Raw genomic sequence first — 55,953 nt, 5'->3', positions numbered from 1 at the left:
TGGGTATGCGTCTCGCCGTGTCCTCGCCACAGGCGAAGGGCACCAAGGGATCGGCTTTGCCGTGTATCACCAAAGTAGGTGTGGTGATGCGTCCCAGCAGACCCGCGCGCTCACGGTCGGCCATGGCAGCAAGCATTTGTCGGTAAGCACCCATGGGTCGGTTACTGCGTTTCAAAGAATCATTGACCAGTTGTTGTTGTGAACCTTCAGGGTGCTCAAAGCCAGGACCAGCCAGCGCTTTCACAAAGCGCAGCGCATGCTGACGCGCAGCGTCACTGCCAGCCTTGGCGGGCGGAGTGAACAATACGCGGCGCATTTCTGGCGTAGGACCTGGCAAGCCTTTGGCACCACTGCTGCTCATGATGCTGGTCAAACTCAAAGCTCTCTCGGGCGCTGAGATGCATATGCGTTGACCAATCATGCCGCCCATGCTCACACCGACCAAATGCGCTTGCTTGATATGCAAATGGTCTAGAACGCCACAAGCGTCTTGGGCCATGTCTTGGATGCTGTAAGGCGCTTGCGGGTGAAAGCCCAATTTTTGTTGCAGCATGAACCACAGTAAATTGGGTACAGGCAATTGCGCCATGTCTTGCGACAAACCGATGTCACGGTTGTCTAGTCGAATGACTCGGTAGCCCGCTTGGTGGAGTTGATGCACCATGGCTTCAGGCCACACAATCAGTTGCATCGCCATGCCGGGGAGTAGCAGCACCGCCACACGGTCTCGCTCGCCTGTGTCTTCCACTTCAATGCGCACACCATTGACAAAGATTTGCATGGTCTGGACTTTCAGTCTTTGAGTTGACGGCGAAAAACCAAGGTATCTTCAGTTGAAGCTGCGGGGGTGTAACTGTAGCCCTCTGAATCAAAACCTTGCAAAGCCTGGGGCGTTTTGACTTGGCGTTGTATGGCGTAACGCGCCATCAACCCACGCGCGCGTTTGGCAAAGAAGCTGATGATCTTGTAATGGCCGTTTTTAAAGTCTTGGAACACGCATTCAATCACCCGTGCTTGCAGAGCTTTGCGGTCCACTGCTTTGAAATACTCTTGCGACGCCAGGTTGACGATGACAGGGTCTTTGCTGGGGATGAGTTGTTGGTTCAAATGCTCGGCGATTTGAGCACCCCAAAATTGGTACAGGTTGTGGGCGTTGCCATGCTTGAGTGCCGTGCCCATCTCGAGGCGATAAGGCTGCATCAAGTCCAGCGGTCGCAGCACACCATACAAACCACTCAAGATCGCCACATGGTCTTGTGCCCATTGCAACTCTTTAGGCTTCAAGCTCTTGGCGTCCAAACCTTCATACACATCGCCATTGAAGGCCAGTACCGCAGGGCGAGCGTTAGCCTCGGTGAACGTGAGTGACCAAGCTTTGTAGCGGTCTACATTCAATTGGGCCAGCGCCTCGCTCAAGTCCATCAGCTCGGCGATTTGCTTAGGGCTCTTCTTTTTGAGCGTTGAAATCAGCGCAGTGGACTGCGGGACAAACTGCGGTTCGCTGGCCTTGACAGGCGGCAAGGCGGACTGGTAGTCCAGGGATTTGGCGGGGGAGAGCAGGAACAGCATCTGGTAATTATCCTTGCAGAATTTGTATTGAAATCGTATTCATATTTAAAAATTTCAGCTGATTGGGCCCTATCGCTCTTTTAGTATTCAACAAGCCATAAACGAAAGAAATCCCATGCTTGAATTGCGACCAAGCTGCGAATGCTGTGACAAAGATCTTCCACCCCACTCAAATGTAATTTGAGCATAAAGACTTATAAATAACTTATAATTCAACTTGAACACCATTAACTGGCTACCCAAAGCGCTTCGACAACTTCGAAAAATCGAGGTCCAGCAAGCGGCAAAGATTCGATTTGCGGTGACCAGCGAATTAGCGGATTTAAAGCAAGCTCGAAATGTGAAGGCGCTGACAGACCATGCGCATGGATATCGTTTAAGGATAGGAAGCTATCGAGTCTTTTTTGAATACGATGACTCCATTCGCATCGTGACGATTGAAGAGGTAAGGAAACGAGATGAACGCACGTACTGAGTTTCAGATCATCTTAGGTAAAGACGGTAAGCCTGCATTTGTCGTCGTGCCTTTCGAAGAGTTCGAGAAGATGAAAAGCGCCCAAAACGCCTCAACGGTGCCCAACAACGTTGTTAATCTTTCTTTCGACAAAAACTTGACGCCTATGGCTGCTTGGCGCGAACACCTCGGTCTCACGCAAGTTCAAGTGGCGTCTCGAATGAATATCACACAAGCAGCTTACGCCCAAATGGAGCGGGTGAAAAAACCGCGAAAAGCCACCTTGCAAAAAGTTGCTGATGCACTTGGCTTAACCGCTGAACAACTCCGCTGGTAAAACTTATTTCAAATCCCCAGCCAAGGATGCCAAAGCGTCTTCCGCGATCTGCGTATGCGCCGGATAGTTGGTGTGGTCGCAGCCCAATTTCGCCGCCGCACCCGCTTTGATGGCCGCCTTGGTGGCGGCGTCAAACTCAAAGCGCACAAAGTGCACCGCAGAGGTTTTTTCGTCGTTTTCGCGGTCTAAGTCTTCGTCGGCGATGGCGTACACACGGGCGTGACCCTCGACCTCGATGAACATGCGGTCTTCCACACCAATGAGGCGTGCCAACTCGCGTTTGCGCTCGTTGACATCGGGGTACTCGATGAGCATGGTGGCCTTCCAGTTGCTGCCCTCTGGCACCAAGGGCGCGTAGGCATCGATCTCTTGCTGAATGCCTTCTTCTTCAAAGATTTTTTCAATCCGCAGCATCTCTTGGATTTGATAGCGAATGGTGGTTTCGCTTTCAAACTGCAAAGTGATGTGGTCGCCCAAATGCACCGAGCGCAATTTGCGGTGCGCCAGCACCTCGGCCTTGTGGGTCTTGCGAAACTTGCTGTAAGCCTCTAGGCTCATCAGGTTTTCAGCGGTGATGTGTCCGGTGATCTGCATAAATGACTTTCAATAAATTGGAATCTGACCCCAATTACTTCAGGCCGTAGGCTTTGGCCACGAGGCTGATGGGGTGTTGGAGTTCGGGCACGGCTTGGCCGCTGGCCTCAAAGCCTTGGGCAATGTGGTGGCCGCCCAGCGGACAGTCGGAGCTGATGTAGTCGGGTTTGCTGCCGTCTTTCATGGTGGCCATGGCTTTGACCACAGGTTTGCCAATCTTCATGGCGTAGGCATGGGTGGCTTTTTTCACGCCATAGGTGCCCGCATGCCCAGAACACCGCTCGATGGTGTTGATGGTGGTGTCGGGGATCATTTTGAGCATCTCTTCGGTTTTTTTGCCGATGTTTTGCACCCGACCATGGCAAGGAATTTGGTAGCTGATGTTGCCCAAGCCCTCAGTGAATTCGGTTTTCAGCAAACCATCGCGCTTGCGCGCCATCAGGTATTCGAACGGGTCCCACATGTGCTCTTTGACCAACTGGGTCTCGGCATCGTTGGGGTACATGAGCGGCAACTCTTGCTTGAACATCAAGGTGCAAGATGGCACCGCGCTCAAAATGGCATAGCCCTCACGCGCATATTTGGCGAGGATGGGCATGTTGACTTGTTTGTTCTCGTCCACCGACTTCAAGTCGCCCAATTCGAGCTTGGGCATGCCACAGCATTTTTCTTTGGACACCAGCTCATAGGGGATGTCGTTGTGGTCGAGGATTTTGAGCAAATCCATGCCAATCCCAGGCTCGTTGTAGTTCACATAGCAAGTCGAATAAATCACCACCTTGCCGGGTGTTTTCTCGCCATTCACCACTTTGCTGCTCTTTGCTTTGGGCGCTTGGCTGCGGAATTTTTTGGACGCCAACTCAGGCAACCAGGCATCTTTGTCCACACCGAGGGCCGACTCCATCACCGAGCGCGCAGCTTTGGTTTTGTTGATCGCATTGACCGCTTGGACCACGACGGGGATGCCGGCAAACTGGCCATGCACATCGGTGGAGGCCAGCAGTTTTTCGCCGGTGGTGACCTCACCCTTTTGGAACTTGATGGCCTTGGCGCGCAGCATGGTGTGGGGGAAGTCAAGGTTCCATTCGTGCGGCGGCACATAAGGGCATTTGGTCAGGTAGCACAGGTCGCACAAATAGCATTGGTCGACCACTTTCCAGTAGTCTTTTTTGTCCACGCCATCCATCTCCAGCGTGGGGCTTTCATCCACCAAGTCGAACAAGGTGGGAAACGAGCCGCACAGGCTCACACAACGGCGGCAACCGTGGCAAATGTCAAAGATGCGCTCCATCTCGGTGAGGCAGGCCTCTTCGTTATAGAACTCAGGATTGAGCCAATCCAGCGGATGGCGTGTGGGGGCTTCCAAGCTGCCTTCGCGGGCCATGGTGTGTTCCTTAAAAAAAGGGGCGCTGGGCCATATGCACCCAACGCCCTACCCTCAATGCTGACAAAAGATCAATCGACCAATTCAGCCAATGCTTTGGCGTAACGGTTGGCGTGTGAACGCTCAGCCTTGGCCAGGGTTTCAAACCAATCGGCGATTTCGTCGTGGCCTTCGTCGCGTGCGGTTTTGGCCATGCCAGGGTACATGTCGGTGTACTCATGGGTTTCGCCAGCCACAGCGGCTTTGAGGTTGTCACGGGTGGCGCCAATGGGCAGACCAGTGGCGGGGTCGCCGCACTGCTCGAGCCATTCCAAGTGGCCATGGGCGTGACCGGTCTCGCCTTCGGCGGTCGAACGGAAAAGCGCTGCCACATCGTTTTGGCCTTCAATGTCGGCCTTGTTTGCGAAATACAGGTAACGGCGGTTGGCCTGTGACTCGCCTGCGAAGGCGGCTTTCAGGTTTTCTTCCGTTTTGGAGCCTTTGAGTGCTGCCATGAGAAATCTCCTAGGGTTGATGAAAATGCTTTGATATTGCCATCAAAGACTGTGTGAGGGTAACTGCTGAATACGAAAAGTCCAATGAGATGTTTCAATCTACATAATTGACTAAGGCTATCAACCATTGATTTTCCCAACAAAACCTGTATCTGTAAGAAATTAATTGGGATCTGACCCCAATTATTCCGATTATTTTCCGATTATGTGATTGCCAGAAAGCTGGTCAAGTAAACTGACCTCATGAAAAACCTGCCTGCTGCTGCCAAAGTTCATGGTTTACACCATTATGCTTATCGCGCCAGAGATGCAGAAGAAACCCGCCACTTCTATGAAGACATTTTGGGTTTGCCGCTTTACCATGTCATTAAAAATGACCATGTGCCCAGCACAGGCGAGTACTGCCCTTACACCCACTTCTTTTTTCAGTTGCAAGACGGCTCATTTATCGCCTTCTTCGACTTGGGTGACGACCTTGCATGTGAGCCTTCACCCAACACCCCTGCTTGGGTGAACCACATCGCTTTCAATGTCAACAGTATCGATGACTTGGAGGCCATGAAAATACGCCTTCAAGCGCATGGCGTCGAAGTGCTGGGGGTGACTGATCACCGAATTTTCAAAAGTATTTATTTTTTTGATCCCAACGGTATTCGCTTGGAGCTCGCGGCCCAAGTTGCAGACAAGCACCAAATGCAGCGCGAAAGTCTGGATGTCCATGCGCAATTAAATGCGTGGAACGAAGAGAAGAAAAGACGTCGCCTCGACAGAGAACTCAATGCCTGATTTGCCTGCAAACGGCTACGCCCTGCCAGCGTACCCGTTCACAGCCCCAACCGAACTGCTTGAACGCCGCAGTTGCCACCATTCGGTGGTGATTGTGGGCGGCGGATTGACAGGCCTGACCTTGGCGTGTCGCTTGGCACAACTGCGCATACCTGCCGTACTGATCGATGAAGACAACTCGGTAGGTGTCAAGGGCGCGTCCTCTCGAGGTATTTGCTACACCCAACAATCATTGGAAATTTTTCAACGCTTGGGTATTTATGAACGCATCGCCGCCAAGGGTGTTGCTTGGCAAGTCGGGAGAACCTTCGCCGGCCATGACGAGGTGTTTTCTTTTGACCTTCGCGAAAGAAGTCAATTCTCCTTCAGCCAGCAACCCCCTTTTATCAACATCCAGCAGTTCTATGTGGAGATGTATCTGGTAGAGCGTATCCAAGAACTCAACGGCCTTGGCGGTCAAATAGATTTGCGTTGGTCTTCTAAAGTCACTTCTTTTGAACAAAACGAAACGCAAGCATTGCTTGGCGTGAGTACGCCCGAAGGTGACTATCAAATCACCGCAGACCATGTGATTGATGCCAGTGGCTCACACACCCCTTTTCATGCATGGGTAGGCGCCACCATGGACAGCAAGCGCGGCGACGACCGCTGGTGCATTGCCGATGTGCGCTTCAAACACACGCCGCCCACAGAGCGGCACACTTGGATTGAAGCGCCCTTCAATGACAACCGCGCTGTCTGGCAACACCTGATGGGTGACGATGTCTGGCGCATCGATTACCAAATGGCGCCCGACGCTGACCCCGCCTATGTCAGCCCTGAAGATGTGGTTCGGGAACGCTTGGCCAAGCAGTTCGGTACAGACGTAGTCTGTGAACTGGTTTGGGTAGGACCCTATGCCTACAAATCACAATGCCTCCACTTGCTGCGCCATGGCCGTGTATTTTTCCTAGGCGACACTGCTAAAGTGGTCAGTCCCTTTGGCGCCAGAGGTGGCAACACGGGGATTGCGGATGCAGACAACCTCGCATGGAAACTTGCCGCTGTGACGCGCCAACAAGCACCAGCAGCATTGCTTGACAGTTACCACCAAGAGCGTTTGCAAGCTGCACAACGTAATGTGCAAGTGACTAACCGCACGGCGCGGTATTTGCGAGCCCCCGAGGGTATTGAACGTCTGTTTCGCCGTGCCACCATCGGCTTGGCCAAGCAACATGGGTTTGCACGACAACTCATCAACACCGGACGCATGGCTGAGGCCAACCGCTACACCGCATCCAGCATTTGCCAAACTGAAGGTGGGCTGATGGTGCAAAACGTTGCCCTGCAGTTTTGCGCTCATCATTCGGGTTGCTTAGGTGATTTGCTTTTGTGGGCAGACAGCGGTTTGTTGCTCTTGGTGTTTGGCGCTTGCTCATCCCACGAATTGCAACAGTTGCGACAACTGTCACAAAGCGCTGCTGTGCATATCGTTCAAGTGGTGTCCGATGCAACAGCACAAGCTGTAGAACATGTGATCGATAAGCCCCAGCGATTACGCCAAGCCTGCGGCGATTCTGCTGCGCGGTGGGCCTTGCTGCGCCCAGACGCATATGTGGCTGCCCGAGGTCAAACCTTGAATGCTGGCTTGGTACACAGCGTGGCCAAGGCCTTGGCCATACCTTGAAACAACCTGAATTGGAGTTAGCCATGACCACCACCTTGAAAATTGATTTTGTGTCCGATATCGCCTGCCCTTGGTGCGCTGTGGGTTTGGGTGCGCTAGAGCAAGCGCTTGAAGAACTGCAAAATGAAGTGAAAGCCCATATCCATTTCCAACCCTTTGAACTCAACCCTCACATGCCCGAGGGTGGCGAAGACTTGGTCGAACATCTAGGAAAAAAATATGGCTCCACTGCAGAGCAACAAGCACAGATGTACCAAAATATCAAAGCGCGGGGAACTGAAGTGGGCTTTGCGTTTCACCCAACTGGGCGTGGCCGCATTTTCAACACTTTTGATGCGCATCGCTTGCTACATTGGGCCGAACACGAGGGTGTGGCTGGCGATCAACACAAACTGAAAAAGGCTTTCTTAGAGGCTTACCAAGGTCGTGGGGAAGTGATTGAGTCCCATGAAGTGTTGCTGGCCATCGTCGAGGCGCTGGGCATGAACACGGTTGCTGCTAAGGTTGTGCTCGAGAGCGATACCTACTCCCAAGCTGTGCGTGAGAAAGAAAACTTTTACATCAGCGCTGGCATTCATTCGGTGCCAGCTGTCATCATCAATGACCGCCACTTGATCTCGGGTGGACAGCCTGCACACGTATTTGTGCAGGCTTTGCGTGAGATCGCAACGCAAGCATGAAGTGGTTTAAGCAATTTCCCCCATCCACTTTCTCGACAAAGGTTGCTTAACACCCGCATTGCGTGCAGTCACTACCGTGTTGGCGAGTGACACAGCCGTTGCAGCCGACAAGGTCCAACCCAAATGACCATGGCCTGTGTTGTAGAACACATTGGGCGCTTTTCCCGACCCGACCTTGGGCATCATATTGGGCATCATCGGTCGCAAGCCTGCCCAAGGCGTGAATTGACGGGTACTGATGCCCGGAAAACATTGCGCTACCCAATCGACCAAAGGTTGAATGCGGTCTGCGCGTATGTCTTTGTTGAAACCATTGAACTCGGCGGTTCCCGCAACCCTAAAGCGGTTCAACCCTAAACGACTGCTAACCAGTTTGGTGGCGTCATCGAGCAAGCTCACCTGCGGAGCGCAAGCTTGGCTGTGGGCATCATCCAAATGCACTGTGATGGAATACCCTTTAACGGGGTACACATTCACTCTGTCACCCAGTTGTGCAGCCAAGTCTCGGCTTTTAATGCCACAGCAAACCACGACAGCATCTGCGGTAAACGCAACAGGCTGGGCTTCTTTCTCATAAATCATCCGAATTCTCTCGCCTGTGGTCTGGACGGTGGTTACCTCGCTACCGTAAAGGGTTTGCACCTTCATGCGCTCAAGGGCTTGCGAAAGTCCGAAGGTGAACTTATGAATATCGCCCGTGCTGTCACTCTCGGTAAAGAAGCCACCATGAAATGTTCCGTGTAATGTCGGCTCGATCTGGCGCATTTCCTCGGGCGAGACAGCCCGACGCACTAAGCCACCTTTTTGCAGCAAGGTGCTGACTTTGGCAGCGTGTTTGTAGCTTGCTTGATCTCGGTAGATATGCAAAATTCCTTCGCATTTCAAATCGAAATCGATGTTTTCTTGTTGCGCCCAAGTAAAAAGATACTCTCGCGCTGCAATAGCCAGTTGTGTCGTGAAGATGGTGTTGGCTTCGTAGTGGGGCAGTTGTGCCACAAATTCGGTCAACCATGACCATTGATGCCAACTGGCTTTCGGATGAAACAGCAATGGCGCATCACGTCGGGTGATCCACTTCATGCCCTTGACCAAGGTAGACCAATGGTTCCAAACCTCGGCATTGGAAGCAGACAGTTGTCCGCCATTGGCGTAGGAAGTTTCCATGCCTGCGTAGCGGTGACGTTCAAGCAAAGTGACAGAGAAACCCTGTTGGGCCAATGCGTAAGCGGTGGTGACACCTGTGATGCCACCACCAATGACGGCGATGTGTTGCATAGAGAAATCCTCAAAGAGTCCGTGAAAGGGAGAAGCGCAGCAAACCGCTGTGCATCACCCCCTCTGTGCTGGACCTGAGAGATTCACGCATCGCGCCAAGGCGATGGCTTGCTCCTACGGTGTGCAGATTGACCATCTTCTGCAACTCTTCAGAGATTTACCATGTCACCGGTTCTGGGGCCTGAGAGATTCCGGGGCGGTTGCTCCTTCGGCGGTGTTGGTTGACACGCTCTCCCGATGACATCATCCAAAAGTATAGCTTGAGGCTGAACCCTAGAATCAAGGGTTAGCCCAACTCGTTGATTCCATCACTTACATCGTCTGCTCAGCATGTCCACAACGCCTTCTCAACAGCCCGGCTTAGACAGCCTGTCCAAATCTTTTGAACCCGCCGCCCTCGAGGCCCACTGGGGCCCAGAGTGGGAAAAGCGCGGCTATGGCGTGGCGGGTTTTCGCGGCACGGGTCAACCGCAAGCAGAACAACCGGCATTTGCCATTCAACTGCCGCCACCCAACGTGACCGGCACGCTGCACATGGGCCACGCGTTCAACCAAACCATCATGGACAGCTTGACGCGCTACCACCGCATGAAGGGTCTCAACACCGTGTGGGTGCCCGGCACCGACCATGCGGGCATTGCCACGCAAATCGTGGTGGAGCGTCAACTCCAAGCCCAAGGCATCAGCCGCCATGACATGGGGCCGACACCTGATGTGGCACGCAAAAACTTCATCACCAAGGTGTGGGATTGGAAAGAGCAATCGGGCAACACCATCACCCAACAAATGCGCCGCATGGGCGACAGCGTGGACTGGAGCCGTGAATACTTCACCATGGACGACAAGTTGTCGCCCGTGGTCACCGACACCTTCGTCAAGCTGTACCAACAAGGCTTGATTTACCGTGGCAAGCGCTTGGTCAATTGGGACCCAGTGCTGATGAGCGCGGTCTCCGACTTGGAAGTCGAAGCCACCGAGTCCGATGGCCATATGCACTACATCTGCTATCCGTTTGCCCAAGGGCCGCAGCAGATTGACGGCGTGATGCAAAAAGGCATGACCATAGCCACCACAAGGCCCGAGACCATGATGGCCGATGGCGCGTTGGCGGTGCACCCCGAAGATGCTCGCTATCAACATTTGCTGGGCCAGATGGTGGACCTGCCTTTGTGCAACCGCCAAATTCCCATCATTGCCGATGATTTTGTGGACCGCGAATTCGGCTCGGGTTGCGTGAAGATCACCGGCGCACACGACTTCAACGACTACGCTTGTGCCCAACGCCACAACTTGCCGCTCATTACCATCTTCACCTTGGACGCCAAGGTCAACGAGAACGGCCCTGTTGCTTACCAAGGCCTTGGCCGCTTTGAAGCACGCAAAGCCGTCAACCGTGACTTAGAGGCCCTGGGATTGATGCTGGAGATCAAACCGCACAAAATGATGCTGCCGATTTGCGCCCGCACCGGCCAAGTGGTGGAACCCATGCTGACCGACCAATGGTTTGTTGCCATGAACCAGGTCAGCCCGCAAGACCCCACGGGAAAAAGCATTGCGCAAAAAGCGATTGACGCGGTGCAGTCGGGCGAGGTGAAGTTTGTGCCGGAGAACTGGGTCAACACCTACAACCAGTGGATGAACAACATCACCGACTGGTGCATCAGCCGCCAACTGTGGTGGGGCCATCAAATTCCTGCTTGGTATGACGAAGATGGCAAAGTCTATGTGGCGCACAACGAGGCCGATGCGCAAGCGCAGGCTCCTGGCAAAACCCTGACCCGCGACCCCGATGTGCTCGACACCTGGTACTCCTCTGCACTGGTGCCTTTCAGCACCATGGGCTGGCCCGACAAAACATCCGACGGCGATTTGTACCTGCCCTCCAGCGTTTTGGTCACTGGCTACGACATCATCTTCTTTTGGGTCGCGCGCATGATCATGATGACCACGCACTTCACTGGGAAGGTGCCGTTCAAGCATGTGTACATCCATGGCTTGGTGCGCGATGCGCAGGGCAAGAAGATGAGCAAGTCTGAGGGCAATGTGCTCGACCCGGTCGATTTGATCGACGGCATTGCACTGGAGCCCTTACTGGACAAACGCTCACAAGGTTTGCGCAAACCCGAGACCGCACCGCAGGTGCGCAAGAACACGCAAAAAGAATTTCCCGAGGGCATTCCCGCTTATGGCGCAGATGCCCTGCGCTTTACTTTTGCCGCCTTGGCAAGCTTGGGACGCAGCATCAACTTTGACAGCAAGCGCTGCGAGGGTTATCGCAACTTTTGCAACAAGCTGTGGAACGCCACCCGCTTTGTGCTGATGAACTGCGAGGGTCAAGACTGTGGCCTCAAGGAGCACACCAAGGCCGAATGCGCACCCCCGCGCACCGATGAAAGCGGCACACACATTCCCGCCGGCCCGTTTTACCAATACATGAAGTTCAGCCAAGCCGACCGCTGGATTTCCTCGGTGCTGCAACAGGTGGAAGCCGATGTGGCCAAAGGCTTTGAAGAATACCGCTTGGACAATGTGGCGACAGCCATATATGAATTTGTGTGGAACGAGTACTGCGACTGGTATTTGGAAATCGCCAAGGTGCAAATCCAAACCGGCGGCCCCGCCGAGCAACGCGCCACGCGCCGCACCCTCATTCGCACTTTGGAAGCCATTTTGCGTTTGGCCCATCCGCTTATCCCTTTCATCACCGAGGAGCTGTGGCAAAAAGTCGCCCCCGTGGCGGGCTTGGCTGGCGAGTCAGTGAGCATCGCCCGCTACCCTGAAGCGCAGATGAACAAGATCGATGCGCAAGCCATTGCCAATGTGAATCAACTCAAATCGCTGGTCGATGCGTGTCGCAATTTGCGCGGCGAGATGAATGTGTCGCCCTCCACCCGCATGCCCATGTTCGCCCTAGGCAACGCCGAATTCATGCGCAGCAATGCCGCCGTGTTGCAAGCGCTGGCCAAGCTGAGTGAAGTCAAGGTGTTTGACGACGAAGCCCCATGGCAAGCCGCCGCCCAAGCCGCGCCGGTGGCGGTGGTGGGTGAAACCCGCTTGTGCCTGTTCATGGAAGTGGACGTGGCGGCAGAAAAAATCCGATTGGGCAAAGAGGTGGCGCGTTTGCAAAACGAAATCACCAAGGCCCACGGCAAACTCAGCAACGAGGCTTTTGTGGCCAAAGCACCGCCTGCGGTGATTGCCCAAGAGCGCCAGCGGGTGGCCGACTTTGAAGCGACCTTGCTGAAGGTGCAAGATCAGCTCCGGCGCTTGGGGTAAGGCCGTATTCAGCGTCTTTTCAGTACATGGATGAAATCGTCACCCACAGTTTCTTGCGACATCAACTCGTTGCCTGTTTGCTTGGAAAAAGCAGCAAAATCTCGCAAAGAACTCTTGTCGGTAGACACCACTTTCAGCAACTGACCGCTTTGCATGGCGGTCAACGCTTTTTTGGCTTTCAAAATGGGCAAAGGGCAGTTCAAGCCCCGTGTGTCTAACTCTTGATCGATGTTCATGGTGCTTATTCTAAATTTTGTGCGGCTCGCTCTTCCCAACTCATGAAGCGTGGCTCCATACCTTGCGTGCGCAGCCAGTCACCCATGGCGTAACCCGTGCCGGCTGGCCAGCAAATGATGTCTGCGTAATTGAACAATTTATATTCGGCCAATTCAGGCGACAAGCGAATGTCACCATCCGCCACCGCATGGTAGGCAATGATGACTTGGTTCATGCGCTGAAAATCGTATACACCCACCAGCTTCAAAGCAGACACTTGCAAGTTGGTTTCTTCGGCAATCTCTCGGCTAATGCCTTCTTCGGGCGTTTCACCCGCCTCCATGAAACCGGTGATGAGCGCAAACCTTCTGCCAGGCCATGCGGCATTGCGCGCCAGCAAAATTTGATCTCGGTATTGCACGATACCTGCCAAGACAGGTGTGGGGTTGTTCCAATGCGTCCATTGGCACACTACACAGCGCATACGTTGCTTAGGACCACCGTCTTCATCTTGCGTGATGAGTTGCAATTCGGTGGCGCACATGGGGCAATATTGGAAGTTGCTCATGCGGGGAATACACCGGTGGACAAGTAGCGGTCACCTCGGTCACAGACGATGAACACGATGGTGGCGTTTTGCACTTGCTTGGCGATTTGCAAAGCCACCCAGCAAGCACCAGCCGCCGAGATACCCGCAAAAATACCTTCTTCTCGCGCCATGCGTCTGCACATATCTTCAGCGTCTTGTTGGCTGACGTAGACCAATTCGTCCACGTTGGTGTCATCGTAAATCTTGGGCAAATACTCGGGTGACCACTTGCGAATGCCTGGAATGCGAGAACCCTCGCTGGGTTGTGCGCCAATGATTTGCACTTCGGGATTTTTCCCTTTGAGGTAGCGAGATACACCGGTGATGGTGCCGGTCGTCCCCATGGCGCTCACAAAGTGCGTGATCTGGCCATTCGTTTGCTGCCAAATCTCGGGGCCAGTGGTTTCAAAATGGATGCGTGGGTTGTCTGCATTGGCAAATTGATCAAGCACCAAGCCCTTACCCTGCGCCTGCATTTGGTGCGCCAAATCCCGAGCGCCTTCCATGCCTGTGGTTTTGGGCGTAAGGATGAGTTCAGCACCAAAGGCTTTCATGGTTTGGGCGCGTTCAATAGACAAGTCCTCGGGCATGATCAGCACCATGCGGTAGCCCTTGATGGCTGCAGCCATGGCCAAGGCGATGCCAGTGTTGCCAGAAGTGGCTTCAATCAAGGTGTCGCCAGGTCTGATATCTCCACGTTCTTGGGCGCGTTGGATCATGGACAAGGCGGGACGGTCTTTGACTGAGCCCGCAGGGTTGTTGCCTTCTAGCTTGCCCAAAAGTACATTGCTACGTTCTTTGTTTTCCGCAGCGCCAATGCGCTGTAAGGATGCCAAAGGGGTGTTACCTATTGCTGATTCAATGGTTGGATAGTTCATGCCCACACTGTGCCATAATTCGATTCCCTCTTCTGCCGAAGTGGCGAAATTGGTAGACGCAGCAGATTCAAAATCTGCCGGTGCAAAACACCGTGCCGGTTCGATTCCGGCTTTCGGCACCATCAAAAGGCCCGCACTGTTCCACGACAGTGCGGGTTTTTTCTTGGGGCTTAAGATCCCAAAATTCATTATTTAAAATTCGCCAACCATGAGCCAACTTTTTTCCTCTTTCCAACTCGGTTCTCCCCGCGGTCCACTGACACTGCACAACCGTATCGTGGTCGCACCCATGTGCCAATATGCCTGCGATCTGAATGGTCAAGCCAACGATTGGCATCTGATGCATTGGGCTAACTTGCTCAACAGTGGTGCGGGCTTGTTCATGATTGAAGCAACGGCCGTCACTGCCCAAGGCCGTATCACACCCAATTGTCTAGGCTTATGGGATGACGCAACTGCCCATGCTTTGTCCGAGAATTTGGCCAGGGCACGCCGCTTGGCTCCGCCGATGCCTGTTTGTTTGCAAATCGCTCACGCTGGACGCAAGGGCTCGAGCGCACAGCCTTGGCATGGCGGCATGTTGATTCCCTCCAATCAAGGAGGCTGGGAAACTGTGGCACCTTCGCCCATCCATTTGATGGAGGGTGAAGCACCTCCCCACGAAATTGATGCTGCAGGCTTGATAGCGATTGAGCAAGCCTTTGTGCAAGCCGCCAAATACGCCCAGGCCATGGGCTTGGAAATGATTGAGTTGCACAGCGCACATGGCTATTTGCTTCACGAATTTTTGTCTCCCATCGCCAACCAACGCACTGATGGCTATGGCGGCAATTTTGCTGGCCGAACCCGATTCCCTTTGCAAGTTTTTCAAGCAGTTCGCAAGGTTTTTGACGGCGTCTTTGGTGTTCGCCTTTCTGCCACCGACTGGATCGAAGGCGGCTGGACCTTAGAGGAAACTGCAGACTTTGCCTTGATGCTCAAACAAGCCGGCGCAGACTTCATCCATATATCTTCAGGCGGCATTGCGCCCCAGCAAAAAATCAACATTGGCCCAGGCTACCAAGTGCCTTTTGCCCACCATGTAAAGCAAAAAACACAAATGCCCACCATCGCGGTGGGACTGATCACGCAGCCTCAACAAGCTGAGGATGTTTTGGTCAAAGGCGAAGCGGATTTGGTGGCTTTGGGTCGCAGCTTTTTATACAAACCCCGCTGGGGGTGGGAGGCCGCCGCAGCCTTGGGCGGTCAAGTACAAGCGACACAGCAATACTGGCGCAGCTTGCCCAAAGAGGCCAACGGTATTTTTGGCGATGCCAAGATAGGTATGCGCTAAGGGGTCTTGCCCTTTAGGCCGTCCATCACTGTGGGGTAGAGCAAGCGCAATCCCATTTCTTGGGCCATACGCTCTGAGCGTATACGCCTAGACTCGTTCAAAAAGCTCATCACCATGGGTGAGAGTTGTAACTTTGCTTGCTCGCGACTGATGCGTGGCGGTTTTGGCAAACCCCATATGGCGGCAGCCTTGTCCATATAGTCGCCCATTTTCATATCGGTGTCGTCGCACACATTCATGGGACGTAAAGGACAGCCACGCCAAAGCGCCAGCACCGTGGCACGGGCTAAATCGTCTGCATGGATATGGTTGGTATAAACATCCTCCTGCGCATCCAACACTGGCGTGCCGCGCAGTAAACGTTCACGAGGTGTTCCACCTTCGCGGTCTAAAGCATAGATACCTGGAATACGCAACACCTGTGTTCTGGGGTACCCGCTTTTGCCCAAAAAATTAATCCAGTTTTGGGCGTCTACACGCCGTTGCGCTCTGGCGCTTTGAGGTTGAAGTCGACGTGTTTCATCGATCCATTCGCCTTGGCAATCACCATAGACACCAGTGGTCGAACCATAAACCATGGCCGAGGGCAAACTGCGCAAACGCAGCGCCAACACCAAGGCACGGGTACGCGGGTCTGTATAACCTTCAAGGGGCGGTGGCGCCATGTGAACCACATGCGTGGCCACCCCAGCCAAACGCCTGAGGGTTTGTGGTTTGTCCAAATTGCCCAGCATGGGGGTGATGCCACTTTGCAGCAAAGTCTCTAAGCGCTGGCTTGAACTGGTCAAGGCCATCAAGCGCGAAGAGGCTTTGAGCAAACCCGCGACTCGCAAACCCACATCGCCGCAACCGACGATCAAGACACGGGGGCGACGAAACCTTGCGGGCAAGGCACCAAGTGGGCTTTGAATTGAAGGCAAAATCAGCGCTTTCGATAGCTAACAAGTTTCCAAGGATAACAAGCATGGCTTTTCAGATTGTGGTGCAACCCAGTGGGCGCAGTTTCTCGGTGGAGGGTGATGAAACTTTGCTCTCCGCTGGCATTCGCCAAGGCTTGAACATGCCGTATGGCTGCAAGGATGGCGCATGTGGTTCTTGCAAATGCAAAAAAATCAGCGGTGAGGTGCAACTGGGCACTTACCAAACCAAGGCACTGAGTGACGAGGAACTCGCCCAAGGCTTGGTGTTGACCTGTTGCGCCAAGGCTTTGTCCGATGTGGTGCTGGAGTCCAAGCAAGTCACTTCAGCAGATGCCTTTCCCATGAAAAAAATGCCTGTGCGCATTGCCTCCATGGAAAAAGTCTCTAGCGATGTGATGCGCGTTTTCTTGCAACTTCCCGCTACCGAGTTGATGCAATACCACGCTGGACAGTATGTGGAGTTTTTATTGCGTGACGGTTCTCGCCGCGCGTACTCTATGGCAAATGCACCGCATACCCTGGCAGCAGATGCGCCCAAAGTTGAATTGCATATCCGGCATATGCCAGGGGGTAAATTCACCGACCATGTGTTTGGTGCGATGAAAGAAAAAGATATCCAGCGCGTTGAAGGACCCCAAGGAAGCTTTTACTTGCGCGAGGACAGTGATGCGCCCATGGTGTTGTTGGCCTCTGGCACGGGGTTTGCACCCATCAAAGCCTTGATGGAGCATATGCAACACAAAGGCATCACGCGGCCCACACGCTTGTACCGGGGTGGTCGCAGACCCGCAGATTTGTATTTAAACGATTGGGTCTTGGCGCAGCTGCCTTTGATGCCCCATGTGCAATACATCCCCGTGGTGTCTGACGCTTTGCCAGAAGATGCTTGGACGGGCAGAACAGGCTTTGTTCATGCTGCGGTGTTGCAAGACACGCCAAGCCTGGCTGGCTATCAGGTGTACGCCTGTGGAGCGCCCATCGTGGTGGATTCGGCACGTCATGACTATGTGGCCAGCGGTTTGTCGCCAGACGAGTTTTATGCCGACTCGTTCACCAGCGAAGCAGATAAAGCCGCTGTTTAAGGTTTGCGTGCCTGTGCATTTTTTTCTCGCAAAGCTCGCATTTTTTCAGCAATTTTGATTTCCAAACCCCGCTCCACCGGTTGGTAAAGGGTGGGCGGCGTCATGCCCTCGGGCCAATAGCTTTCACCGGCGGCAAATGCGTCGGGTTCATCATGCGCGTAGCGGTAGGCTTTGCCGTAGTCCAGGTCTTTCATCAAGGCCGTGGGCGCGTTGCGCAGGTGCAGGGGCACAGGGCGGGTGCCATCGGCTTTGATGAGTTTTCGCACGCTGTTGTAGGCCTTGTAAACCGCGTTGGACTTGGGTGCAATGGCCAAATACACCACACATTCGGCCAAGGCCAATTCACCCTCGGGAGAACCCAAGCGCTCATATACTTCGGCGGCATCCAGCGCCAAGCGCAAGGCGCGGGGATCCGCCAGCCCAATGTCTTCGGCGGCCATGCGAATCATGCGCCGCGCCATGTACTTGGGCTCGGCCCCACCGTCGAGCATGCGCACCAACCAGTACAGCGCGGCATCGGGGTCAGAGCCGCGCACCGATTTGTGCAAGGCGCTGATGGTGTCGTAGAACTGCTCGCCACCTTTATCGTAGCGGCGCATGCGCTCGCCCAACACCTTCATCAACCATGCGTCACTCACCAGACTTAGCTTTTCGTGCTGCGCCGCCACCGCCAAGGTCTCCAAGGTGTTGAGCAATCGGCGCGCGTCGCCATCGGCATAAGCGATCAATCTTGCTTGGGCATCGTCGTCCAAGGCAGGCACGGCATGGATGGCGCGGGCTTTGTCAATGATGTGGGTCAAATCGACTTCCGACAAAGGCTGCAAAACATAGACTGCGGCCCTCGACAACAGCGCCGAGTTCACTTCAAACGAAGGGTTTTCGGTGGTTGCGCCAATGAAGGTGAACAGCCCCGACTCGACATGCGGCAAAAACGCGTCTTGCTGGCTTTTGTTGAAACGGTGCACCTCATCGACAAAAACAATGGTGCGCTTGGAGGCCAAGGAATCTCGCTCAGCCAGCGCCTTGTCCACTGCTTCACGGATTTCTTTCACGCCACCGAGCACCGCGCTGATAGCCAAAAACTGCGCATCAAAAGCGTCGGCCATTAACCGTGCAATGGTGGTTTTGCCAACCCCCGGTGGGCCCCACAAAATGCAGCTGTGGGGTTGGCCCGATTCAAACGCCACCCTGAGGGCCATGCCCTCGCCTAACACCTGCTGCTGACCAATCACCTCGCCCAAATTTCGAGGGCGCAGGCGTTCGGCCAGAGGGGTATGACTCAAGGCCGCACCACGTCCACCCCCTTGGGTGGTACAAAATTGAAATATGGCATTGTGAGGTTGGCAGGATTAACTTCGACATGGTTGAACCGAATTTGCGAACGGTTGCCAAAGGCGTCAACGATGTCCAATTGGCTCAATACAGCCTGTCCTGCCTCTACACGCAAACCAATGCGAACGCTTTGCAAACCGGCGTCTTTGATTTTGGGGGTGGCTACCACCCAGTCCAAGCCCTCCTCGGAGGGCGCTGCTTTCAAAGCAAACTCTTTGCTGAGTGAGGCAATGTCTTGCGCAGATGCAATCAAAGCTGCTGGGGTGCTGCCCAAAGTCTGCGCTTGGTTGCGCACCGTGACTTGGTTTAAATCGGTATCGAACAACCAAAGTTGCTGACCATCAGCGACGATGTTTTGCACATAGGGCTTGCTGTAATCAAAACGAAAAACGCTGGGTCGAATGAAAGCGAAAACCCCTGAAGAGGTTTTGGGCCTGAGGGGTTTGCCTTCTTTGGCGGGGGCTGTGACCACTTGCACAAAATCGGCTCGCCAACTGCGGGTAGATTTTAAAAATTGCGCCAAGCTGTCCAAGCCATCGGCGTGGGCCATGCCAACGACAAAACAGAAGGCAGTGATGAGGGCGAGGCGAAATGAAATATTCATTCTGCGCGTGTAGGCACCAAAATCTCACGCTGACCGTTGGTGCTCATGGCGCTGACCAAGCCGGCTTTTTCCATGTCCTCCACCAAACGGGCGGCGCGGTTGTAGCCAATTTTCAAATGGCGCTGCACCAAGGAAATACTGGCCTTGCGGTTTTTCAACACCACCTCTACCGCTTGGTCATAAAGGGGGTCTTTTTCACCTGCAATATCGCCAAACAAATCGGGGCCTTCTGAGCCGCCATCCACCGTGCCACCTTCGAGAACGCCTTCGATGTAATTGGGCTCACCTTGGGTTTTCAAATAGCTAACCACACGATGTACTTCTTCATCGCTGACAAACGCGCCGTGAACGCGTATGGGAAAACCCGTGCCGCTGGGCAGGTACAACATATCACCCATGCCCAACAAAGCTTCTGCGCCCATTTGGTCGAGGATGGTGCGACTGTCGATTTTGCTGCTGACCTGAAATGCGATGCGTGTGGGGATGTTGGCTTTGATCAGGCCAGTGATGACATCCACGCTTGGGCGTTGTGTCGCCAAGATCAAGTGAATACCAGCAGCCCTGGCTTTTTGCGCCAAACGAGCGATCAGCTCTTCAATCTTTTTGCCCACCACCATCATCAGGTCGGCCAACTCATCGATCACCACCACGATGTGGGGCAAGCGGTCCAATGGTTCAGGCTCATCCGGGGTGAGGCTGAATGGATTGGTCAAGGCTTGACCCTGCTCCTTAGCCTCGTCCAATTTATGGTTGTAGCCCGCCAAATTACGCACACCGAGCTTGCTCATGAGTTTGTAGCGGCGCTCCATTTCACCGACACACCAATTCAAGCCATTGGCGGCTTGTTTCATGTCGGTGACAACCGGCGCCAATAAATGCGGTATGCCCTCATAGACCGACATTTCTAGCATCTTGGGGTCGATCATCAGCATACGAACGTCCCGTGCTTCGGCTTTGTACAGCAAGGACAAAATCATGGCATTGATACCCACCGACTTGCCCGAGCCCGTGGTGCCAGCGACCAACACGTGCGGCATTTTGGCCAAATCAGCCACCACAGGGTTGCCGCCAATGTCTTTGCCCAAACCCATGGTGAGCATGGACTTGGCTTCGTTGTAAACCGATGAGCCCAAGATTTCGCTCAAGCGAATGGTTTGGCGTTTACTGTTGGGCAACTCCAGCGCCATGAAGTTTTTACCTGGAATGGTTTCCACCACGCGTATGGACACCATGCTGAGGGATCGAGCCAAATCCTTGGCCAAGTTCACCACTTGAGAGCCTTTGACACCGGTGGCAGGTTCAATCTCGTAACGTGTCACCACAGGACCAGGCGCAGCTGCCAGCACTTTGACCTCCACGCCAAAGTCACGTAATTTTTTCTCAATCAAGCGGCTGGTGAACTCAATCGTTTCTGCGTCCACTGGGTCTAGCTTGAGTTGCGAGGCATCAAGCAACTCAACCTGCGGCAAGCGGGAATCGGGTAAATCATTGAACAAGGGCTTTTGCCGCTCACGTGCGACACGCTCACTTTTGGGGGGCGCTGGTTCAGGCTCAACAACGATACGCACGGGGTGAGCAGGTATGTCTGCGTTCTCATCACGCTCCCACACCATGTCTTTTTCACGCGCTCTGGCTGCTGCTTCGCCCAATGCCAAGTCTTGGGCAATTTCACGTTTCTCGCGCTGCTGTTGAATCAAACCATCAATCGCTGAGCCCATTTTTTCAGCAAGTTCAATCCAAGAAAAACGAAACACCCACGATAAACCAATGACCATGAAGACAATGAAAACCAGACCAGAACCATTGAAGCCGAGCCAGCTGTTGGCGGTACTGCCTACCAAGTAACCCAAAACACCACCCGCATGGTGGCCGGGCAATTGACTTTCAAAGCGGTAAAGGCGGGTGAACTCCAACCCTGTGCTCGAGAGCAGCAGCATAGCCAAGCCACTCCAAAAGGCCCATCGCGTCAATCGCCAAATGTGGGGGTCCGCATCTACATCTACTTCGCTGCGCAAACGCTTGGCCAGGGCAGACAACCAATTAACCAAGCCTGCCAAATAGCACCAAAACACCGAATAACCCAGCAAGAAAAATGACAAGTCGCTGACAGCGGCGCCAACTCGCCCGCCCCAGTTGCGAATATGCGGGTTAGAACCCGAGGTCGTCCAAGCTGGGTCAAGCGCAGAATGGCTGACGATGGCCAACAGCCAAAAAAGCAAAACCACGAACCCGACGGCTAAAGCAATTTCTTGGATAAACCGTTGCCAACCCGTCATCTCGGGCGGTTTTTCACGGGTATTGTTGAGTGTGTGCAATGTATAAGTCATGACAGAAGCGAAGCTTAACAGGGGCGTCCCAGCAGACAATGACAGCAAGCCCTAAAATTATCGCTTACCGTGACAAACTTCTTGTTCACGCTTTCGGCTCAAAGACTTATATTCCATGACCTCCCCCCAACACAGCAAAGTTCTTATTTTGGGCTCTGGCCCTGCCGGCTACACCGCCGCCGTTTACGCCGCGCGTGCCAACCTTCAACCCACGCTCATCACCGGCATGGCACAGGGCGGTCAATTGATGACCACCACCGAGGTGGATAACTGGCCCGCCGATGTCCATGGCGTTCAAGGACCCGATCTGATGCAGCGGTTTTTGGAACACGCTGAGCGCTTTAATACCCACATGGTGTTTGACCATATCAACAAGGTTGACTTCTCTAAGCGTCCTTTCACTTTGTTTGGTGACAGCGGCACCTACACCTGTGACGCCCTCATCATCGCCACAGGCGCCTCGGCCAAATACTTGGGCCTGCCATCCGAGCAGTCGTTCATGGGGCGCGGCGTTTCGGGTTGCGCCACCTGCGACGGTTTTTTCTACCGCGATCAGGTGTGCTGTGTGGTCGGTGGTGGCAACACCGCCGTGGAAGAAGCGCTTTACCTCTCCAACATCGCCGCCAAAGTTCACCTGATTCACCGCCGCGACAAGTTCAAGGCTGAGGCCATCATGATCGACAAACTCATGGACAAGGTCAAAGCAGGCAAGATTGTGCTGGAAGTGCACAGTGTGCTGGAAGAAGTTTTGGGAGATGCCTCCGGCGTCACCGGCGTTCGCTTGAAAAGCACCTTGGACAGCAGCACCCGCGATTTAGCGGTCCACGGCTGCTTTATTGCCATTGGTCACCAACCCAACACTGGTATTTTTGAAGGCCAGTTGAGCATGAAAGATGGCTACATCATCACCCAAAGCGGCTTGCAAGGCATGGCTACACAAACCAGCGTACCCGGTATTTTTGCGGCTGGGGATGTGCAAGACCACATTTACCGCCAAGCCATCACCAGCGCAGGAACGGGTTGCATGGCGGCCTTGGATGCGCAGCGCTTTTTAGAGCAATAAAACCGATTTAAGATCGCCAAGGGGTTTCAGGCTACAATCTTTGGCTTTGAGGATTTTCATCCAGGGGATACCGCCCCCCATTTGGCGAGGTCAAGCCTGACCACTGCTTGTTGTCAGGCTGTTAGTAAAAGGAGTGTCTGAATGGCACGCGTATGTGAAGTCACGGGCAAAGGCCCCATGGTCGGAAACAATGTTTCCCACGCCAACAACAAAACCAAGCGTCGTTTCATGCCCAATTTGCAATACCGCCGTTTCTGGGTGGAAACCGAAAACCGTTGGGTGCGTTTGCGCGTTTCCAGCGCTGCATTGCGCTTGATCGACAAAAAAGGCATTGACGTCGTGCTCGCAGACATGCGCGCTCGCGGTCAAGCTTAATTTTTTTACCGACTTCGAAAGGACTTCATCATGGCTTCCAAAGGCGGACGCGAAAAAATCAAGCTGGAATCAACTGCTGGCACCGGTCACTTCTACACCACCAGCAAAAACAAGAAAACCATGCCCGAGAAAATGTCGATCATGAAATTTGATCCCAAAGCTCGCAAGCATGTGGAATACAAAGAAATCAAGCTGAAGTAATTCAGCCGTTGAAACAAAAAACCCGCTTAGGCGGGTTTTTTTACGACCTATAAAAGTGTCTTAGTGCCGCCAGCGGTAATAGCCTAAGCCAAAGTTAAATGTAAATGGCAGGGGGTTGCCGTAATAGTAAGGCGGCGAATACGGCAGAACGTAAACGGGATTGGTCAGCACCTGAGGCGGGGCTTGCAAGTAAATCACTTGCGGCGCTGGTGGCAAAGGCGGCGTTGGTGTTGAAGCTGAATAGGTAGGCGTGATTTGCAATGTCACATAGGAGCCGGGATCGTAGGGCATTTGCACGGTGTATTGCTTGCCTGCATACTCGTAAACCACATTGAAAGTGGTGTGCATGACCACCTCGCCATTGCTGTTGACGATGGTCGAAGGCGATACAAAGGGCGTGCTTGAGATGACTCTGGCTTGCTCTTGGGACCAAGCACTGAATACACACAAAAAACTTGCCACTGTCAGGCATCTAAAAAATGGGTGCATAAATAGCCTTTGTGATTTGATAACTTAATGAAGAAGGAAATCTGCTGCTTTTTCTGCCAGCATGACGGTAGCCGCATTGGTGTTGCCGCTCACCAAAGTGGGCATGACCGAGGCATCAATCACACGCAAACCCGATACCCCTTTGACCCGTAATTGAGAATCAAGTACCGCTGTGGCGTCATGCTCAGCGCCCATTTTGCAAGTGCCTACAGGGTGATAAATCGTGTCAGCACGCTGACGGATATACGCCTCCCATTGCGCGTCGGTTTGTATGTCTGTGGTGTAAATTTCTTTACCTCGGTAGGCCTCAAGAGCCGGTGCTTGCATGATGGTGCGTAACTTTTTAGCACCCTCAACCATCAAGGCTATGTCTCTGTCGTCGCTTAAGAAAGCCGGGTCTATCAACGGTGCATCAAAAGGGTCTCGACTGTTCAAGCGAACACTGCCTCTAGAGTGTGGTCTGAGCACACATACATGGCAGGAGTAGCCATAGCCCCAATGCAGGCGACGGGCATGGTCTTCAACACGTGCTACAACAAAATGAAATTGGATGTCGGGTCGCTTAGCATCTGGCGCACAACGAACAAATGCGCCTGCTTCTGCATAAGGCGTTGCCACTATGCCGGTTCCATCTTTGCGCCATTGAGCAATACCTTTCAGGAGTTGCCAAGCAGCACCTGGGGCAATGCCCAGTACATCGCTTCTTAAAGAGTGGTACCCCAAAGTGACGTCCAAATGGTCTTGCAAGTTCGCACCTACACCCTGTAAATCTTTTTTCACCTCGATGCCTAGAGACTGCAAATGATCACATGGACCAATGCCACTGAGCATCAAAAGTTGGGGCGACTGAAATGCGCCAGCACACAAGACTACCTCGGCTTTGGCGTGTACCTGCAGTGCATGAGAGCCGCGCCGGTACGCCACACCACTTATGCGGTGCTCACGCCATAGAAGTTCAGTGGCATGCGCACCCGTCAAGACCGTGAGATTGGGGCGTTGGGCCATGATGGGGTGCAAAAACCCAGCTGCTGCTGAACACCGCTCCCCATTGCGCTGGTCGTCCCAAAACTGGGTGACCTGATGCAAACCAGCGCCTTCTTGTTTCGGGCCATTGAAATCTTCGTTCAGATCAATTCCGCACTGCTGAGCGGCTTGAATCCAAGCCGCAGACACCTGATGGGGCGACTGCTGAAATGCCACAGACAAAGGCCCGCCTGTGCCGTGCCATTCACTGTTGCCACGTTGGTTGTTTTCCGAGCGCTTGAAGTAGGGCAGTACATCTTTAAAGCCCCAGCCCTCACAGCCCAAGTCGCGCCAGCCGTCGTAGTCCTCTCGCTGGCCACGCACATACAACATGGCGTTGATAGCGCTAGAGCCTCCCAAGGCTTTACCGCGAGGCTGGTAGCCACGCCGACCTCCCAAGCCCACTTGGGGTGTGGTTTCAAAAGCCCAGTTATTGATTTTGAGTGGTTTGCCAGGCAACATGAGGGCAGCCGCCATGGGCGCACGGATCAACACATCACGGCCATCGCCGCCAGCCTCTAACAAACACACAGTAACGCTAGGATCGGCACTTAAACGATTGGCCAAAGTAGCGCCAGCGGAGCCGCCGCCCACAATGACATAGTCGAACTGGGGAGTGGTCATCCCATGCGCGCTGTGCGCAATTGCAAAGAAAAGTCGCGCAAAGCGGCAACTCCGCTTTCCTCGGCACGCCTGCACCAAGTTTGCAAGTCCAGAGCCAATTGCGCCTGTGTCGCATGGGTATTGAGCCAAAGCTGACGCAACTCTTCGCGCATACGCACCATGGTGTCCACATCGGGCAAAGCAGCACGGGCTTGGGCCAAGAGTGAGCGGAATTGCTCGGGCACTTGAACCTCATCGCGGTGCATCCAACGGCGCGCCGCGCTCAAGACTGCTTCGGTAGGCAACTTGGGTAGATTGGCAACCTCTTGCTTTAAGGCTAGCTTGAGTTGAGCGGCAAAACCGGCCATCACCTCGTAGCGGTTAGCAATCAAGGCCTCCAAGGTTTTTTCATCGGCGACTGGCTTGGCATCGGCATAGAGCAATTTGGGTGGTGTCTTTTTCACTGAGGCCAACCCCAGTGTTTCCAAGATGCGGATGTACAACCAGCCAATATCGAATTCGTAAGGCTTGACAGACAATTTGGCCGAGGTGGGGTAGGTGTGGTGGTTGTTGTGCAACTCTTCACCACCAATGAGGATGCCCCAAGGCGAGATATTGGTGCTGGCGTCGGGTGCTTCAAAATTGCGGTAGCCCCAGTAGTGGCCTATGCCATTGATGACACCGGCCGCCGTGACGGGAATCCACATCATTTGCACCGCCCAGATGGTCGCGCCAATGGCACCAAACAAAGCCAAATCGATGATGAGCATCAGCCCCACACCTTGCCAAGTGAAGCGCGAATAAATGTTTCGCTCTAGCCAATCGTCAGGCGTGCCATGGCCGTATTTACGCAAGGTTTCTTCATTTGCCGCTTCAACACCATACAGCTCTGCACCTTGCCAAAACACCTTTTTAATGCCAAACACCTGGGGGCTGTGCGGATCTTCCTCGGTTTCACACTTGGCATGGTGTTTGCGGTGAATCGACGCCCATGCCTTGGTGGTCATGCCGGTGGTCAACCACAACCAACAACGGAAAAAATGCGCTGGCAGCCAATGCAAATCTAAAGAGCGATGCGCTTGATGACGGTGCAAATAAATGGTGACGGCTGCAATGGTGACGTGGGTCATGGCCAGCGTGATGAGCACCAATTGCCAGCCACTCAGTTGCCATGTGCCATAAGCCAGCCAATTCAATACAACATCCAGCCAAGGCCAAGCAGGTAACAGCATACGAATCCTTTAGTGCAAATTTTTGTCTATTTTAAGCAGCTGTCCATGCAGCCGCAAAGAACCCATCGGTGGCATGGCGATGCGGCCACAGACGCAAATACAAATCATCGGCGGTGCACAAAGTTGCTGCTTGATCCACATCAAGCTCAGTCAACAAGTCCTTGACGGGCAAAGGCTTGAAGTTGGGATGGGCTGCACTGAAAGCTTGGGCAATCTGCTCGTTTTCCTCAAGCAACAAGCTGCAGGTGGCATACACCAAGCGACCACCAGGTTTAAGTAAACGTGCGGCACTGGCCAAAATCGCCGCTTGCTTGACGCTGAGTTCGGCAACAGCCTCGGGAGTTTGGCGCCATTTCAAGTCGGGATTGCGACGCAAAGTGCCCAAACCGGTGCAAGGCGCGTCCACCAGCACACGGTCCATCTTGCCGCGTAAGCGCTTGATACGCTCATCGCGTTCATGGGCAATCGCCACAGGGTGAATATTGGATAACCCGCTACGAGCTAAACGAGGTTTCAAAGCATCTAAGCGATGTGCGGACGTGTCAAATGCGTACAAGCGACCAGTGTTGCGCATGGATGCACCCAGCGCCAAGGTTTTGCCGCCTGCACCTGCACAAAAATCAGCCACCATCTCACCGCGCTTGGCATCCACCAACAGCGCTAACAATTGCGAACCCTCGTCTTGCACTTCGATCAAGCCCTTTTCAAAAAGCGCTAACTTGCTAAGGTTGGGTTTGGCGTTCATGCGCAAGCCCCATGGAGAAAACGGCGTAGGTACAACCGCAATGCCATGCTTTTCCAGTTCAGTCTGAACATCGGCGCGTTTGGCCAGCAGGGTATTCACCCGCACATCCAAGCCCGCGGTGTGTTGCAAGCTCTCGACCAAGGGCCAAAACTCGTCGCCCAACTGCGCCTGCAAAGCTTGGGCTAACCAAGGCGGCAAATTATGTTGATGTGGCGCCAGAAAAGCGTCATCAGTGGCAGCATCGCAATCGGCCAACCACTTGAACTCCATCTCGCTCATGGCGGCTTTCATGAAGCCGCGGTCCCCATGAATAGCTTGGGGTTGCTGCAGTTTGGCTTGCGCATCCAAGTAAGCTGCCCATCCCAAGATGGCTAAGCGCCGCTCTTTGACGCCTGTGCCAGATTTGGCCAAGTGTTCGAACCGCAGTTTTTGACGCAACACGTTGTAGCCGGTTTCGGCCAAGACGCCACGCTCACGCGGGCCTAGGGCCATTTGTTTGCGTTGGTCACGAAAGTATTTGGAAACCACGCTGTCGGCAGGGTGGTCAAAGCGAAGCAGCAAACGGGTGAGTTCGGTGCAAGCGTCTAACAAGGCTTTTGGATGCATGCACGGATTATCGGCTTTGCCAGATAAGCTTTATGCTTGGCTGCCATGTCAGACACCGACCTCACACCCTTACCCGTCCTGCCGCTCGGGCCTTATATGCACTACAAAGGCCTGCGCTATGAAGTGCTGGGCGTGGTGCGCCACAGCGAAACCCTAGAGCCTTTGGTGCTGTACCGCGCCGAATACGGTGAACGGGGTCTGTGGGTGCGGCCGTTTGCGATGTTCACCGAAGAGGTGGTGATTGAAGGCGTGAAGCAGCCGCGCTTCACGCCGCGCACACCTTAAGCAAACACGCCCGCAGTCTCTTGCATCTGCGCCGACACTTGACCTAAGTGGTGCAAGCTGTCGCCCAAACTGAGTTCGATTTGCGTCAAGCGTTTGAAGCAGTGGCTGACGATGTACTCATCGGTCACACCAATGCCACCATGCAACTGCACCGCTTCTTGGCCCACATGTCGGGTGGAGCGCCCGATTTGAAATTTGGCACGTGACACCGCCAGTGAACGCTCAGCGGCTGGTGCATTGAGTTTGAGCGTGGCGTAATAGCTCATGGAGCGGCCCAACTCGAGTTGCATTTTCATGTCGGCCACGCGGTGGCGCAGCGCCTGGAAGCTGGCAATCGCCACGCCAAACTGTTTGCGGGTGTTCATGTACTCCACGGTGATGGACAATGTTTTCTCCATCAAACCCACAGCTTCGGCGCACAAGGAAGTGGCACCCACATCCACCGCCAATTGCAAAGCCGCCAAGCCGTCTTGGCTGATGAGTTGTGCGGGGGCGTCTTTCAAATGCAATTCACTCATGCGACTGCCGTCTTGCGCAAGGTAGGCTGGTGCCGTGTCGGTGGCCGCACTGCGCGGCACCAAGAACAGGGCAAGCCTTCCATTCACCGTGGCAGGCACCAAAAACCCATGGGCGTGATCACCGACCGGCACCAAGCTTTTGTGTCCGTTGATGTGCCAAGCGCCGCCCACTTGCTTTGCCGTGGCTTGGCATTTATGCAAGTCGTAGCGAGCACCTTTTTCATGGTGCGCCAACACCAGCAAGGCTTGGCCACCGGCCAAGCGAGGCAGCCACTCGGTTTTGAGGTCTTCGGGCGCATAAGCTTGCAGCACCGCGGTGCTGATCCAGGTGTGTGCCAAGGGTTCCAACACCATGCCCCGCCCCAACTCCTCCATGGCCACCATGCCCTCGGTGGGGCCCATGGCCATGCCGCCATAAGCGTCTTGCACATACAGGCCGCACAAACCCAACTCAGCCATGGCTTGGTAGGCGCTGGCGGAAAAACCACCTGCGGCCACCACGCTGCGTCGTTCGTCAAAGCTGTAGGCCTTGTCCACCCATTTGCGAACCGCGTCGCGCAGTTGCGATTGTTCGTCTGAAAAATCAAAGTCCATGGTTCACCCCAAAACGGTTTGCGCAACGATGTTGCGTTGCACTTCATTCGAACCGCCATAAATGGTGGTCTTGCGCATATTGAAATAGGTGGACGCCAAAGGCGCACAGTGGGCCGCACCCACATGGTCGCCTTGCCAACCGGCGTCCATCGCTTCTTGGATGAAGGGCAAGCTGAAAGGACCAGCGGCCATCATCATCAACTCGCTGTAGCGCTGCTGAATTTCGGAGCCGCGGATTTTCAAGAGGCCTGCAATGTCCAGAGACTGCTTGCCGGACTTTTCTGCGCTCAAGACGCGCAGCACCATCATCTCCAAGGCAATGACGTCGACTTCGAGCTTGGCTATTTCGTCGCGAAAGCGCATGTCATCCCAAACACCTTCGGCTTTGGCGATGCGCTTTAAGCGCTCCAACTCTCGCTTGGCGCGGTTGACATCAGCGATATTGGTGCGCTCATGCGCCAGCAGGTATTTGGCGTAATTCCAGCCCTTGTTTTCCTCGCCAATCAGGTTCTCGGCGGGCACTTCCACGTTGTCAAACCAGACCTCGTTGACTTCGCATTCGCCGTCCAGCAATTTGATGGGACGCACACTCACACCCTTGGACTTCATGTCGATCAGCAAAAACGAAATGCCGGTTTGCGGCTTGCCCTCGGTGCTGGTGCGCACCAAGCAAAAAATCCATTCGCCAAACTGGGCCAAGGTGGTCCAGGTTTTTTGGCCGTTGACGATGAATTTGTTGCCCACACGCTCGGCGCGGGTTTTGAGTGAGGCTAAGTCCGAACCCGAACCAGGCTCGCTATAACCTTGGCTCCACCACACATCGCCGCTGGCAATGCCCGGCAAAAAGCGCTGCTGTTGCTCGGGCGAACCAAACGCCATGATGACGGGCGCCACCATGACGGGGCCAAATGGCACCACGCGTGGCGCACCGGCCAAGGCGCATTCCTCTTCGAACAAATGCTTTTGTACTTCGCTCCAACCTGGGCCGCCAAATTGTTGGGGCCAGCCGTAGCCCAACCAACCCTTGGCGCCCAAAATTTTGGCCCAAGACTGCATGTCCTCGCGGGTTAAGCGCAAGGCGTTATGCACTTTTTCGGAAATATTCTTCGGCAAATGTGCGTGTACCCATGTGCGTATCTCTTCGCGAAAAGCCTGTTCTTCAGGGGTGAAAGCCAAATCCATCAAGGGTCTCCAAGGCAATTTAGAACGGTCGTGCCATTTTGCGCGATTTTTCATGGCTGATTGAACCGTCCGCAGATAATCCCCGTCTATGCAAAACATTGTGGTTCTAATTTCTGGCGGCGGCTCCAATATGCTGGCCATCGCCCAAGCCGCCCATCTTGAACAATGGCAAGCGCGTTTTGATGCGCGTATCGCTTGCGTCATCAGCAACCGCCCCCAAGCAGCGGGCTTGGCCAAAGCCGCCAGCATGGGATTGACCACGCAAGTGGTGGACCACACGCTGTACCAACACCAATCCAACCCCCGCGATGCTTTTGACTCGGCTTTGATGCAAGCCATCGATACCCATCAACCCACTTTAGTGGTGCTGGCTGGTTTTATGCGTATCTTGACGCCTGGCTTTGTGGTGCATTACCAAGGGCGATTGCTGAACATTCATCCCTCTTTGCTGCCAGCTTTTCCGGGGCTGCATACCCACCAACGCGCCATTGACGCAGGTTGTGGCTTTGCTGGCGCCACGGTGCACCAAGTGACAGTGGATTTAGACGATGGCCCCATTCTTGAGCAAGCCGTGGTGCCAGTTTTGCCAGAGGACACGGCTGACAGCTTGGCGGCGCGGGTGCTCACGCAAGAGCATTTAATCTACCCTAGGGTGGTGGCGCAGTTACTAAGCCGCCAGCCTTGAATTACGCGGCAAATGCGCGGTTAAAAACTCCATCTGGTCGGCCAATATGCGGCGGTTGCGCAAGATGAAGTCTTCCCACAGCGTGGGTACATATGGGGTGTAGAGCAAGGGCATACGGGCTTGCTCAGGGGTGCGGTTGGCTTTGCGGTGGTTGCAAGCGCGGCAAGCGGTAACCACATTCATCCAAGTATCCAAACCATGCTGGCCAAACGGAATGATGTGCTCTCGGGTGAGTTCGGTTTCGTGGAAGTCGTCCCCACAGTAAGCGCAGATATTGCGATCGCGGGCAAAGAGTTTGCTGTTGGTCAAGCCGGGTTTGAGTTCAAACGGGTTGATGCCCGGCACACCCTTGGTGCCAATGATGCTGTTGACGGTGATGATGGATTGCTCGCCGGTGATGGCGTTATGACCACCGCGAAACACCGCGATTTGCGCACCGGCTTCCCAGCGCACTTCTTCCGCCGCGTAATGGATGACCGCTTGTTCCAGCGAAATCCAAGACTGCGGCAACCCTTGGGCTGACAGCTTCAACACCTTCAACATTCACCTCCACAGAGATCAAAGCGAGCACTGACGTCGATTCCTAGACAATATACCTTGTTTTCATGAAACATCTTTGTCAAGCTACCCTGAGCCATGCACATCTTTCGCGGCATTCAACATCCCAAACTGGCGCCAGCCTGCGCCGTCACCATTGGCAACTTCGATGGCGTTCACCGCGGCCACCAAGCCATGTTGGCTTTGCTGCGCAACGAAGCGCGGCATCGTGCTTTGCCCTCGTGCGTGATGACTTTCGAACCGCACCCGCGCGACTTCTTTGCGCAAAGCTTGGGCAAACCGGAGATGGCACCCCAGCGCATCGCCAGCCTGCGCGACAAACTCGCCGAACTTGAAGCTTGCGGCATCGACCAATGCTTGGTCATGCCTTTTAATGCTTGGTTATCTGGCCTGTCGCCTGATGATTTTGTGCAGCAGGTCTTGGTGAAAGGTTTAGGCACTCGCTACATCTTGGTGGGGGACGACTTTTGCTATGGCGCCAAGCGTGCCGGTGATTACGCCTCTTTATCGCTCAGTGGGCAAGAACTGGGCTTTGAGGTGGCAAGAATGAACAGCTATGAAGTGGCGGACCCCGCCCAAGCCCATGCCAGTGTTCGAGTGTCGAGTTCAGCGGTGCGTGAAGCCCTTGCGCAAGGGCGCATGTCTGATGCAGCGCAACTGTTGGGGCGTCCCTATGCCATCTCGGGCCATGTGGTGCATGGTCGCAAACTGGGGCGCGAATTGAAATGTCCTACTTTGAACCTGCGCTTCCCGCACGCTAAACCCGCGGCAAGTGGCATCTTTGTGGTGCTTGTTCATGGCTTAGCTGACAAACCCCTACAAGGTGTGGCCAATTTAGGCATTCGCCCCTCTCTAGACCCCAACGATGTCAATGGGGGTCAGGTACTGCTGGAAACCCATTGCTTAGATTGGCCTGCCTCACTCGGCATGGATGGGGGCTACGGTAAACTCATACAAGTGGATTTGCTCCACAAACTGCACGATGAACTGAAATATGACAGCCTTGAATCTCTGGAACAAGGCATCGCCCAAGACTGCATTGACGCACGTCAGTGGTTTAACTCATGACCGATACCTCAACCGACTACCGCAACACCCTCAACCTGCCCGACACGCCCTTTCCCATGCGCGGCGACTTGCCCAAGCGCGAACCGGCGTGGGCCAAGGCTTGGTCTGAGCAAGGGCTTTACAAACAACTGCGCGTGGCCCGCCACGGCCAACCGCTGTTTGTACTGCACGATGGGCCACCCTATGCCAACGGCAAATTGCACATTGGCCATGCGCTGAACAAAGTATTGAAAGACATGATTGTGAAAAGCCGCCAATTGGCGGGCTTTGATGCGCAGTACATCCCCGGCTGGGACTGCCACGGTTTGCCGATTGAAAACGCCATCGAGAAACTGCATGGCCGCAAACTCTCTAGAGACGATATGCAGGCCAAAAGCCGCGCCTTTGCCACCGAGCAAATTGACCAACAACGCGAAGACTTTCAGCGCCTTGGCGTCTTAGGCGACTGGGAGCGCCCCTACCGCACCATGGACCCGGCCAACGAGGCCGGCGAAATCCGCGCCTTCAAGCGGGTGATTGAGCGCGGTTTTGTTTACCGAGGTTTAAAGCCGGTGTATTGGTGTTTCGATTGCGGCTCGTCCTTGGCCGAATTTGAAATTGAATACGCAGACAAAAAGAGCGACACCTTGGATGTGGCATTTTTGTGCGCCGAACCCCACAAACTGGCCACGGCCTTTGGTTTGCCCAAGCTGGACAAACAAGCCTTTGCCGTCATTTGGACCACCACCGCTTGGACCATTCCTGCCAACCAAGCCTTGAACCTCAACCCCGAATTGACTTACGCCTTGGTCGACACCGCCAAAGGCTTGTACCTCTGCGCTGAAAGCTTGGTGGACAAGTGTTTGGAGCGCTGGCAGCTCAGCGGCAACGTGGTGGCCACTTGCAAGGGCCAAGCGCTGGACTTGATCGAGTTTCACCACCCACTCTCACATGTGGACGCAAGCTACCAACGTGTTGCACCGGTGTACTTGGCCGACTACGCCACTGCTGATGATGGCACCGGTATCGTGCACAGCGCACCCGCCTACGGCGTGGACGACTTCAACTCCTGCGTGGCGCACGGCATGAAGTACACCGACATCTTGAACCCCGTTCAAGGCAATGGTGCGTATGCGCCCGACTTCGCGTTGTTCGGTGGCCAACACATTTGGAAAGCCGTGCCAGTCATTTTGGAGGCGCTGAAAAACGCCGACCGCTTGATGGCCACGCACGGCATCACCCACAGCTACCCGCATTGCTGGCGACATAAAACACCTGTCATCTACCGCGCCGCAGCGCAGTGGTTTATTCGCATGGACGAAGGTGCGGGTGTGTTCACCGTCGACAAAGCGCCCAAGACGCTGCGTCAATTGGCGCTGGACGCCATTGAGCAAACCCAGTTCTACCCCGAAAACGGCAAAACCCGTTTGCGCGACATGATCGCCAACCGCCCCGACTGGTGCATTTCGCGCCAACGCTCGTGGGGCGTGCCCGTGCCTTTCTTTTTGCACAAAGACAGCGGCGAATTGCACCCACGCACCATGGCCATCTTGGACCAAGCCGCTGACATGGTGGAGCATGGCGGCATCGAAGCATGGAGCCGCGCCACGGTGCAAGACATCCTCACCCAATCTGGCGACCACCCCGAGGACTACACCAAGAGCACCGATATTTTGGAGGTGTGGTTTGACTCAGGAAGCACCTTTGAGCATGTGCTGCGCGGCAGCCACAAAGACGCTTACGACCGGCCGCCCTTCCATGAGAGTGGCCCCGAAGCTGATCTGTATTTGGAAGGCCACGACCAGCACCGTGGTTGGTTCCACAGTTCTTTGCTTTTGGGCTGCGCCTTGTACGACCGCGCACCCTACAAAGGCTTGTTGACCCACGGCTTTGCCACCGATGGACAAGGTCGCAAAATGAGCAAATCGCTTGGCAACACGGTGGTGCCGCAAGAAGTCACCGACAAACTGGGCGCAGAAATCGTGCGCCTGTGGGTGGCCTCCACCGATTACTCGGGCGACTTGAACATCGACGACAAAATTTTGGCGCGGGTGGTCGACACCTACCGCCGTGTGCGCAACACCTTGAAGTTTTTGCTCGCCAACACCAGCGACTTTGACTTCGCCAAAGATGCGGTGGCCTTGGCCGATATGCTCGAGGTCGACCGCTACGCTTTGAGCCGCACCGCTCAACTGCAAGCCGATATCGTGGGCCACTACAACGCGGCAAAAAAAGTGTTCGAGGGCGGTCACTTTGGGGTGTACGAGTTTCACCCCGTGGTGGCCAAGTTGCAGATTTTTTGCTCTGAAGATTTGGGCGCTTTCTATTTGGATGTGCTCAAAGACCGTCTCTACACCACCCAAACCGCGTCACACGCCAGGCGCAGCGCCCAAACCGCGCTGTGGCACATCACCCAAGCCATGTTGCGTTGGATGGCGCCATTTCTCAGCTTCACCGCCGAAGAGGCGTGGTACGTACTTGGTATGGGTCAAACCATCTTCAGTGACAGCTATGTCCACCTTCCCGAAGCAGATAAAGAACTGCTTGGCAAATGGTCACGCGTCCTCAAACTGCGTGAAGAGGTGAATAAAGAGATCGAGTTGGTGCGCAGCCAAGGCTTGGTAGGCTCTTCTTTGCAAGCCGAGGTGGATCTGACCTTGCCTGCTGCTGATTTAGCATTGCTAACAAGCTTGGGTGAGGATGTGCGTTTTGTGTTCATCACCTCGGCGCTGCGTTTACACGCTGGCGACGCTGTGGCTATTCAGGTCACGCCATCAGTCCACGCAAAATGCGAGCGCTGCTGGCATTACCGCGACGATATCGGTAGCGACTCAGCGCATGCCACTTTGTGTGGCCGATGCACCAGCAATTTGTTTGGTTCGGGTGAATCTCGCTTAGTCGCTTAAGGTCCATGGCCAAACCGTCTTCCCCGTCCCTGCTGCTGTGGTTGGGCATTGCCTTGGCTTTGTTGCTGGCTGATCAGTTCACCAAGTTACTCATTGTGGAAAGCTTTGCGTTAGGCGACAGCCAAGCGGTCACCACTTTTTTTAACTTGGTGCGGGTGCACAACAGCGGCGCGGCGTTTTCCATGCTCTCCAGCGCTTCAGGCTGGCAGCGCTGGTTCTTCACTGGCATAGGCGTGGCGGCCACGCTTTTCATTCTTTGGCTGCTGCGCAGCCACCCCACGCAAAAACTGTTTTGCTTTGCGCTGGCCTTGGTGTTGGGCGGCGCGGTGGGCAATGTCATCGACCGCTTGCTGTACGGCCATGTGATCGACTTCCTTGACTTTCACTGGGATTGGTTGTCGCCCGTGTTTTTTCAAGGCCACTTTCCCGCTTTCAATGTCGCCGACAGCGCCATCAGTGTGGGCGCGGTTTGTTTGATCTTGGATGAATTGATCAGGGTCCGCAAAAGCTGAACGCATCTGCAAACCCTCTCTGAAATTACACCGTCAAAATCGTACAACCCGTGGTCTTGCGGGCTTCCAAATCGCGGTGCGCTTGCGCCGCATCGGCCAAGGGGTAGCGCTGATCGATGTGGATTTTCACCTTGCCACTGCCCACCACCTCGAATAAATCGTCGGCCATTTGCTGATTGACTTCGCGGGTGGCAATATGCGTGAACAAGGTTTGTCGGGTCATGTAAATCGAGCCCTTGGCACCCAATACGCCAGGCGCAAAAGGCGCCACAGGTCCCGAGGCGTTGCCGAAACTGGCCATTAAACCAAACGGCGACAAACAATTGAGCGACTTCTCCCAAGTGTCTTTGCCCACCGAGTCGTAGACCACCTTCACGCCTTTTCCACCCGTGATCTCTTTCACACGGGCTTCGAAATCTTCTTTGGCGTAGTTGATGACATGGGCGGCACCGTTGGCTTTGGCCAAGGCGCATTTTTCATCGCTACCCGCCGTGCCAATGAGCTGGTAACCCAAGGCTTTGGCCCATTGGCAGGCAATGAGGCCAACGCCCCCCGCAGCTGCATGGAACAAGATGGGGTCACCCGCTTGCAAACCGGCTTGGGGCAAGGTGCGCTTGAGCAAATACTGCACCGTCAAGCCTTTGAGCATCATGGCCGCACCCGTGTCGAAATCGATGTTGTTAGGCAGTTTGCAGACGTTTTTGGCGGGCATTACCCGCGCTTCGCAGTAACTTCCAGGAGGCGCGCTGGCATAGGCCGCGCGGTCGCCAGCCTTCAAATGCGTCACGCCTGCACCCACGGCCTCGACCACGCCCGAAGCTTCCATGCCCAAACCATGGGGCATCTCCAGGGGATACAAGCCCGTGCGGTGGTAAACATCAATGAAGTTCAAACCCACAGCTTTGTGGCGTATGCGAATTTCACCAGGGCCTGTCTCTCCTACAGTTACATCAACGAGGTGCAGCTCTTCAGGGCCACCGGGTTTGTTGAAATGAATGGCTTTGCTCATGCGGATCTCCTAGGGGCAAATACGAAAAGAAAACCCACATCCTGCCATGAAATTGACAGGCTGTGGGTTAGAGTGTCACCCGCATGTCTGACAACACCTCCGCCCCCACCCCCGCCGCTGCCTCGCTTTTGACCCCCGCCACCATCGGCTTGTTACTGCTGCCGCCCTTGGTATGGGCGGGCAATTCCATTTTGGGCCGCGTGGTGGCCGACATGGTGCCGCCCATCACCTTGAATTTTTTCCGCTGGCTACTGGCTTTTTTGCTGCTTTTGCCGTGGGGATGGCGCTTACTCTTGCCCAGCAGTCCCTTGTGGCCGCACTGGCGGCGCTACGCGGTGCTCAGCTTGTTGGGCGTGGGTTGCTACAACAGCTTTCAGTATTTGGCCCTGCACACCTCCACCCCCATCAATGTCACGCTCGTGGCTTCGAGCGTTCCCGTGTTCATGCTGGCCATGGGCGCGGTGTGGTTCAAGCAGCACATCACACCGCGGCAATTGCTGGGGGCAGCCATGTCCATCGCTGGTGTGCTGTGCGTACTGGGGCGTGGCGACTGGCAAACCTTGCTGCGGGTTGAATGGGTGATTGGCGATGTGTATGTATTGATCGCTGTGCTGTGTTGGGCGCTCTATAGCTGGTTGCTGTCTCAACCCAAAGACCCTCCTGAGATTCGCAGCAACTGGGTAAATTTTTTAATGGCACAAATGGTGTTTGGTTTGCTGTGGTGTGGCGTCTGTACCGCTTTGGAATGGCACTACAGCAGTAACCCGCAGATTGAATGGGGCTGGCCACTGGCTGCTGCACTGTTGTATGTGGCCTTGGGGCCGGCCTTGTTGGCCTACCGCAGCTGGGGCTTAGGGATTCAGCGTGTGGGGCCCAATATCGCCAGTTTTTTTGCCAACCTGACACCCTTGTTTGCGGCGGTCATGTCCACTGTTTTGCTGGGCGACGCTCCGCACACTTACCACGGTGTGGCGTTTGTCTTGATTGCGGGCGGCATTGTGGTCTCTTCGCGGACAAACCAGTAAGTGTTGGGAATTGGATATAACTAAAAGTACTCATTTAAATGATAAAAATAAACTTTTAAGATTCAATAAACTTTTATTTTAAATTTTTACGACTTTGCCACTTTTGTAACCCTATTTATTGACATAACATCCTTTAAAAAGTGAATTAACTTGCTTTTTTAATTAAAAAGGAAAATTTATGCAATTCAAAAGAATGTGTTTTAAGTTGGGATTTGCCATGGCGCTATGGCATACCTCGCTGGGCTTGCTGGCACAGGCCCCAATACCCTCGCCACAAGACAATGTATTGAAATTATTTCATCAAACCGCTGACCGCAAACAACCGCAACGCTTGGTGGCCGAGCTTGATTTAGCGAGCTTGAAAAAACTTCCACAACACACCTTCACCACCCACACCCCTTGGTTTAAAGAACCTGTCACTTTCACCGGACCCTTGGTTCGCGATGTTTTGGCCAACGCCCAACTCAAGGGCAAAACTCTGAATGCCGTGGCGCTAGACAACTACAAATCCAAATTTCCTTTGAATGACGTGATGAATTTTGATGTCATCTTGGCGCACTCGATCAATGGCGAACAACTGACTCCCAAAAACAAGGGGCCGCTGTTCATCGTCTACCCTTACGACAGCAAAAAGGAATTACAAGCTGTGGTGTATTACCAGCGATCAGTTTGGCAACTCAAGGCACTGATCGTCGAATAAATACCTTATATGTTGAAAAACCTGAATACATGGACTTACAGCATACGGCTGTTTGTGGTAACTGCAGCGATCGCTGTGGCTATGGTTTTGCTGTTGACTTTCGAGTTGATACAAAGGCAGGCCCTGATTGCGCAAAGCAACCTAAGGGTTGACTCTCAAACAGCACCTGCTTTTTTACTTGACCGCGAATTTTTGCGACTCCAACACGCATTGGAGATGCATTTGTATAAAACTATTCCCCTGCCAAAGGATGAATTGCTCATACATCTGGACTTGCTGGAAAGCAAAGTAGACGTTATTCGCGAGTCCCCGGGTGCTGCTTTCATATTCAAAAATCCAGACAACGTCGATAGCGTTGCACAGATCAACGAATTTGTTCAACGAGCTAAACAAGAACTCAACCGATCAGACAGCCGTTCTAGCGAATTGCGTCGACTGCTTCAGGACATGGCCGATTTCTCTGCACAAACCCATTCTTTGGGCACCTCGGCAGACCTGATGGCTTCAATGCTGATGGAGGATCAATACGCCGAACTGATTGTGCAGAACCGCCAAATCACATCGATTACCTTGGCTCAATTGGTATTTCTGATGGCCACGGCCATAGGTCTTTTGTCACGTCACCGTAAGCAGCAGCAAGAAAAGCTTGCACTCACCAATTTGAACAATCAGTTGCGACAGGCTCAGCAAGCTGCTGAATCTGCTAGTCGTGGCAAAAGCCTCTTCTTGGCCAATATGAGCCACGAGTTGCGCACGCCATTCAATGGCATCGTGGGTATTTTGAATGTGCTGGCGACAACGCCCCTGAGCCCGCAGCAAGCCGATCTGATCCACACGGTCAATAATTCTGCTGGACATTTCTTGAAGCTGCTCAACGATATTTTGGATGCGTCTGCACTTGAGTCGGGCAAGATGAACATCCAAGCTGAAGAGGTGGATTTGCGAAGCATCATGCTAGATGTGCACGCCATCATGCTGCCGATGGCAATTCAAAAAGAACTTGACTTTGCACTTCACGATTTACCGACAGCGGCTTTTTGGGTCAAATCTGATGGCACTCGCTTGCGCCAGATCTTGCTTAATTTGTTGAATAACGCCATCAAGTTCACCGATAAAGGCCAGGTCAGTCTGCAATTTCAGACATCCGCCAACCCCTCAGGGCAGCAGTTTTTTGAATTTGCGGTGACAGACACTGGTATCGGGCTGAACACCGAATCACTGAGCAAATTGTTCCAGCGCTTCTACCAAGTCGATTCCGGTTTATCCCGCCGCTTCTCTGGTGCAGGCCTTGGGCTTGAAATTTCCCTAGGGCTGGCACGTATGTTGAATGGCGAAATCGAGGTCCAAAGTCAGCTGGGGCAAGGTTCGACATTTCGGGTGAAGCTACCCCTGGTAAAGCACACGCCTGCCATCACCGAAGTTTTGCCTCCCAGTGAAGACTACCTCTCAGCTTCAAATGACATCAGCCTGCGGATACTGGTCGCTGATGATCACCCAGTGAATCAGAAATTTTTAGCATTTTTACTGCAACGCATGGGCCATACCGCGACCTTTTGTGACAACGGTGAATTGGCCTTGCAAGCTTTGCAAGAAACGGACTTTGACGTGGTATTGATGGACATCCATATGCCCGTGATGGATGGCTTAACGGCCACCCGCAGAATACGCGCCCTACCAAGTGAAAAATCTCAAATACCTGTGATTGTGTTGAGCGCAGACGTGTACAAGGAAGCACGTGACAGTGCAGCGACTGTTGGGGTAAATGCCTTTATTCCTAAACCGGTTCAGCCTCAGGAATTGCAAAGCACTTTACAACTGCATGTGCTGTCCAAACGAGAACAGGCACACAGCCTCAGCCTGTGAACATCACGTTAATGCGAGCGACATATTTAGACACCTCGCCGCTGACTTGGCAACCTATGTGACGCACCGAGTCCATGCCAAAACCATGGCGGAAAAACAAAGCCGAACCCTTGCGAGGCGACACATCGACCCAGGTGCCATCGGGTCGGAATAAACGTGTATTACCCCCTTGCACCCCGTCCTCTGGGCCGTTGAGGTACAGCAGCATGGTCAAACCAGAACGGATGTGTGAAGGCCATTCCAGCATCTGTTGGCGGTCGTCGCTCAGGCTGTAGCCAGGCCAAGCGCCATCGGTGTGCAAATTGAAGACATCTTGATCGTCGTAGCGGTACATATTGATGCGCCGGCTCAACGCGCAGAACAACACCTCGCCTTGCAATATGGGCGGCAGCAAATGGCCGATGCGCTCGAACATAGGGCCAAGCAACTCTTCATCAGCTACCCAATGCACCGATTTGTTCATGCGCATACCCGGCGGCGTGGCGATGCCAGGGGCTTCCTCGCGAAAGCCCATGCGCTCGCTGGCCGTGACAATGGCGTCAGCTTCAACTGCCGTGACAACGGGGTCGATAGCAAACGCCAACAGGCCGCCCAGATCAATATCGCGTCGTTGGGCGGGTGTGTCAGGTGCTGCGCCTAAACGTAAAGGTTCAGGAGAGGCCTCAAACGCGTACACCGGCGTCATGGGCACCACGCCACCCATGGGCAAGGAGCCAGGCAGATGCGCTACTGCACGATGGGCAGGCCACAGCGAACCGTCCACGGGGCTGTGCACAGGACTTGCCAACATCAGTGCGTTCCTGGAAAGGCTCCGCCGTCGATCAAAATGTTTTGACCGGTGATAAAGCCTGCATGTTGGCTACACAAAAACGCGCAGGTTTGGCCAAACTCATCGGGGTGACCAAAGCGCTGAGCAGGTGCCATTTTTTTACGGGCTTCGGCCAAAGCTTCGATACTTTGACCCGTTTTGGTTGCGGCACCCGCCAGCGTGGTTTTCAAGCGATCGGTGTCAAACGCACCAGGCAATAAGCTGTTGATGGTGACATTGTTGCCAGCCAAAGCAGTGGTGCGCGACAGACCCGCCACAAAACCCGTCAAGCCACTGCGAGCGCCATTGGACAAACCCAAAATATCGATAGGTGCCTTGACCGCGCTGGACGTGATGTTGACGATGCGACCAAAGCCACGAGAGGCCATGCCATCCACCGTGGCTTTGATGAGTTCGATGGGTGTGAGCATATTGGCGTCGACCGCTTTGATCCAAGCTTCGCGGTCCCACTCACGAAAGTCGCCAGGCGGAGGGCCACCCGCATTGGTCACCACGATGTCGTAGTTTTTGCCGGGTCCACCAGCCACCGACCAAATAGCTGCACGCCCTGCTTCGGTGGTGATGTCTTGGGCAACTGTCAACACAGTCACGCCCAGCAAACGCAGTTTGTCAGCGGAGGCTTGCAAGGCATCAGCGCCACGCGACACCATCACCACATTCACCCCGTTTTGCGCTAGCGCAGTGGCGCAACCCAAGCCCAAACCCTTGCTGGCACCACCCACCAAAGCCCATTTACCTTTGATTCCTAAATCCATTATTTATCTCCATAACGAGAAGCCAGATACACACCACCAAGCACCAACACGGTACCCAGACCAATCCACGCATTCAGGGGCTCACCCAACACCCACACACCCAAGGCCAGTGTCGACAGGGGGCCAATCATGCCAGTTTGCGAGGTGAGCGCAGCACCTATGCGCTCGATCGCCAACATCACCATCAACACAGGAGCCACTGTACAAGCCGTGGCATTGAGCAAACCCCACCACCACACCTCCACCGGTATCACGGTATTGAGCGGCCGCAGCAAGGCAAATTGTGCCAAACAACACACACACGCTACCGATGAGGCCCAACCCACCAAACGTATCGAGCCCAAGCGATTGACCACCTCACCGCTGAACATCAAATACAAGGCATAGCTCAAGGCGCTGGCCAACACAAACAAGGCACCCGTCACCGCATCGGGACCTGCCAAACTTACCTCATGGCCAAACACCAACAGCACACCCGCGTAACTGACCGCCATAGCCAAGGCGCGGATGGGGCGAACACGGCGCTTGTAAAGCAAGGCACTCAAGAGCAGCACCAAGGTGGGGTTCAAATACAAAATCAACCGCTCCAAGCTGGCTGTGATGTATTGCAAACCTAAAAAATCCAAAAAACTGGCCAAGTAGTAACCCAGCACACCCAAGACAATGATGATGGGCGCGTCACGCCACTGCAAAGGGTTTTCTTTGGCATGGGTACCTCGTGAAGCCCACCATGCCAGCGCCACAAACATGGGCAGCGACCACAGCATTCGCACCATGATGACGGTGACAGCATCCACGCCATAGCGGTAAGAGAGTTTGACAATGATGGCCTTGCCGCTGAACGTGATGGCACCCGCCAGCGCCAACAGCACACCGCTGGCATGGGGCGACAGGCGAGGTGTCGCCATCGCTGTAGAGTTAGTCAAAACCTAAAAACCCGCGACCAACCCATCGCGGCGGGAATCGCTGGCAGCCACATAACCTTGAACTCTAGGGTCGCCCATGCGCCAAATGAACTGGCCCGAGCCAAAGTCTTGGTAGCTGTCGTTAATGACTTCCATTTGATGACCCAAGGCTTGCAAACCTTTGACGGTTTGCGGGTCCATTGCCGACTCGACATTGATGACCAAGCCTTCGTTGTAGCGCCAACGCGGCGCATCACATGCCGTTTGCGGGTTCTGCTGGTAGTCCAGCATACGCACCAAGGTTTGCACATGGCCTTGGGGTTGCATATTGGCGCCCATCACGCCGTAGCTCATCACCGGTTGGCCATCCTTGGTGAGGAAAGCCGGAATGATGGTGTGGAAGGGCCGCTTGCCAGGTGCCACCAAATTGGCGGGGTTGTGCCCACCTGCGCGAACCGCAAAAGCATGTCCTCGGTTTTGCAAGCTGACACCAAACTCAGGCTCGACACAACCCGAGCCAAAGCCCATGTAATTGCTTTGGATGAAGCTGACCATCATGCCGTTTTCATCCGCAGCAGTGAGGTAAATTGTGCCGCCCTTGGCAGGGTTGCCCGCTTTGAAGTCTTGCGCCTTTTTCATGTCAATCAGGCCAGCGCGTTGCTTCAAGTAAGCGGGGTCTAACATCTGTTGGGCCGTGACTTCCATGCTGGCTTCATCGGCCACATAGCGGTACACATCGGCAAACGCCAATTTCATGGCCTCGATTTGCAGATGCTGCGAATCCACGCCATCAAGGGTTAAGGCGGCCAAATCAAAGTTACCCAAAATACCCAAGGTAATGAGTGCAGCAATGCCTTGCCCATTGGGAGGGATTTCATGCAGGGTGTGGCCACGGTAGTTTTGCGCAATCGGTGTGACCCAATCGGCTTTGTATGCGGCAAAGTCGCTGGCCTTTAAGCTGCCGCCATGTGCCTTGGAGAACTTCTCCAAGGCATGGGCAATTTCACCGCCGTAAAACGCTTGACCCTTGCTGTTGGCAATGGCGCGTAAGCCCCGAGCAGCAGCCGGAAACTGGAACAACTCGCCCACCTGAGGGGCACGCCCCCTGGGCAGGAAATGCTCTGTAAAGCCTGGCTGAACCCGCAACTCCTCCACCGGTGCAGCCCATTTCTCTTGCACCACCACACTCAGCAAATAGCCACGCTCGGCGATCTCGATGGCTGACTGCATCAAATCGGCAAAAGGCAATTTGCCAAAACGCTCGCTCATCGCCACCCAACTGGCTACGGCTCCTGGTACGGTCACCGAATCGATGCCGCGCTTAGGGGGTTGCATCGCATCAAGGCCGTATTTATTTTGAAAATAGTCGGGCGTCCAAGCTTGCGGCGCTCGCCCAGAGGCATTCAAACCATGCAGGGCTTTGCCGTCCCACAAAATGCAAAAAGCGTCAGACCCCAAACCGCAACTGACAGGCTCGACGATAGTGAGAACCGCAGCCGCCGCAATGGCGGCGTCCACCGCATTGCCGCCTTGCCACAAGATACGCAAGCCCGCTTGGGCGGCCAAAGGGTGAGAGGTGGAAACGATGTTGCGAGCGAATACAGGAAGACGGGTGCTGGTGTAGGGATTGGAAAAGTTAAAGGTCATGATTTTTCGGTTTTAAGAACTTTGTAATGCAAACGACGGGTGATCCACCAGATCACCAAAGCAATAAACGGCACGGCCACGGCGGTGGCGATAGAGGGGTTTGGAATCCAGCCCTTGGCTTGCATGCCTTCGGCCATGTAGTGCACCAAACCGGCGATGTAGTAAGTGATAGCCGCCACCGACAAACCTTCCACCGTGGTTTGCAATTTCAGTTGCATACCTTGGCGTTTGTTCATCGCGGTCAGCAACGCTTGACTGCTTTGCTCTTGCTGAAAGTCAACCCGCGTTCGCAGCAAATTGCTCATGCGTGAAACCCGCTCGGACAACGCGGTTTGACGCTTGGCCACCCAGTCACAGGTGCTGCGGGCGGGGCTTAGGCGTCGCTCCATGAACTCGCCCACCGATTGAAAACCTGGCAAACGTGTTTCGCGTATGTCTTTGATGCGTCGGTCCACCAACTCGAAGTAAGCCTTGCTGGCAGAAAAGCGTGAATGCTGTGAGGCGTACAGACCCTCAACTTGCCCTGCCAAACGGGTCAGTCGGTCGAGCAACTCGGCCTCTTGGTCGTGGCTGGCGCTGCGAATGGCTTGCGCCAAATCGGCCAACTCTTGCTCGGCAGCGGCCAAGGGAGGGACGGCACTGCGCGCAATTGGCAAGCCCAGCAACGCCATCATGCGGTAGGTTTCGATCTCTAGCAAACGCTGCACCAAACGACCCAAGCGCCGCTGGGTAAGTTTGCCCACACGCAACAACATGCGCGAGCAACCACTAGGGTCGATTTGAAAATCGGTGTGCAAAGTTGCCGAGCCTTCGGCCAGCTGGCAAGCCACCAAGCTGTCTTCGCGAAATTGCTGGTGAAGCTCGTCGCGGTCTGACAAGTCCTCGGTGAGCTTGGCCCAAAGCTGGATATGCGCCAAGCATTCGCCCGGCAAAGCTTTCAACCACGCTTGTGGCAAACGGCGCATGGCCAAGTCGTAGTCTTCGCCTTTGGGCAGGCCCATGGGTGCGTCTGCCATGAAGGTCCAAGTAACGAACTCGGTGTGCAATTCCCAGCGCAGACGCCATGACCCCATGTCTACCCGCAAATGGTTGGCTTGTTCATCTGGCACTGGCAAATGGTGGTCGCGCAACAAGGCCGCCAAGTGTTCGCGGCTGGCTTGACGTGCATCGGCATCGGCCAGCATCACCACATGGCTGATGGCCAAGGGCGCGATCATGGGCTCGGGCGGGCGAGCATGCACCTCGTTGTGCAGTGCACGGCGCAAAGGATGTTCGTTAACCAACATGCGCATCAGTCTTCGACAAAGGCTTCTTCACGTTTAGACTTCACTGCCGGCAATAAGACCATGACCACCAAAACCAAGGCTGCCAATAACAAGGCTGCAGACAGGGGGCGGGTGATGAACACCGACCAATCGCCGCGCGCCAACTTCAAAGCACGTTTCAAATACTCTTCCATCATCGGACCCAGCACAAAACCCAATAACAAAGGCGCAGGCTCACAACCGAGCTTATGAAAAAGATAGCCCGCCAAACCAAAAGCGGCTACCAGCGCAATGTCAAACGTGGCGTTGTTGGTGGTGTACACCCCAATCGCGCAAAACAGCACGATGGCCGGAAACAGATAGTGGTAGGGAACGGTTAACAGTTTGATCCAAATCCCAATCATGGGCAGGTTCAACACAATCAGCATCAGGTTGCCAATCCACATGGAAGCAATCAAACCCCAAAACAACTCGGGGTTGACTGTCATCACCTGCGGGCCAGGCTGAATGTTGTGAATGGTCATGGCACCTACCATCAGCGCCATCACCGCGTTAGGCGGAATGCCTAAGGTGAGCAAAGGAATGAAAGAGGTTTGCGCACCGGCGTTGTTAGCGGCTTCAGGCGCAGCAACGCCGCGGATATTGCCTTGCCCCAACGGTACCTCACCTGCTTTGAGCTTGATTTTTTTCTCTAGCGTGTAAGCGGCAAAGGAGGCCAAGACTGCGCCGCCACCTGGCAATACGCCCAACACCGAACCCAAGGCGGTGCCGCGCAGTACCGATGGCATCATTTGGCGAAAGTCTTCACGGGTAGGCATGAGGCCTTGCACTTTGGCTGTGAAGACTTCGCGATCTTCGCCCGATTTGGCCAGGTTGGTGATGATTTCACCGTAACCAAACACGCCCATGGCCACCGCTACAAAGCCAATGCCGTCGGCCAACTCGGGGGTGTCCATGGTGAAGCGCGCCAAACCTGAGTTGACATCGGTACCCACCAAGCCCAGCAACAAACCCAAAATAATCATGGCAATGGCTTTGAGCAAGGACCCCGAAGCCAAAACCACCGCACCCACCAAGCCCAATACCATCAAAGCGCAGTATTCAGCGGGACCAAAGGCAAACGCCATCTCGGTCAAGGGCGCGGCAAATGCTGCTAACAACAAAGTGCCGACACAGCCTGCAAAAAACGAACCCAAACCTGCTGCGGCCAAGGCCGGACCGGCGCGGCCTTGTCTGGCCATTTGGTAGCCGTCTAGCGTGGTGACCACCGAGGACGACTCGCCAGGGAGGTTGACCAGTATGGCGGTGGTCGAGCCGCCGTATTGCGCACCGTAGTAAATGCCGGCCAACATGATCAAGGCCGACACAGGGGGCAAGGCATAGGTGGCAGGCAACAACATGGCGATGGTCGCCACGGGACCAATGCCGGGCAAGACGCCGATCAAAGTACCAAGCAAGCAACCCACCAAGGCATAGAGCAAGTTGATGGGGGTGGCTGCAACCGCAAAACCAGTGGCTAAGTTAGCAAGCAAATCCATAGGTGTCCTGTCTACACAGCCAAGAACGCTGGCCATACTGGCATGGCCAAGCCCAGCAATGCAATGAAAAGGCCATAACTGCCGGCGGCCAAAATGGTGGAAAGCACCAGCACATTACGAATTTGGAAGGATGTTTCGTCCGCCATGGCCGCAATCACTGTCAGCGCCAAGGTCGCCACCACCAAGCCCATGGAGGGCAAACCAATGCTTGTTACACCGCCGAGCAATGCACCGAAGGCCAAATTGGCACCCAAAATGCAGAGCAAGGGCCGCCAAGCGAAGTCGCCTATTTTGCCGCCATCAGGGGTTTCAACCACCAAGGAAAAGAACAAAATGAACGCGCCCAGCAGGGACAAAATCAGGCCCAATACCAAGGGGAAATAGCCAGGCCCCATCTGACTGGCAGAGCCAATGGTGTATGAGGACGCGCTGGCCCATGCAAAACCACCACCGATGGCAATGAACATCACGCCTGAAGCAAAGTCTTTTTCACTTTTGATCGACACAATACGAACCTTGGCAAAGAAGAGAGTGGATTGTCACCTAAACCGCTACCGGCTTGAGAACCTTGAGCCACAGCGGTGCTGGCAGTGCAAATCGTGCTTGTATCGCCTCAGCCCTGGTTTGCAAAAGCGCTCGATCAGGGCGCAGCACTTGAGCCTGCGCCAGCACCACGGTATTGCCCTCTTTGGTGGGCTTGAAAGCCCACACCGCTTGCTCGCCAAAGGCTTGGGTGATGTGCGCCAAGCTTTTGTCGAAACTGGAGGAACGGCCAAACAAATTCACCACCAGACAGCCTTGGGCGGTCAGCAATTGGCGGCATTGGGTGTAAAAGTCAGCGTCGTCCAGCACCGGCGCAGCCGCCTCATGGTCGTACAGGTCCACATGCAATACGTCGATCTGCCCGCGCCAGTAAGTGTGCGCTACCACCTCGGCGGCGTCGCCCAACACCACCGACAACTTGTCATCATCGGGAGACAGCGCAAACCAGCTGCGGCAAGCACCAATGACTTGCGGGTTGAGTTCGATGGCAGTGGTTTGCATGCCCAGCACCTTGTGGCAGTTTTTGGTGAGCGCCGCAGCACCCAAGCCCAACTGCATGGCATGAAGTTGATTTACAGCATCAGGCTCGACAAACAACAACCACGCTTGCATGCGCTGCACATAGTCCAAATGGATGGCGTTGGGTTTACTGGTCTCCATGGAACCTTGCACCCATACAGAGCCCAAATGCAAATAGCGCACCTTGCCATGCTCGGAGATATTGACTTGCGGTAAGAAAGGGGTGGCCATGGGGGGATTGTCGCCGCTCGTCATTGCGAGCGAAGCAAAGCAATCTCAAGGCGAGCGCAGTAGGCTCGCTTGTACTTTCGCTAACTGGCTAAAGCAGTCCCAACGCCGCCTTCACATTGGCGGTCGTAGCTTGCTGCAGCTCTTCCAAGCTGATGCCACGCAGATCGGCCAGCACTTGGGCGATGGTTGGAATTTGGCCGGGGGTATTGCGCCCCTGCGGCACACCTTGGGCACGCTCCTGTGCAGCCACATACAACCAATGCGGCGGGATGTCGGGCGCATCGGTCTCCAGCACCAAGGCAGACAGCGGCAATTGGGTCGCCAACAGGCGCAGTTGATTGGCCCTTTCAAACGTCAAAGCACCGCCAAAACCCAGTTTGAAGCCCATGGCGATGAACTGCTGAGCTTGCTGCAAACTGCCGTTAAAAGCATGGGCGATGCCGCCCTTGACTGGCGTTTGGCGCAAGCCTTTGAGCAGCAAATCAGCACTGCGCCGCACATGCAAGATGATCGGCAGACCATGCTCTTGCGCGAGCTTGAGCTGCGCTTTGTAAAACTGTTGTTGCCGAGCCATGTCCAAACCCGGCACAAATCCGTCCAAGCCGATTTCACCTACAGCCACCAAGCGCGAGTCACTTATGTGCTGTTGTAACGCATCACTCAAAGTTTGCAGGTCAGCATCACTGGCTTGTGGGGTGTAAAGCGGGTGGATGCCCAGCGCATAAACATCGTCATGCAGATGGGCGAGAAGACGCACCGCCTCAAAGTTCGCCGCCTGCACCGCAGGAATAACGCAGGTTCCAACCCCTGCGTGCTTAGCAGCAAGGCGCACCGCATCTCGGTCAGGCGCAAATTCAGGCGCATCGAGGTGGCAGTGGCTGTCGATCCAGGTCATGGGGAGATTGTCGCGGGCATAGCGATAAGCCCTCATTGCGAGGAGCAAGGCGGCGAAGCAATCCTTGTGTAGGTGCGTGCCGCAGGCTAGACCAAGCGCCCCGCCACCAAACGCAGTTGCCTGTCGCAAAGCGCCGCCAAGCGCTCATCATGGGTAACCACCACAAACGCCGTGCCTTGTTGCCGTGCTAACTGCAGCATCAAGGCAAACACGCTGTCGGCGGTGGCGCGATCAAGGTTGCCCGTGGGTTCATCGGCCAGTACACAAGCGGGTTGGGTCACCAAGGCACGGGCAATCGCCACGCGTTGGCGTTCGCCGCCCGACAACTCGCTGGGTGTGTGGTGCAAGCGATCGGCCAGACCCACTGCTTCAAGCATGGCCTGCGCCTTCACGGCCGCCTCTTCTGTGGACATACGCCTTATCCACAAGGGCATGGCCACATTGTCCAAAGCGCTGAACTCGGGCAGCAAATGGTGAAACTGGTATATGAAACCCAAGTGCTGGTTACGCAAACGCCCAAGTGCAGTGGCATCCAAACCTGCTAGGGCGTGGTTAAGCAAATGCACTTGCCCCGTGGTGGGGGTGTCCAAGCCGCCCAACAAATGCAGCAAAGTACTTTTGCCTGAACCCGAGGTGCCGACCACCGCCAAGGTTTCACCAGCGTGGACTTGCAATTCAATGCCCTGCAACACGGTCACATCGATGACGCCCTCATGGAAACGACGACCCAAGCCTTGGGCTTGCAATACCGGCTTATTCATGGCGCAATGCCTCCGCGGGATCGATGCGACTGGCTCGCCAACTGGGGTAGAGCGTGGCCACCAAGGCCAACACCAAAGCGATGATGACCACCGGACCGATGTCGGCCCACTGCGGGTCGCTGGGCATGCGGCTGATGAGGTAAATGTCTTTAGGCAAAAAGCTCGCGCCCAAAGCTTTTTCAATGGCCGGCACGATGCTGCCAATATTGAATGCCACCAACAGCCCCAAGCCCAAGCCAGACAAAGTACCAATCACCCCCACCAAGGCCCCTTGCACCACGAAAATGCCCATGATGCTGGCGGGGCTCGCGCCCAAGGTGCGCAAGATAGCGATGTCGGCCCGCTTGTCGGTGACCGTCATCACCAAGGTGCTAACCAAGTTGAAAGCCGCCACAGCCACGATCAGGGTCAAGATGATGAACATCATGCGTTTTTCAATTTGCACCGCCGCAAACCAAGTGCGGTTGGCACGGGTCCAGTCGCGCACCATCACATCGTCACCCAAAACGGGCGAGAGTTCTGCCGCCACTTGCCGCGCCAGCTGCGCATCTTTCAATTTCACACGTATGCCGTTGGGCCCCTCCAAACGGAAAATCCGCTGTGCGTCTTCGATGTGCAGCAAGGCCAAAGACGCGTCGTATTCATAGTGACCCGAGTCGAGCAAGCCCACCACGGTCAGTTGTTTCAAGCGTGGCACCACGCCGGCAGGGGTGACTTGCCCACCAGGAGCCACCAAGGTGATGTGCTCCCCCACCTTCACACCTAAAGCCCGAGCCAATTCGCTGCCCAAAATCACACCAAAGCCACCGGCTTGCAATTGGTTCAACACCTCTCGCGGCATCAAGGCCACCGCATCCGTGACCAACACCTCTTGGCTGGGATCGATGCCTCGCACCACCGCGCCGCGCATGTCCTCGCCTTGCGCAAGTAAACCTTGCGACAACACAAAAGGCGCACTGGCGATGACTTGCGTGTGCTGCGCCAGCCTCAGCTGCAAAGCTTGCGGGTCTTGCAGCGAAGCACTGCTGTAGGCCAACACCTCCACATGCGACAACACGCCCAACATTCGGTCACGAACCTCTTTTTGGAAACCGTTCATCACGCTCAACACAATGATGAGCGCGGCCACACCCAAGGCAATGCCCAGCATGGACACAGAGGAAATAAAAGAGATGAATCGGTTGCGCCGCGCCGCGCGGCCAGAACGGGTGTAGCGCCAACCCACCCGTAACTCAAAAGGAAGTCTAGAAAGATTCATGCAGGCAGATTGTGGCATCTTGCACAATCCCCCATATGACCGTTGCTTCTCCCTTGACCATTGTGGCTTTTTCCTTGCCTGCAGGCTTGGCCGTAGACCACCCAGAGTTTGACTATTGGCAACAGGCTTTAAACGAGACATCTGCGCAGACAGCGTCAGACATTTGGCGTCAAGCACAGCGCATGAAAACCACCGCCGTGCCTGACGGTGCGATGAGTGCCTGCCATGAAATGGCTTGGGCGCAGGCCTTGGGCTGGGATGTCAAGGATGGTCAAATACCCTTGGCCGCTTTCGCCGCACACGCGCAAGGGTTGAATTGCCCCACCGAACACGGCTGGGCTTTCATCGACGCGGTCAACTGGCACATCAGCCAAGGACAGGTGAATTTGAGTGTGCCCACCCCCATCACCGCTAATGAATCAGACGCTTTGCGCCAAGCCATGCAGCCGTTTTTAACGCAAGATGGGATCCAACTGCATCCCTACAGCCTTGGCCGTTGGTTGGCACACGCCAGCGTGTTCAAACACTTGAGCAGCGTGTCCTTGGACCGCGTCAACGGGCAACGCATCGACCATTGGCTGCAGCCCAGCAGCATCGCCGCCCAAACAGACGCAGAGCGCCTGTTACGCCGCTTGCAAAATGAGATGCAAATGCTGTTTTATACCCACGCTGTCAACGACCACCGCGCTGTGGCCTTGAACTCAATTTGGTTTAGCGGCACTGGCGAGCTACCCACGGCGAATACGCCAACCGTCCAGCAATACATCGTGATGCACCAAAACTTGCGGGAGGCTTGGCTGAGCCAAAACCCCGAGGTGTTTGTGCCAGCTTTCAAGGCTGTGCTGCAAGAAACCATTGCCCCTGCACTTGCAAGACGTGAACAGGTGCTTCTGTGTGACCCCACGCGAGGTGTGTGGCTGCAAGTACAACCGCAAAGCTGGCTTGACCAGCTGAAAAACAGGCTGCGTACACCCAAACTTTCGGACTTGCTGCGATGAAACTTCAGGTTCGCGATGTCCCACCGCGCAGCGTGTGGGCCTTAGAGCAAAGCGGTGTGCATCCTCTGCTGGCGCGTTTGTATGCAGCGCGGGGTGTGCATGACGCCAAGCAAATGGACGCCAGCCTGGGTCAACTGCTGCTGCCCACTAACCTCAAAGGCATTGATGCCGCCGCACAATTGTTGGCCGACGCCATCGCAAAGCAACTGCATTTGTGCATCGTGGCCGACTACGACTGTGACGGCGCCACCGCCTGTGCGCTGGCCTTGCGTGGCCTCACGCTTTTAGGTGCAAAAAACCTTAGTTTCATCGTGCCAGACCGTGTGGTCGATGGCTATGGTTTGACACCTGAAATCGCCCAACGCGTTCACGCCAGTGGCGCACAGGTCTTGATCACCGTGGACAACGGCATCGCCAGCGTCACGGGTGTGGATGAAGCCAAGCGCTTAGGTATGCAAGTTCTCATCACCGACCACCATTTGCCGGGCAGCGAGTTGCCCACGCCCCATGCCTTGGTCAACCCCAACCAACCTAGCTGCAGCTTCGAGAGCAAAAGCATGGCAGGTGTGGGCGTGATGTTCTATGTGTTGCTGGCCTTGCGAGCTGAGATGCGCTTGCGCGGCATCTTCAGCAAAGACACCGAGCCCAAACTCGACGGTTTGCTGCCCTTGGTGGCTTTGGGTACGGTGGCCGATGTGGTCTCCCTAGACGCCAACAATCGCCGCTTGGTGTCCCAAGGCTTGCTGCGAATGCGCAAAGGCCAAATGCCCGCTGGACTGGCCGCCTTGTTCAAAGTGGCCGCACGTGACGCTACCCAAGCCAGCAGCCAAGACATGGGCTTTGCGATTGGGCCGCGCATCAACGCCGCGGGCCGCTTATCTGACATGACACTGGGGATCGAGTGCTTGCGCACCGACGACACCGAATTGGCTTGGCGACTGGCGCTTCAGCTCGACACCATCAACCGTGAACGCCGTTCCATGGAGGGCGGTATGCGCGAACAAGCGCTGCTGCTCGCCGAGTCGTTGATGGACAGCGAGGAAGCAGCCCCCGCCGCCCTGTGTGTGTATGACGAAGATTTTCACGAGGGCGTGGTGGGCATCATTGCCGGTCGCTTAAAGGACTTGCACTACCGCCCCTGCTTTGTGTTTGCCAGCAGCCAGTCACAGGGCCAAGCGGTGCTCAAAGGCTCCGGACGCTCCATCGCTGGTTTTCATTTGCGCGATGCGCTTGATGCCATCGCCAAACGCCACCCGAATTTGCTGCTGCGTTTTGGTGGTCACGCCATGGCCGCAGGTTGCACTTTGCTAGAAGACGACTTGGCCACCTTCGAGTTGGCTTTGCAAGACATCGCTACCCAATGGTTGGACGCTGCCACCTTGGCGCAAACCTTGGCCACTGATGGCAGTTTGCCCCCTGCTTATCTGCGACCCGATATGGTCAAGCACCTGCAAGCGCAGGTCTGGGGGCAAGGCTTTGCTCAGCCTGTATTCCAAGATACGGTGAATGTGCTGAGCCAAAAAATCGTCGGCGAAAAACATTTGTCGCTCAAGCTTCAGTTACACGGGCAGCAGGTGGATGCGATCTGGTTTGGTCGCACCGAGGGCTTACCGGTGCAAGCCACCGTGGCCTACCGCCTCGACATCAACAGTTGGCAAGGCATGGAAAAACTGCAGTTGCAGATTGAAGCCATGCTGCCCTTCTACAATTAGGCCGTGTCTATCCTCAACGCTGATCTGCATTGCCACTCTGTCGTCTCCGACGGCACGCTCACGCCCGAGGCGTTAGCCGCACGAGCCCACGCCAATGGCGTGGAGTTGTGGTCGCTCACCGACCACGATGAAATTGGTGGACAAGCGCGTGCCTGTGCCGCCGCCCAAGCGCTGGGCATGGGCTATTTGCACGGCACTGAAATTTCCGTGTCATTTGCCGGCCGCACTGTTCACATCGTGGGCTTGGGTTTCGATCCGCAAGACCCACGCATGCAAGAAGGTCTGCGTACCACCCGCGGGGGTCGCCACGCCAGAGCCTTAGACATGGCTGCAGGCTTGGCCAAGGTTGGCATACACGGCAGCTTTGAAGGCGCCCTCACCTTTGCTGGCAACCCCGACCTGATTTCTCGCACCCACTTTGCCCGTTATTTGGTGGAAACCGGCGTGTGCGCTGACACCTACGAGGTGTTTCGCCGTTTTCTCACCGATGGCAAACCGGGCTATGTGGAACACCGCTGGGCCGGTTTGGGCGACGCGGTGCGTTGGATTCGGGAATGCCAAGGCGTGGCTGTCATTGCCCACCCCGCCCGCTACGACTTCACGCCCACTGAGGAATATGCGCTCTTTACCGAGTTCAAAAACCATGGCGGTCAAGCGGTGGAAGTGGTGACTGGCAGCCACTCGGCAGCAGAAGCTATTCAATACGCCGATATGGCGCGTGAATTTGGTTTGGCCGCCTCGCGGGGCAGCGACTTTCACAGCCCCAATGAAAGCCATACCGATTTAGGCGCATTGCCTTGGTTGCCCGGTGACCTCACACCGGTGTGGGAATTGCTCACCCACCGCATCCAATAAGGCTGCGGTTTTCGCATGGCACAACTGTTCCAAGTCCATCCGGACAATCCTCAAGCTCGTTTGCTGAAACAAGCGGTGGCATTGCTTACCCAAGGCGGCGTGTTGGCCGTACCCACCGATTCCAGCTATGCCTTGGTCTGCCACCTTGATGACAAAGCGGCAATTGACCGTTTGCGCCAAATTCGCGGTGTGGACGAAAAGCACCACCTCACCTTGCTGTGCCGC

Annotated in this window: 56 protein-coding genes, 1 tRNA gene and 1 riboswitch (2 of these 58 cut by a window edge); of the genes, 25 read left to right on the top strand and 32 right to left on the bottom strand. The window is 54.9% G+C overall.

Translation table 11 applies throughout. From position 1 onward, the window contains the following. Positions 1-781 carry the 5' portion of an alpha/beta fold hydrolase gene (locus tag AC9UEO_RS03025; RefSeq protein WP_509529661.1) on the bottom strand. Its footprint begins 110 nt before the window's first position, so 781 of the gene's 891 nt are visible here — the first part of the coding sequence; the start codon lies at positions 779-781; its stop codon lies off the left edge, out of view. Between the two features lie 11 nt (positions 782-792). Beyond that, positions 793-1,569 carry a peroxide stress protein YaaA gene (yaaA, locus tag AC9UEO_RS03020; RefSeq protein ID WP_509529658.1) on the bottom strand — a complete coding sequence of 259 codons (777 nt, stop codon included), beginning with the start codon at positions 1,567-1,569 and terminating at the stop codon, positions 793-795. A 115-nt stretch (positions 1,570-1,684) separates the two neighbouring features. Here yaaA and AC9UEO_RS03015 point away from each other — a divergent pair, with 115 nt between their 5' ends. The 3 genes from AC9UEO_RS03015 to AC9UEO_RS03005 are packed head-to-tail and all read left to right on the top strand — an operon-like array spanning position 1,685 to position 2,360. Continuing rightward, positions 1,685-1,753 (top strand): DUF1272 domain-containing protein, encoded by a 69-nt coding sequence (locus AC9UEO_RS03015; protein ID WP_509529735.1) that lies wholly within the window; start codon positions 1,685-1,687, stop codon positions 1,751-1,753. A gap of 33 nt (positions 1,754-1,786) precedes the next feature. Continuing rightward, the gene (locus AC9UEO_RS03010; RefSeq protein ID WP_509529656.1) at positions 1,787-2,044 is read left to right on the top strand and encodes a type II toxin-antitoxin system RelE family toxin; all 258 of its coding nucleotides are present in this window, start codon (positions 1,787-1,789) and stop codon (positions 2,042-2,044) included. Continuing rightward, positions 2,028-2,360 carry a helix-turn-helix domain-containing protein gene (locus AC9UEO_RS03005; protein WP_509529653.1) on the top strand — a complete coding sequence of 111 codons (333 nt, stop codon included), beginning with the start codon at positions 2,028-2,030 and terminating at the stop codon, positions 2,358-2,360. The genes AC9UEO_RS03010 and AC9UEO_RS03005 overlap by 17 nt, the downstream gene beginning before the upstream one ends. Before the next feature lie 3 nt (positions 2,361-2,363). Here the strand turns inward: AC9UEO_RS03005 and AC9UEO_RS03000 are convergent, their stop codons facing one another. The 3 genes from AC9UEO_RS03000 to AC9UEO_RS02990 form a co-directional block, all read right to left on the bottom strand. Then, positions 2,364-2,954, bottom strand: coding sequence for a DUF3501 family protein (locus AC9UEO_RS03000; protein ID WP_509529650.1), 591 nt, complete (start codon positions 2,952-2,954; stop codon positions 2,364-2,366). A 34-nt stretch (positions 2,955-2,988) separates the two neighbouring features. Then, positions 2,989-4,338, bottom strand: a complete 1,350-nt coding sequence (locus AC9UEO_RS02995) for a (Fe-S)-binding protein (RefSeq protein ID WP_509529647.1) — start codon at positions 4,336-4,338, stop codon at positions 2,989-2,991. A gap of 71 nt (positions 4,339-4,409) precedes the next feature. Next, positions 4,410-4,832, bottom strand: coding sequence for a rubrerythrin family protein (locus tag AC9UEO_RS02990; protein ID WP_506643050.1), 423 nt, complete (start codon positions 4,830-4,832; stop codon positions 4,410-4,412). Positions 4,833-5,075: 243 nt separating this feature from the next. Between AC9UEO_RS02990 and AC9UEO_RS02985 the strand changes: the two genes are divergently transcribed. Genes AC9UEO_RS02985 through AC9UEO_RS02975 form a run of 3 tightly spaced genes read left to right on the top strand, consistent with a single transcriptional unit; the run spans position 5,076 to position 7,964 of the window. After that, on the top strand, positions 5,076-5,618 hold the full coding sequence (locus tag AC9UEO_RS02985; RefSeq protein WP_509529642.1) for a VOC family protein: 543 nt from the start codon (positions 5,076-5,078) through the stop codon (positions 5,616-5,618). Continuing rightward, a complete protein-coding gene (locus tag AC9UEO_RS02980) occupies positions 5,611-7,284 on the top strand; it encodes an FAD-dependent monooxygenase (RefSeq protein ID WP_509529639.1) in 1,674 nt (557 codons plus the stop codon). Before AC9UEO_RS02985 ends, AC9UEO_RS02980 begins: the two co-directional genes overlap by 8 nt. A 23-nt stretch (positions 7,285-7,307) precedes the next feature. Then, a complete protein-coding gene (locus AC9UEO_RS02975) occupies positions 7,308-7,964 on the top strand; it encodes a DsbA family oxidoreductase (protein ID WP_509529636.1) in 657 nt (218 codons plus the stop codon). 6 nt (positions 7,965-7,970) lie between these two features. Here the strand turns inward: AC9UEO_RS02975 and AC9UEO_RS02970 are convergent, their stop codons facing one another. Further along, positions 7,971-9,239 (bottom strand): D-amino acid dehydrogenase, encoded by a 1,269-nt coding sequence (locus AC9UEO_RS02970; protein WP_509529633.1) that lies wholly within the window; start codon positions 9,237-9,239, stop codon positions 7,971-7,973. A gap of 159 nt (positions 9,240-9,398) precedes the next feature. Beyond that, a riboswitch (glycine riboswitch) is annotated at positions 9,399-9,486 on the bottom strand. A gap of 83 nt (positions 9,487-9,569) precedes the next feature. Between AC9UEO_RS02970 and AC9UEO_RS02965 the strand changes: the two genes are divergently transcribed. Beyond that, positions 9,570-12,515: a valine--tRNA ligase gene (locus AC9UEO_RS02965; protein ID WP_509529630.1), complete on the top strand. Its 2,946-nt coding sequence runs from the start codon at positions 9,570-9,572 to the stop codon at positions 12,513-12,515. Between the two features lie 8 nt (positions 12,516-12,523). On the opposite strand, the gene AC9UEO_RS02960 is transcribed toward AC9UEO_RS02965, so the two are convergent. Genes AC9UEO_RS02960 through cysM form a run of 3 tightly spaced genes read right to left on the bottom strand, consistent with a single transcriptional unit; the run spans position 12,524 to position 14,198 of the window. Further along, positions 12,524-12,751 (bottom strand): sulfurtransferase TusA family protein, encoded by a 228-nt coding sequence (locus AC9UEO_RS02960; RefSeq protein WP_509529627.1) that lies wholly within the window; start codon positions 12,749-12,751, stop codon positions 12,524-12,526. A 5-nt stretch (positions 12,752-12,756) separates the two neighbouring features. Beyond that, on the bottom strand, positions 12,757-13,299 hold the full coding sequence (locus AC9UEO_RS02955; RefSeq protein ID WP_509529624.1) for an NUDIX domain-containing protein: 543 nt from the start codon (positions 13,297-13,299) through the stop codon (positions 12,757-12,759). Next, positions 13,296-14,198: a cysteine synthase CysM gene (gene cysM / locus AC9UEO_RS02950; protein ID WP_509529621.1), complete on the bottom strand. Its 903-nt coding sequence runs from the start codon at positions 14,196-14,198 to the stop codon at positions 13,296-13,298. Before cysM ends, AC9UEO_RS02955 begins: the two co-directional genes overlap by 4 nt. Before the next feature lie 34 nt (positions 14,199-14,232). On the opposite strand from cysM, the gene AC9UEO_RS02945 reads away from it, so the two are divergent. Together AC9UEO_RS02945 and AC9UEO_RS02940 are read left to right on the top strand one after the other, a co-directional pair. After that, positions 14,233-14,320: transfer RNA gene (locus AC9UEO_RS02945), tRNA-Leu, on the top strand. Between the two features lie 86 nt (positions 14,321-14,406). Beyond that, a complete protein-coding gene (locus AC9UEO_RS02940) occupies positions 14,407-15,531 on the top strand; it encodes an NADH:flavin oxidoreductase/NADH oxidase (RefSeq protein ID WP_509529619.1) in 1,125 nt (374 codons plus the stop codon). Here the strand turns inward: AC9UEO_RS02940 and AC9UEO_RS02935 are convergent. Continuing rightward, complete coding sequence (locus AC9UEO_RS02935) at positions 15,528-16,451, bottom strand: Rossmann-fold NAD(P)-binding domain-containing protein (protein WP_509529616.1); 924 nt, start codon at positions 16,449-16,451, stop codon at positions 15,528-15,530. The two genes, AC9UEO_RS02940 and AC9UEO_RS02935, sit on opposite strands and share 4 nt — an antisense overlap. Positions 16,452-16,495: 44 nt before the next feature. Here AC9UEO_RS02935 and AC9UEO_RS02930 point away from each other — a divergent pair, with 44 nt between their 5' ends. Next, positions 16,496-17,533, top strand: a complete 1,038-nt coding sequence (locus AC9UEO_RS02930) for a CDP-6-deoxy-delta-3,4-glucoseen reductase (protein WP_509529613.1) — start codon at positions 16,496-16,498, stop codon at positions 17,531-17,533. Here the strand turns inward: AC9UEO_RS02930 and AC9UEO_RS02925 are convergent. From AC9UEO_RS02925 to AC9UEO_RS02915, 3 genes are read right to left on the bottom strand one after another with little or no spacing between them, the layout of a single operon-like run. Next, entirely contained in the window at positions 17,530-18,816 is a 1,287-nt protein-coding gene (locus tag AC9UEO_RS02925; protein ID WP_509529610.1) for a replication-associated recombination protein A, read from the bottom strand. The genes AC9UEO_RS02930 and AC9UEO_RS02925 overlap by 4 nt on opposite strands. Beyond that, positions 18,813-19,469: an outer membrane lipoprotein periplasmic chaperone LolA gene (lolA, locus tag AC9UEO_RS02920; RefSeq protein ID WP_509529607.1), complete on the bottom strand. Its 657-nt coding sequence runs from the start codon at positions 19,467-19,469 to the stop codon at positions 18,813-18,815. Before lolA ends, AC9UEO_RS02925 begins: the two co-directional genes overlap by 4 nt. Next, entirely contained in the window at positions 19,466-21,796 is a 2,331-nt protein-coding gene (locus tag AC9UEO_RS02915; protein WP_509529604.1) for a DNA translocase FtsK, read from the bottom strand. Before AC9UEO_RS02915 ends, lolA begins: the two co-directional genes overlap by 4 nt. 115 nt (positions 21,797-21,911) lie before the next feature. On the opposite strand from AC9UEO_RS02915, the gene trxB reads away from it, so the two are divergent. The 3 genes from trxB (at position 21,912) to rpmG (ending at position 23,435) form a co-directional block, all read left to right on the top strand. Continuing rightward, positions 21,912-22,859, top strand: a complete 948-nt coding sequence (trxB, locus tag AC9UEO_RS02910) for a thioredoxin-disulfide reductase (RefSeq protein WP_509529601.1) — start codon at positions 21,912-21,914, stop codon at positions 22,857-22,859. A gap of 141 nt (positions 22,860-23,000) precedes the next feature. Beyond that, positions 23,001-23,234, top strand: coding sequence for a 50S ribosomal protein L28 (gene rpmB / locus AC9UEO_RS02905; protein WP_509529598.1), 234 nt, complete (start codon positions 23,001-23,003; stop codon positions 23,232-23,234). A 30-nt stretch (positions 23,235-23,264) separates the two neighbouring features. Continuing rightward, positions 23,265-23,435, top strand: a complete 171-nt coding sequence (rpmG, locus tag AC9UEO_RS02900) for a 50S ribosomal protein L33 (RefSeq protein WP_019425810.1) — start codon at positions 23,265-23,267, stop codon at positions 23,433-23,435. A gap of 60 nt (positions 23,436-23,495) precedes the next feature. Here the strand turns inward: rpmG and AC9UEO_RS02895 are convergent, their stop codons facing one another. From AC9UEO_RS02895 to AC9UEO_RS02880, 4 genes are read right to left on the bottom strand one after another with little or no spacing between them, the layout of a single operon-like run. After that, a complete protein-coding gene (locus tag AC9UEO_RS02895) occupies positions 23,496-23,897 on the bottom strand; it encodes a hypothetical protein (RefSeq protein WP_509529594.1) in 402 nt (133 codons plus the stop codon). Between the two features lie 51 nt (positions 23,898-23,948). Continuing rightward, a complete protein-coding gene (locus tag AC9UEO_RS02890; RefSeq protein ID WP_509529592.1) occupies positions 23,949-25,571 on the bottom strand; it encodes a GMC family oxidoreductase in 1,623 nt (540 codons plus the stop codon). Further along, positions 25,568-26,782, bottom strand: a complete 1,215-nt coding sequence (locus tag AC9UEO_RS02885; RefSeq protein WP_509529589.1) for a DesA family fatty acid desaturase — start codon at positions 26,780-26,782, stop codon at positions 25,568-25,570. The genes AC9UEO_RS02890 and AC9UEO_RS02885 overlap by 4 nt, the downstream gene beginning before the upstream one ends. Before the next feature lie 31 nt (positions 26,783-26,813). Further along, positions 26,814-28,133: an RsmB/NOP family class I SAM-dependent RNA methyltransferase gene (locus tag AC9UEO_RS02880; RefSeq protein ID WP_509529585.1), complete on the bottom strand. Its 1,320-nt coding sequence runs from the start codon at positions 28,131-28,133 to the stop codon at positions 26,814-26,816. A 45-nt stretch (positions 28,134-28,178) separates the two neighbouring features. On the opposite strand from AC9UEO_RS02880, the gene AC9UEO_RS02875 reads away from it, so the two are divergent. Next, positions 28,179-28,418 (top strand): DUF1653 domain-containing protein, encoded by a 240-nt coding sequence (locus tag AC9UEO_RS02875; protein WP_509529583.1) that lies wholly within the window; start codon positions 28,179-28,181, stop codon positions 28,416-28,418. Here AC9UEO_RS02875 and AC9UEO_RS02870 read toward each other — a convergent pair. Next, a complete protein-coding gene (locus tag AC9UEO_RS02870; protein ID WP_509529581.1) occupies positions 28,415-29,530 on the bottom strand; it encodes an acyl-CoA dehydrogenase family protein in 1,116 nt (371 codons plus the stop codon). The genes AC9UEO_RS02875 and AC9UEO_RS02870 overlap by 4 nt on opposite strands. A 3-nt stretch (positions 29,531-29,533) precedes the next feature. Further along, positions 29,534-30,712: an acyl-CoA dehydrogenase family protein gene (locus AC9UEO_RS02865; RefSeq protein WP_509529579.1), complete on the bottom strand. Its 1,179-nt coding sequence runs from the start codon at positions 30,710-30,712 to the stop codon at positions 29,534-29,536. Positions 30,713-30,800: 88 nt separating this feature from the next. On the opposite strand from AC9UEO_RS02865, the gene purN reads away from it, so the two are divergent. Continuing rightward, positions 30,801-31,397, top strand: coding sequence for a phosphoribosylglycinamide formyltransferase (gene purN, locus AC9UEO_RS02860; protein WP_509529577.1), 597 nt, complete (start codon positions 30,801-30,803; stop codon positions 31,395-31,397). On the opposite strand, the gene AC9UEO_RS02855 is transcribed toward purN, so the two are convergent. After that, positions 31,380-31,937: an HNH endonuclease gene (locus tag AC9UEO_RS02855; protein ID WP_509529733.1), complete on the bottom strand. Its 558-nt coding sequence runs from the start codon at positions 31,935-31,937 to the stop codon at positions 31,380-31,382. The two genes, purN and AC9UEO_RS02855, sit on opposite strands and share 18 nt — an antisense overlap. 96 nt (positions 31,938-32,033) lie before the next feature. On the opposite strand from AC9UEO_RS02855, the gene AC9UEO_RS02850 reads away from it, so the two are divergent. The 3 genes from AC9UEO_RS02850 to lspA are packed head-to-tail and all read left to right on the top strand — an operon-like array spanning position 32,034 to position 36,420. After that, positions 32,034-33,023, top strand: a complete 990-nt coding sequence (locus AC9UEO_RS02850; RefSeq protein WP_509529574.1) for a bifunctional riboflavin kinase/FAD synthetase — start codon at positions 32,034-32,036, stop codon at positions 33,021-33,023. Beyond that, positions 33,020-35,908 carry an isoleucine--tRNA ligase gene (gene ileS / locus AC9UEO_RS02845; protein ID WP_509529572.1) on the top strand — a complete coding sequence of 963 codons (2,889 nt, stop codon included), beginning with the start codon at positions 33,020-33,022 and terminating at the stop codon, positions 35,906-35,908. The genes AC9UEO_RS02850 and ileS overlap by 4 nt, the downstream gene beginning before the upstream one ends. 5 nt (positions 35,909-35,913) lie before the next feature. After that, a complete protein-coding gene (gene lspA / locus AC9UEO_RS02840) occupies positions 35,914-36,420 on the top strand; it encodes a signal peptidase II (RefSeq protein WP_509529569.1) in 507 nt (168 codons plus the stop codon). Between the two features lie 25 nt (positions 36,421-36,445). On the opposite strand, the gene AC9UEO_RS02835 is transcribed toward lspA, so the two are convergent. Next, on the bottom strand, positions 36,446-37,429 hold the full coding sequence (locus tag AC9UEO_RS02835; RefSeq protein ID WP_509529566.1) for a quinone oxidoreductase family protein: 984 nt from the start codon (positions 37,427-37,429) through the stop codon (positions 36,446-36,448). An 83-nt stretch (positions 37,430-37,512) separates the two neighbouring features. Between AC9UEO_RS02835 and AC9UEO_RS02830 the strand changes: the two genes are divergently transcribed. The 3 genes from AC9UEO_RS02830 to AC9UEO_RS02820 all read left to right on the top strand — a co-directional run bounded on the left by AC9UEO_RS02830 (position 37,513) and on the right by AC9UEO_RS02820 (position 41,017). Then, positions 37,513-38,454 carry a DMT family transporter gene (locus tag AC9UEO_RS02830; protein WP_509529564.1) on the top strand — a complete coding sequence of 314 codons (942 nt, stop codon included), beginning with the start codon at positions 37,513-37,515 and terminating at the stop codon, positions 38,452-38,454. Positions 38,455-38,632: 178 nt separating this feature from the next. Further along, the gene (locus tag AC9UEO_RS02825) at positions 38,633-39,154 is read left to right on the top strand and encodes a putative pterin-binding protein (protein ID WP_509529562.1); all 522 of its coding nucleotides are present in this window, start codon (positions 38,633-38,635) and stop codon (positions 39,152-39,154) included. A 9-nt stretch (positions 39,155-39,163) separates the two neighbouring features. After that, positions 39,164-41,017 carry a response regulator gene (locus AC9UEO_RS02820; protein ID WP_509529559.1) on the top strand — a complete coding sequence of 618 codons (1,854 nt, stop codon included), beginning with the start codon at positions 39,164-39,166 and terminating at the stop codon, positions 41,015-41,017. Here AC9UEO_RS02820 and AC9UEO_RS02815 read toward each other — a convergent pair. From AC9UEO_RS02815 to AC9UEO_RS02765, 11 genes are all read right to left on the bottom strand, one after another. Further along, positions 41,007-41,807: a 2OG-Fe(II) oxygenase gene (locus AC9UEO_RS02815; RefSeq protein WP_509529557.1), complete on the bottom strand. Its 801-nt coding sequence runs from the start codon at positions 41,805-41,807 to the stop codon at positions 41,007-41,009. The genes AC9UEO_RS02820 and AC9UEO_RS02815 overlap by 11 nt on opposite strands. After that, positions 41,807-42,601, bottom strand: coding sequence for an SDR family oxidoreductase (locus AC9UEO_RS02810; protein WP_509529555.1), 795 nt, complete (start codon positions 42,599-42,601; stop codon positions 41,807-41,809). The genes AC9UEO_RS02815 and AC9UEO_RS02810 overlap by 1 nt, the downstream gene beginning before the upstream one ends. Continuing rightward, complete coding sequence (locus tag AC9UEO_RS02805) at positions 42,601-43,509, bottom strand: DMT family transporter (RefSeq protein WP_509529552.1); 909 nt, start codon at positions 43,507-43,509, stop codon at positions 42,601-42,603. Before AC9UEO_RS02805 ends, AC9UEO_RS02810 begins: the two co-directional genes overlap by 1 nt. Before the next feature lie 21 nt (positions 43,510-43,530). Next, positions 43,531-45,153: a gamma-glutamyltransferase family protein gene (locus tag AC9UEO_RS02800; RefSeq protein WP_509529550.1), complete on the bottom strand. Its 1,623-nt coding sequence runs from the start codon at positions 45,151-45,153 to the stop codon at positions 43,531-43,533. Beyond that, positions 45,150-46,439 (bottom strand): DUF3422 family protein, encoded by a 1,290-nt coding sequence (locus tag AC9UEO_RS02795; protein WP_509529548.1) that lies wholly within the window; start codon positions 46,437-46,439, stop codon positions 45,150-45,152. Before AC9UEO_RS02795 ends, AC9UEO_RS02800 begins: the two co-directional genes overlap by 4 nt. A 5-nt stretch (positions 46,440-46,444) precedes the next feature. Further along, positions 46,445-47,956, bottom strand: a complete 1,512-nt coding sequence (locus AC9UEO_RS02790; RefSeq protein WP_509529546.1) for a tripartite tricarboxylate transporter permease — start codon at positions 47,954-47,956, stop codon at positions 46,445-46,447. 11 nt (positions 47,957-47,967) lie between these two features. Continuing rightward, positions 47,968-48,462: a tripartite tricarboxylate transporter TctB family protein gene (locus tag AC9UEO_RS02785; protein WP_509529544.1), complete on the bottom strand. Its 495-nt coding sequence runs from the start codon at positions 48,460-48,462 to the stop codon at positions 47,968-47,970. 37 nt (positions 48,463-48,499) lie between these two features. After that, positions 48,500-49,249 (bottom strand): spermine/spermidine synthase domain-containing protein, encoded by a 750-nt coding sequence (locus AC9UEO_RS02780; RefSeq protein ID WP_509529542.1) that lies wholly within the window; start codon positions 49,247-49,249, stop codon positions 48,500-48,502. 88 nt (positions 49,250-49,337) lie between these two features. Then, on the bottom strand, positions 49,338-50,144 hold the full coding sequence (locus AC9UEO_RS02775; protein WP_509529540.1) for a TatD family hydrolase: 807 nt from the start codon (positions 50,142-50,144) through the stop codon (positions 49,338-49,340). 86 nt (positions 50,145-50,230) lie between these two features. After that, positions 50,231-50,905, bottom strand: a complete 675-nt coding sequence (gene lolD, locus AC9UEO_RS02770; protein WP_509529538.1) for a lipoprotein-releasing ABC transporter ATP-binding protein LolD — start codon at positions 50,903-50,905, stop codon at positions 50,231-50,233. Next, on the bottom strand, positions 50,898-52,163 hold the full coding sequence (locus AC9UEO_RS02765; RefSeq protein ID WP_509529537.1) for a lipoprotein-releasing ABC transporter permease subunit: 1,266 nt from the start codon (positions 52,161-52,163) through the stop codon (positions 50,898-50,900). Before AC9UEO_RS02765 ends, lolD begins: the two co-directional genes overlap by 8 nt. 35 nt (positions 52,164-52,198) lie before the next feature. Here AC9UEO_RS02765 and AC9UEO_RS02760 point away from each other — a divergent pair, with 35 nt between their 5' ends. The 4 genes in view from AC9UEO_RS02760 to AC9UEO_RS02745 are tightly spaced (at most 15 nt apart) and all read left to right on the top strand, a layout consistent with a single transcriptional unit that may run on beyond the window. Then, on the top strand, positions 52,199-53,161 hold the full coding sequence (locus tag AC9UEO_RS02760; RefSeq protein ID WP_509529534.1) for a hypothetical protein: 963 nt from the start codon (positions 52,199-52,201) through the stop codon (positions 53,159-53,161). Then, the gene (gene recJ, locus AC9UEO_RS02755; RefSeq protein WP_509529531.1) at positions 53,158-54,873 is read left to right on the top strand and encodes a single-stranded-DNA-specific exonuclease RecJ; all 1,716 of its coding nucleotides are present in this window, start codon (positions 53,158-53,160) and stop codon (positions 54,871-54,873) included. The genes AC9UEO_RS02760 and recJ overlap by 4 nt, the downstream gene beginning before the upstream one ends. Positions 54,874-54,876: 3 nt before the next feature. After that, positions 54,877-55,728 carry a 3',5'-nucleoside bisphosphate phosphatase gene (locus AC9UEO_RS02750; protein ID WP_509529529.1) on the top strand — a complete coding sequence of 284 codons (852 nt, stop codon included), beginning with the start codon at positions 54,877-54,879 and terminating at the stop codon, positions 55,726-55,728. Positions 55,729-55,743: 15 nt separating this feature from the next. After that, positions 55,744-55,953, top strand: the 5' end (the start) of a protein-coding gene (locus AC9UEO_RS02745; RefSeq protein ID WP_509529526.1) for an L-threonylcarbamoyladenylate synthase. It continues 426 nt past the right edge of the window; only the first 210 of its 636 coding nucleotides appear in the window; the start codon lies at positions 55,744-55,746; the stop codon falls past the right edge of the window.

This window comes from Limnohabitans sp., assembly GCF_040401495.1.
In the GTDB taxonomy this organism is placed as follows: domain Bacteria; phylum Pseudomonadota; class Gammaproteobacteria; order Burkholderiales; family Burkholderiaceae_C; genus Limnohabitans.
This window is presented reverse-complemented; position numbering and strand designations above follow the sequence as displayed.

Bases quoted from the DNA above. Each gene is read 5' to 3' on its own strand.
- yaaA (WP_509529658.1), bottom strand. From the start codon at position 1,569: ATGCTGTTCCTGCTCTCCCCCGCCAAATCCCTGGACTACCAGTCCGCC.
- AC9UEO_RS03005 (WP_509529653.1), top strand. From the start codon at position 2,028: ATGAACGCACGTACTGAGTTTCAGATCATCTTAGGTAAAGACGGTAAG.
- AC9UEO_RS03000 (WP_509529650.1), bottom strand. From the start codon at position 2,954: ATGCAGATCACCGGACACATCACCGCTGAAAACCTGATGAGCCTAGAG.
- AC9UEO_RS02995 (WP_509529647.1), bottom strand. From the start codon at position 4,338: ATGGCCCGCGAAGGCAGCTTGGAAGCCCCCACACGCCATCCGCTGGAT.
- AC9UEO_RS02990 (WP_506643050.1), bottom strand. From the start codon at position 4,832: ATGGCAGCACTCAAAGGCTCCAAAACGGAAGAAAACCTGAAAGCCGCC.
- AC9UEO_RS02985 (WP_509529642.1), top strand. From the start codon at position 5,076: ATGAAAAACCTGCCTGCTGCTGCCAAAGTTCATGGTTTACACCATTAT.
- AC9UEO_RS02980 (WP_509529639.1), top strand. From the start codon at position 5,611: ATGCCTGATTTGCCTGCAAACGGCTACGCCCTGCCAGCGTACCCGTTC.
- AC9UEO_RS02975 (WP_509529636.1), top strand. From the start codon at position 7,308: ATGACCACCACCTTGAAAATTGATTTTGTGTCCGATATCGCCTGCCCT.
- AC9UEO_RS02970 (WP_509529633.1), bottom strand. From the start codon at position 9,239: ATGCAACACATCGCCGTCATTGGTGGTGGCATCACAGGTGTCACCACC.
- AC9UEO_RS02965 (WP_509529630.1), top strand. From the start codon at position 9,570: ATGTCCACAACGCCTTCTCAACAGCCCGGCTTAGACAGCCTGTCCAAA.
- AC9UEO_RS02960 (WP_509529627.1), bottom strand. From the start codon at position 12,751: ATGAACATCGATCAAGAGTTAGACACACGGGGCTTGAACTGCCCTTTG.
- AC9UEO_RS02955 (WP_509529624.1), bottom strand. From the start codon at position 13,299: ATGAGCAACTTCCAATATTGCCCCATGTGCGCCACCGAATTGCAACTC.
- cysM (WP_509529621.1), bottom strand. From the start codon at position 14,198: ATGAACTATCCAACCATTGAATCAGCAATAGGTAACACCCCTTTGGCA.
- AC9UEO_RS02940 (WP_509529619.1), top strand. From the start codon at position 14,407: ATGAGCCAACTTTTTTCCTCTTTCCAACTCGGTTCTCCCCGCGGTCCA.
- AC9UEO_RS02930 (WP_509529613.1), top strand. From the start codon at position 16,496: ATGGCTTTTCAGATTGTGGTGCAACCCAGTGGGCGCAGTTTCTCGGTG.
- lolA (WP_509529607.1), bottom strand. From the start codon at position 19,469: ATGAATATTTCATTTCGCCTCGCCCTCATCACTGCCTTCTGTTTTGTC.
- AC9UEO_RS02915 (WP_509529604.1), bottom strand. From the start codon at position 21,796: ATGACTTATACATTGCACACACTCAACAATACCCGTGAAAAACCGCCC.
- trxB (WP_509529601.1), top strand. From the start codon at position 21,912: ATGACCTCCCCCCAACACAGCAAAGTTCTTATTTTGGGCTCTGGCCCT.
- rpmB (WP_509529598.1), top strand. From the start codon at position 23,001: ATGGCACGCGTATGTGAAGTCACGGGCAAAGGCCCCATGGTCGGAAAC.
- rpmG (WP_019425810.1), top strand. From the start codon at position 23,265: ATGGCTTCCAAAGGCGGACGCGAAAAAATCAAGCTGGAATCAACTGCT.
- AC9UEO_RS02890 (WP_509529592.1), bottom strand. From the start codon at position 25,571: ATGACCACTCCCCAGTTCGACTATGTCATTGTGGGCGGCGGCTCCGCT.
- AC9UEO_RS02885 (WP_509529589.1), bottom strand. From the start codon at position 26,782: ATGCTGTTACCTGCTTGGCCTTGGCTGGATGTTGTATTGAATTGGCTG.
- AC9UEO_RS02880 (WP_509529585.1), bottom strand. From the start codon at position 28,133: ATGCATCCAAAAGCCTTGTTAGACGCTTGCACCGAACTCACCCGTTTG.
- AC9UEO_RS02875 (WP_509529583.1), top strand. From the start codon at position 28,179: ATGTCAGACACCGACCTCACACCCTTACCCGTCCTGCCGCTCGGGCCT.
- AC9UEO_RS02870 (WP_509529581.1), bottom strand. From the start codon at position 29,530: ATGGACTTTGATTTTTCAGACGAACAATCGCAACTGCGCGACGCGGTT.
- AC9UEO_RS02865 (WP_509529579.1), bottom strand. From the start codon at position 30,712: ATGGATTTGGCTTTCACCCCTGAAGAACAGGCTTTTCGCGAAGAGATA.
- purN (WP_509529577.1), top strand. From the start codon at position 30,801: ATGCAAAACATTGTGGTTCTAATTTCTGGCGGCGGCTCCAATATGCTG.
- AC9UEO_RS02850 (WP_509529574.1), top strand. From the start codon at position 32,034: ATGCACATCTTTCGCGGCATTCAACATCCCAAACTGGCGCCAGCCTGC.
- ileS (WP_509529572.1), top strand. From the start codon at position 33,020: ATGACCGATACCTCAACCGACTACCGCAACACCCTCAACCTGCCCGAC.
- lspA (WP_509529569.1), top strand. From the start codon at position 35,914: ATGGCCAAACCGTCTTCCCCGTCCCTGCTGCTGTGGTTGGGCATTGCC.
- AC9UEO_RS02835 (WP_509529566.1), bottom strand. From the start codon at position 37,429: ATGAGCAAAGCCATTCATTTCAACAAACCCGGTGGCCCTGAAGAGCTG.
- AC9UEO_RS02830 (WP_509529564.1), top strand. From the start codon at position 37,513: ATGTCTGACAACACCTCCGCCCCCACCCCCGCCGCTGCCTCGCTTTTG.
- AC9UEO_RS02825 (WP_509529562.1), top strand. From the start codon at position 38,633: ATGCAATTCAAAAGAATGTGTTTTAAGTTGGGATTTGCCATGGCGCTA.
- AC9UEO_RS02820 (WP_509529559.1), top strand. From the start codon at position 39,164: ATGTTGAAAAACCTGAATACATGGACTTACAGCATACGGCTGTTTGTG.
- AC9UEO_RS02815 (WP_509529557.1), bottom strand. From the start codon at position 41,807: ATGTTGGCAAGTCCTGTGCACAGCCCCGTGGACGGTTCGCTGTGGCCT.
- AC9UEO_RS02810 (WP_509529555.1), bottom strand. From the start codon at position 42,601: ATGGATTTAGGAATCAAAGGTAAATGGGCTTTGGTGGGTGGTGCCAGC.
- AC9UEO_RS02805 (WP_509529552.1), bottom strand. From the start codon at position 43,509: ATGGCGACACCTCGCCTGTCGCCCCATGCCAGCGGTGTGCTGTTGGCG.
- AC9UEO_RS02800 (WP_509529550.1), bottom strand. From the start codon at position 45,153: ATGACCTTTAACTTTTCCAATCCCTACACCAGCACCCGTCTTCCTGTA.
- AC9UEO_RS02795 (WP_509529548.1), bottom strand. From the start codon at position 46,439: ATGTTGGTTAACGAACATCCTTTGCGCCGTGCACTGCACAACGAGGTG.
- AC9UEO_RS02790 (WP_509529546.1), bottom strand. From the start codon at position 47,956: ATGGATTTGCTTGCTAACTTAGCCACTGGTTTTGCGGTTGCAGCCACC.
- AC9UEO_RS02780 (WP_509529542.1), bottom strand. From the start codon at position 49,249: ATGGCCACCCCTTTCTTACCGCAAGTCAATATCTCCGAGCATGGCAAG.
- AC9UEO_RS02775 (WP_509529540.1), bottom strand. From the start codon at position 50,144: ATGACCTGGATCGACAGCCACTGCCACCTCGATGCGCCTGAATTTGCG.
- lolD (WP_509529538.1), bottom strand. From the start codon at position 50,905: ATGAATAAGCCGGTATTGCAAGCCCAAGGCTTGGGTCGTCGTTTCCAT.
- AC9UEO_RS02765 (WP_509529537.1), bottom strand. From the start codon at position 52,163: ATGAATCTTTCTAGACTTCCTTTTGAGTTACGGGTGGGTTGGCGCTAC.
- AC9UEO_RS02760 (WP_509529534.1), top strand. From the start codon at position 52,199: ATGACCGTTGCTTCTCCCTTGACCATTGTGGCTTTTTCCTTGCCTGCA.
- recJ (WP_509529531.1), top strand. From the start codon at position 53,158: ATGAAACTTCAGGTTCGCGATGTCCCACCGCGCAGCGTGTGGGCCTTA.